Consider the following 57,671-nt stretch of genomic DNA (forward strand, 5'->3'; position numbering starts at 1 on the left):
TTGTTAATGATGTCTAACAATTGGGGTGCAGTTCAGCTGTCTGGTCTTTTTTTTTGCATAAAATCCCTCTATTTTATCATACGTGACAACTTTATAGCGTACTAGCGGTAGTTGTTTCCATGTGTTAAAGGAGGGTAACATTTCTTTCAATAATTGGCATGCTATAAGCAGTAAGAATGAAATGGAGTGAAAAAATGAAACAGTGGCAAATCAGCGTGCTTTGTATAACACTTATTTTTCTAGCGATAAGCATAGAGGAACCGGCTGTTACCGTGAAGGCGAGCAACATAAATCTTGACATCATTCATCACCGCGAGATCATTCTAAAACTAAAAGAAGGACATTCTTTGCCGTTTCATATCTATGGAGTGGTAGGAATTGAAAAGAGAGGTATAGGAACGACTGCCGTTCAAATTGTGCGCGTACCGCGCGCAGCATCTTATCAGCATGTGCTTAGCGCGTTGCGCAAACACCCTATGGTTACCTATGCACAGCCGAATTACTATACAACAGCTAGCGCGCTTCATCCTAATGATGCGCTATACAGCAAGCAGTGGGCATTGCGAAAAATAAACTGGTCAAGAGCTGTAGCAACTTCTGTGCCAGCAAAGCCTGTCATCATTGCTGTTCTTGATTCTGGTGTGAATCCTAATCACCCTGATTTAAAGGGAAAAGTATTACGAGGGGCTGACTTTGTTGATGAATGTAATCATGCGTACGATCACTATGGGCATGGTACCGCGGTTGCTGGCGTCATAGCGGCCAGTAGTCATAATGGAATAGGGGTTAGTGGTATGAATGATCATGTGCGCATTTTACCGGTGCGAATCGGCCCAAAAAATAAATTTACGGCTGTAAACGTAGCAGCTGGTATTACCTATGCTGTCGATCATGGTGCGAAAATTATTAATATGAGCTTTGGAGGAGAACCGCCCAATCAGATCGAACGGGATGCAATTCAGTATGCCAATCGAAAAGGGGTTATTTTAATTGCTGCCGGTGGTAATTTATTTCCGAAAGGCGTTATGTATCCAGCCGCCTATAAAGAAGTGATTAGTGTGGGAGCGACACGGGAAGACGACGGCATTGCCCATTTTTCTTCCCGAGGCAAACAGTTAGATCTCACAGCCCCCGGTGTGCATATTACGACAACGAATCGGCGTGGCACGTATAGCGAGAATTTGTCAGGCACGTCTTTTTCGGCACCATTAACAGCAGGGCTTGCTTCTTTAATCGTCATGAAGCAGCCGACGTTAACACCAGGCGAGGTGGAGTACATCATGGAGAAGGCTGCCTACATACCACCGATGTTTAAAGAAAAGGCAAAGCGCTCTTCTATTTATGGTTATGGTCGCATTGATGTGAACCGAGCGCTGCACACCTCCGTTCCTGCTTTTGAACGAGATTCGCCTCAAGAAACTGTTTCTGCGAAAGTACGTAAACTGCCTGTGGTTGTGCAGGATCAATTTGACTTACCCTTTGATGTAGACACTTTTGCCGTAAAAGTGAGCCGAGAACAGCGTGTGACGATTGACGTATCTCCTGTGACAGGTATGGATCCTGTCATTGAAACGTTTGATGTAGGAGCTCATTCACAGCGCATGTACGTAACGCGAAGCGATGCAGTCGGTATGAGTCGTGGTGAGCACTTTAGTGTGACTTGGAAACCAGGCATCCACTATATTTCACTCACTGAAGCAAATAATCATTGGTCAACAACACCATACACACTTTCTGTGAAATAATACCTAGTCCCATTTTGTGAGTAACATAAAATGGGGCTTTTTTTGTTGAGAAATCAACTTCTTTTGCTTGTTCGCTATAGCGTGACAGAGAATGTCATTTCTGTGCAATATGACCCATTTTTTGTAAGGTCAAGAGGAACAGTGTGAGCACCTGTCGAATCGTAAGGAAGAACGAAATCATAAAGGACAATTTTCGCATACATAATTTTTTAGATAGCTACAACGAGCTATCCTCTATTTCCACTACCATCACCGTCCTATTGACCGCAACGTACGTACCTCTATGCAACTCTTCACAAGGTTCATAACCACATCAATCTTTAGAAAGCCTATTCATTGTAGTATGTAATGCCGATAGTATAATGACAGTCTATTTTAGTGGGGTAATCGTGTAAGGGAGGAATGGAATAGTGAAAACAAAAACAACTGTTAAAACGGTTGTGCTCTCCTCAGCATGTGTAGGGGCGATCTTTATGTTGCCAACTAAAGGGGATGCAGCGCTTGGTGATCAAGAACTAGCGTTTGGTATGAAAAATGGTGATGTGAAAAAATTGCAAGAAATGCTCGTGAAAAAAGGGTATTTGCAAAGGACTTCGATAACGGGATACTATGGCTCTTTAACGAAAGAGGCTGTAAAAAAGTTTCAGCATCGTGCCCACCTTCATGAAGATGGAATTGTTGGCAAACAAACGTTAAAAAAACTTTTGTTGCAAAAACCCGCTCAGCAACAGGCTCAAAAGGTCGTTGCTAAGAAAAAAACAAGCGGGATCAGCACGCTTTCCCAAGGTATGCAAGGACCTGAAGTGGTTCGATTGCAGCGGAAATTAAAAGAGTTGTCTTTTTTTCGCCATTCTGAAATTACGGGGTATTATGGAAGAATTACAGCAGGGGCTGTAAAGGAATTTCAGCGTTCCAAAGGATTAGCGCAAACAGGAGTTGCTGATCAGTCTATGCTAAAAAGCCTGTATGCTACGTCTGTCAAAGTAAGGCCAGGGCCTGTGAAGCCGCAAAAGCCAACCTCTGTAACGTCAGGTTTGAAGATGAACGATCGTGGCGAACGCGTTCGCACGCTGCAAGTAGGCTTAAAAGCACTAGGCTACTATTCGTATACGTTAGATGGAATTTTTGGGACGATCACAAAAACGGGCGTCTCTACGTTCCAACAGCGTTATCATCTGCCTGTTACTGGTGTTGCTGATGACAAAACGATGGCTAAGCTAAAAAGCGTAGTCGCCGACAAAAGAACGCCTCCACCGCCTGCAAAAGGGAACGAGCTGCGCTTACATGCGCGTGGAGCGAAAGTAGAAACCTTGCAGTCTCAATTAAAAGTAATGGGCTATTATCCATATGCCATTGATGGGGTTTTTGGAGCCCAAACAGAAGCAGGGGTAAAAGCCTTCCAAAAACGCTATGGTATTTTTCAAACAGGTGTAGTGGATGTCCGCACACATACAACATTAGTAACAGAGGCGAAGAAAAAGGGACGTCAGCAACCGCCGCCACAAAAGCCACCTACTACGGGTGCTTTTAATCCTATTATTCTTGTTGCTGATGCTGTGCCATTATTAGGCACACCTTATACGTGGGGAGGAAACTCTGCATCTGAAGGCTTCGATTGTAGTGGATTTCTTGTGTATTTATTTAAAAAGCAAAACATCCAATTGCCGCGAACCGTCTCTTCTATTTGGAGCGTCGGTAAAGCCGTAAGTAGACCAAAAGTTGGCGACATAGTCTTTTTTGAAACGTATAAAAAGGGTCCGTCACATGCTGGTATTTATGTGGGCAATAACCGGATGGTGCATAGCGGCTCACGCGGAGTTGAATATAGTGACATTACGATTTCTTATTGGAAACAACGCTATTTAGGCGCAAAACAGCTTTATTAAATGAAAGAAAAAAACGAACAGAGCGTTCGTTTTTTTCTTTGGGCATTTAGGTTAGTTGCGGTGGATAGGCTTTCCATACAGATAAGTCAGGGGTGTTCGTCTCAAGCAATGAAGCAGGAAAATGGAACGTCCAGGGCTTACTCGTATTAGCACGAACGGTAAAGTCATCAAGTGTAAAAGTACCTTGAGCAATAATCGATCCACTCGCATCCTCTATACAGAGCGGCAGTCGTTCAACAGCGATATCTTTCTCGCTGCCATTACGAATTAATAGCATAATCGCTAAGGCGCCATCGTCTTGTTGCTGCGCTTCTATACCCATAAAGTTAACCTCACCTGCTGAAAGGGGCGGTAAGCTTGTTACGATATTTTGCAAGCGTACTTTTTCTTCAGGTTGGAGAGTAGTTTCCCAGCTGTCGTGAAGAGAAAGTTCATGCACTGCTGGTGTTTTTTGTTTCCATTCAAACGCTAGACTCCATGACGTGTGCATAGGAAAGGAGTCCACCAATAAGTCTTCTTCGCTAAATAAGAAAATCCATGGCATGCATGCTAGTGGTGGTAAGTGTCCCATCGTCTCAAGATCAAACGTTTTACGAGCAAAGGCAGCTCCTGTTTCGTCGAGTAGCAGCAGTGTGATTTCTTCAAAGTGAATGTTGCGTTCTACTGTGCTGCGAATAAAGGCATTCACCATATAACTGCCTTCTTCACTAACAACGTCTATTTTCGAAATGGAGATTTGATTCGGCTGCAATGGTGGAAGTTGTGTGTGGTGATAGCGATACACATACTTTTCTTGCAGCGAAAGATCCCAATCATGATGAAAATGCAGGGTCGTCTCTGGAACAGTGCGCTTTTCTACTTGAGGTGTCGTTGTTTCGTTTGAAGGAGGTGTGTCTTTTTTCTTTTTAAAATAGGATAGCATTAGTGATCTTCCCTTCGTTCATTGGTGCTATACATTACAACAAGAGCAAATTGAAGTGTGATTTCTTCCTGCCATTGTGCATTCATTTGTAAAAAGGCTTCGTAAGCGTCTTTTTCAAAAAGACGATAAGGATCTTCTTGAGCGTAACTCTTTAAATGCATGCCTTCTTTTAAGAGATTCATCGTTTCTAAGTGTTTTAACCAACTCGCATCAAGGGAACGTAACATAAAGCCTCGGATGTCTTGCTCCGCGTCTTCGTTGTTGTCATTAGCCATTTGTTGAATGCGCGCTGCACGTGTTTCAAGGAAAGAAGTGACAATCGTCATCATTTCTTCGTGATCGCGTTCTACGAAGTCTTCAAGTGTGAGCGTTTGTTCAGGGAAGATAGTTTGAAGTTGCTGCACTAAGTGAGCTAATGGCCATTCTTCCATTTCTAGCTCAGGCGAGCAGACTGCTGCCACTGTGCGCACTACATGGTCTTGGATGCAGTTCGTAATAAATGGATAGATAGAGCCTCCCTCTAATAGCTTGGAACGCAAGGCGTAAACAATTTTACGATGCTGATCAGACACGTTATCTACTTTTACTAAATGTTCTCGAGCGCTATAATAAATGCCTTCTACCGCACGTTGAACTTTATTAATAAATTTAAGCGGATCAGGCTTCGTTACTTCACCGTCTTGATTGATACTTGCTTTTTTTGTCCACTTTTGAATATCTTCTTTTTCGAGCTTCGAAAACAGCTCATCTTGTAGCGATAAAATAAAGCGAGAAGAACCAGGATCCCCTTGACGACCTGCACGCCCGCGTAGTTGAAGGTCAATGCGCTGACTTTCGTGACGCTCCGTGCCGATAATATGCAAGCCGCCTAGCTCGGACACTCCTTCGCCAAGCAGGATATCTGTTCCTCGACCAGCCATATTAGTAGCGATCATAATGGCATCTTTTTGCCCAGCCATGGCAATAATGCGCGCTTCTTGTTCTTCGCTTTTTGCATTTAAGACGAGATAGGGTAGCTGTGCTTGCTCTAAATGAGTGGCAAGTTCCTCTGATTGCTCAATGGAAGTCGTTCCGATGAGAATCGGTCGCCCAGTAGCATGCACGTTTACAATATCAGCGATAATGGCCTTGTATTTCGCCTCTAACGAATCGTAAATCACATCCGGAAAATCAACGCGTTGTCTTGGACGATTCGTTGGAATTTCCTCGACGTGTAAGTGATACGTAGTAAAGAATTCTTGTTGTTCCGTTGAAGCAGTACCTGTCATTCCTGCAAGCTTCGTATACAAACGAAAATAATTTTGAATCGTAATCGTTGCTTGCGTTTCGTTTTCCTCTTTGATTTCAAGCTGTTCCTTTGCTTCAATGGCTTGTTGAAGGCCGTCGCTATAGCTACGACCTTCCATAATGCGGCCGGTAAAAGAATCGACTAGCGCTACTTCACCATTGCGGACAATATAATCAACATCTCGCTTCATCACAACATGGGCGCGTAACGACTGCAAAATAAAGTGATAGAGCAACTGATGCTCAGCATCAAATAAATTATGAATACCAAAGGCGCGCTCCACAGCATTAATGCCAGCTTCTGTTAAAAAGAGCTGTTTCGAATCAAGTACATATTCATAGTCTTGCTTTTCTTTAAATGAAGAAACAATATGATTGGTAATGTAGAAAAGGTCCGCAGAAAGCTGTGATTTATTGGCGATAATTAAAGGTGTACGTGCTTCGTCAATTAAAATAGAGTCAATTTCATCAATAATGGCATACGAAAGCGGACGTTGCACTTTTTGAGAAGCGTGAAGAATCATATGATCGCGTAAATAATCGAACCCAAATTCATTTCCTGTTCCGTATGTAATGTCAGCGAGGTAGGCAGCTTGTTTTTCCTCATTAGAAAGCTGTGCTGTATTTAATCCGACTGTTAGCCCAAGAAATTGATGGATTTTGCCGATCGTTTCATAATCTCGTCGTGCTAAATATTCATTAACAGTAATGACGTGAACGCCGCGGCCGCTCAGTGCATTTAAATAGCTTGGTAGTGAGGCAACGAGTGTTTTGCCTTCACCCGTTTGCATTTCGGCAATTCGACCTTCGTGAAGAACAAGCCCTCCTAGTAGTTGAACATCATAGTGGCGTTGGCCTGTTACGCGCTTGCTTGCTTCTCTTACGACAGCAAAAGCTTCAATCTTTATGTCTTCTAATGTAGCTCCCGTTGAAAGGCGATTCTTAAAGTCAATTGTTTTCTGCTGTAGCTTCTCATCGGATAATGACGACATCGTTTGCTCCAAGGCATTGATTGCCTGAAGTTGCTTCGTAAACTTACGCATTGCCGTAGAAGATACACTTTCTGATACTTTTTTCATAATTCCTAACATGATAATTTGCTCCCTTTTTCACTTGCGGAATGGATACTAATCCTATCATATAAAACTATTGTATGGTTGTCTATTCCATTTAGATAAAATATTGGCATATTTTTTCTAGTGAATAGATAAACAATGAATCTTTTTCACTAGTAAATCGCATGAAAACAAGTCTATCCATCGTATGAATTTCCTGTGGTTATTGGTGAATGTAGGGAATTGTCTAGTGTATCAGTGAACGAGTTTCTACTATTATATAGGGAGGTTGTTGGCGATGGTGATCAAGGTCAAACAAAAAGACTACCTTCATATAGTGGTAGCCTTCTCGTTAGGGGTTATTTAGGGTTAGGTGGTGGTACACTATAGTTACCCGGTACTAGCTCTTTCTAAACATGCATTTTACAAAAAAATATCATCGTGTATTTGACGATAAAAAAAATTCACGGTAGCATAACTATGGACAGGTTACATAATCGTATTTTCTGGAGATGAGGTAGAAACAAAAATGAAAAAGCTTAAAGTAATGACGGTATTCGGCACGAGACCAGAAGCGGTAAAAATGGCTCCGCTCGTTTTGGAATTGCAAAAATATCAAGAGATTGAAACAATTGTGGCAGTTACAGCCCAACATCGTCAAATGTTAGATATTATTTTGGAGACGTTTGCGATTGAGCCACAGTATGATTTGAACATTATGCAAAAGCAACAAACGCTAAGTGCCATTACGATGAAGGCGATGGAAGGGCTTGAAGATATTCTGAAAAAAGAGAAGCCGGATCTTGTGCTCGTTCATGGAGATACAACGACGACGTTTGCAGCGAGTTTAGCGGCTTTTTACCAACAAGTAGCAGTCGGTCATGTGGAGGCGGGATTGCGTACGTGGAATAAATACTCTCCTTATCCAGAAGAAATGAATCGACAACTTACCGGTGTGTTAGCTGATTTACACTTTGCGCCAACTTCGCTTTCTGTCCAAAACTTAGTACAAGAAGGAAAGCAAACGGAAAGTGTTTATGTGACAGGAAATACAGCCATCGATGCCCTTACGACAACGATCGATCAAACGTATACACATGAAGTGCTAGAGCGGCTTGGTGGAGATCGTCTTATTTTAGTAACCGCACACCGCAGAGAAAATTTAGGAGAACCGATGCGCAATATGTTCCGAGCGATTAAACGACTCGTTCAAGAAAATGAGGATGTTCAAGTGATTTATCCTGTTCATTTGAACCCGGTTGTTCAAGACTTGGCAGCAGAAGTTCTTGGTGATGATCCACGCATCCACCTCATTGATCCGTTAGCGCTCGTAGATTTTCATAATTTTCTAGCGCGTGCCTACCTAATTTTAACTGATAGTGGCGGTGTACAAGAAGAAGCACCATCATTAGGTGTACCTGTACTCGTCCTTCGTGATAACACAGAGCGACCAGAAGGAATTCGTGCGGGAACGCTCCGCCTTGCAGGTACGGATGAAGAGAATATTTATCGGATTACGCAGGAATTATTAAGCAATGAAGAAGCATACAAAGCGATGGCACAAGCGGCAAACCCATACGGAGATGGGCAAGCGTCACGACGCATTGTTGAAGCAATTCTCTATCATTTTGGCTATCGTACTGACCGACCAGATTCTTTCCAAACAGAAGAATAGACTGAAAAAAATGACCGTATGGATATTCCATGCGGTCATTCATTATTTTTGATAGCGCCGGAGCGCATTTAAGACGGGCTTATACTGCCGACCGAGCAATCCAACTTTCTCAACAACAAGTTCGATGGCTAAGGTAAGAAGAGCGAGTATGAAAAGTCCTCCCCATAGCGTGGACGCGGAGAATAGTATGGCGGCTATTCCGAATACGGCACTCATCGCATAAATGAGTAACACCGTTTGGCGATGTGAAAAGCCAAGTCGTAATAAACAATGATGCAAATGAGATTTATCAGGTGCTGATAAAGGCTTTTTATTTAATAACCGCCGAATGATGGCAAAAATCGTATCTGAAATCGGAACCCCTAGTATAATGACGGGAACGACGAGTGAAAAGAGTGTTACGTTTTTAAAGCCAAGCAATGAAAGGACAGAGATAATATAGCCTAAAAAGAGTGAGCCGGTATCTCCCATGAAAATTTGTGCTGGGTGAAAGTTGAATAGTAAAAAAGCAAGCGTAGAAATGAGTACAATGCTAGCTATACTCATGACAAATACATTTCCCATGACGAATGCCATGACGGTAATCGTTACTAACACAATGGATGACACACCAGCAGCTAACCCATCTAAGCCATCAATTAAATTAATTGCGTTCGTGATAGCTAAAATCCATAGGATCGTCAAGGGAATACTGAGCCAGCCAAGCTCCAAACGACCATTAAACGGGAGATTAATGAAATGTACTTGAATATCTCCAAATAAAACGATGGCAGAGGCGGCTGCGAGCTGTCCGGCTAGCTTAAGCTTTGGCGATAGCTCATACATATCATCAAGTAATCCGGTCATAATAATGAGCACAGCACCGAGTATAATAGGAACAGTCGCTGTTGAATGCGGTCCCATGAAATATAGACCGATTAGGAAACTAATGAAAATGGCTAAGCCACCCGCGCGAGGCATACTTTTTTCATGAACCTTTCGCTTTGCAGGTTGATCGACTGCGCCGATCGAAAATGCTATTTTTTTTACAATTGGTGTAAGTAAGAGGGTTGCTAAGAAGCAAATCCCTAATGTGATATAAAGCATAAGACACCTCAACAGTTTTAATACAACAGAATCATATAGAAGTCGTTTCATTCGTTGTATTCTTGTAGGTAGCATTTCAAGAAGAGGGTGGAATCTTTAGGATGATACGTAATGAAAAGAATTATCCACGCGCCCTGAAATGAATTATTGGAAATAAAAAGCCTCGTGACGGTGAAGTCACGAGGAGCTTTACGAACGAGCGGGCGCTTTCCCTGCTCGACTCATTTTTACTTGTAGTACTTTAAGCGCAAAGTGTGGAAGGACGAGTTGGCGTCTCCAACGAGAAGGTTCTTTCATAAGACGATAAAACCATTCAAGATTAAGCTTTTGCCAAAATTCAGGAGCGCGTTGTACTTCCCCAGCAAGCCCGTCAAACGTACCGCCTACGCCAATAAATATGCCATGTTGGAAAGCGTCTTTATTTTGGCTGATCCAGGCTTCCTGACGACCGAGGCCTAAAGCGACGAGAATAATGTCTGGGTTTACGTGCTGAATCGTTTCGACAATTCCTTCATCATTTAAATCAAAAAAACCATGATGATAACCAGCGATGCGCACGTTCGGATAATCTTCAGCAATGGTTGCAGCTGCTTTTTTTACAACATGATCTTTACCACCAAGCAAGTAAACGGAATACTGCTTTTCATGGGCAAGCTGTAATAAACGAAGTGTCATGTCATAACCAGTCACGCGTTCTGGTAAAGCTGTGCCAAGCAGTCCAGCACCTTTAACGATACCAATCCCATCAGCGGTTACATAATCTGCTTGCTGTATAATGGCTTTGTACGCTTGATCTTTGCGTGCTCTCATGACGACTTCGGGATTCGCTGTCACAACAAAGGCTTTGGATTTCTCTTCTAAATGCGTGCTAAGCGTATCGATAAATTGATTAAACGTTGTATTATAAAAATCGATTCCAAGTATATTTACTGTATTCATCCTATCAACTCCGCTTCCTTCGCTTTAGTGGAATACCAATGTAAGTTGTTCAGTACATCGGTGTCTATGACGGAAGAAATAAATGTAATTATGTGTTAAGACCTTGTAAAAACAATTCAAAGATTATATTATAAATATTGACGTTCCAGCATGGAGCATCTTTTACTTTTACAAACTAGTATATCATGAAAAAAGATGGTTTGTAAAAATATATATGTTGTCAATTTCTAGCGCAAATGGATATTGGCAAAAATTTTTGTGAGATGATGTTAATAAAAAAACAGCATCTTTCGAAAACTTTAAAATAGCATATGACAAATTACGACGTTTTTCACTAAATGGTTGTCTGCTGTTAAGAAAGTGGTAAATCGGGTACTAACCCCTTTAGTATAATGAAGGAGAGGATTGTAATGAAAAAAGTATTAACGTACGGCACGTTCGATTTGCTTCATTGGGGCCACATTAATTTGTTACGAAGAGCAAAGGAGCTTGGCGACCATTTAACAGTTGGTCTTTCTGCGGATGAGTTTAATGCCATTAAAAATAAAAAATCATACCATAGCTTTGATAACCGCAAAATGATCTTAGAATCCATTCGATATGTTGATGAAGTAATTGCTGAAAAAACATGGGATCAAAAAGTGAAAGATGTCGTTGATAACAATATTGACATTTTCGTCATGGGTGACGATTGGGAAGGTAAATTTGATTTTCTAAAAGAATATTGTGAAGTTGTTTATTTACCACGTACAGTAGGTATTTCAACTTCTCAAATTAAAAAAGACTTATTTTCTGTTAAAAATGGTTAAAGAACTAGCTGTCTGGTTGTATCTCTTTTATTTTAACCTTCAATTCACCTTTTTTAAAAGCTTCGGCGTAAAAAAGGACAAGATCGTATTCCTTGTTTCCTTTGGAGACAATGCGCGATTTGTGTATGAAGCGTTAAGTAAGGTGCAACCAGACAGCACTATTATTTTTCTGGCCGAAAAAAAAGCACAAGCTACCTTACAAGGTATGACGAAGCAACCGAAAATCATTCGCTTTAATGCATCGTTGATTAGTTTATGTAAGGCAGCGTACCATTTAGCGACGAGTAAAAAAGTAGTGGTTGATAATTATTTTGCCATTTTATCTAGCATAACTTTTCAGAAAGATGTGGAATGTATACAGCTTTGGCATGCCGCAGGTGCTGTGAAAACGTTTGGTCTTAAGGACGCGTCTGTCGCCTTACGGAGCAAACGTGCGCATCAGCGGTTTTTAAATGTATACCGTAACTTCCATAAAGTCGTTGTGGGCTCTGAGGCAATGGCAGCTGTTTTTTCAGAGGCGTTCGGGTTACCTCAAGAGCGCTTTTTAAAAACAGGCGTTCCGAGAACGGATCTTTTTTTTAATGAGCCCCACATGAAAGCAATTAAACAAGCGTTATATAAAGAAAACCCACTTCTTCAGCAAAAGAAAGTGATTTTATATGCGCCTACATACCGCGATGACCAATTAGAGAGCTTTCAACTTGCCTTAGATTTAGACTTGCTCCAAAAAGAGCTAGGTGAGGAGTATGTGATGCTCATTCGTTGTCATCCTGTGTTACAAAGTGCGTTAGATCTTGAAGCGCGTTATCCGGGCTTTGCGTTTGATTATTCATTAAAACCAGACGTGAATGAACTATTACTCGTTACAGATCTACTTATTTCTGATTATTCGTCCATTCCGTACGAATTTTCATTATTAAACAAGCCAATGTTATTTTTTCCTTATGATTTAGGGGAATATAGTAAAACGAGAGGGTTATGGGATCAGTATCCCAACTTAGTGCCTGGGCCCATCGTTACATCGACAAATGAAATGATCACTGTTATAAAAGAAGAAGCCTATAACATGACACACATTATGAAGTTCTCCCAAAAATGGAATGAGTATCATCATGGGAAATCGAGTCAACGGCTCGCACAATATATTCTTGAAACAGAAAGAGTGAGACATTAGAGATGCAAGCGGAACCGAACGTACAGATTCAGGATGGGTATGCTCCGACAAAGCGGAGAAAATGTATCTTTCATAGCATGCAATGTACACAACATGAGATGAACTTGAAATATTTGTTAAAGTATAACGAGCAATTTCATGAACCATTAACCGGACACCTTCTCTTTACAGAACGTGCTTCTGGCCGGGAATGGGAAATTCCATTTACCATTTTAGAATACAACGATCAATATTATATCCTTGAATCAACGTTACCTTTATCAGAAGCAGGCAAAGGACTCGTTTGGGACGTTTATCTCATCATTAAAGCTGATGATGAAACGAACAATGACGACGATGATGACGATAGCGATGAAGGGGAATCCGCTGAGGATGAAGCGAGCGATGAGCAGGATGAGAATGAAGCCGATCAAGAGCCGGATGAAACGGATGAAGATACAGGGCTTTTAGAGAAAAAATATCGCATGCGTACGAAGCATCAATATTTAGAACTTGGTGCGGTGAAAGACCCAGAAAGTGGCCGCATTATTACGCCTTATACGACGAATAAAGGCAATCTTTCCTTTAAAATTCATGAAAGCGGTCCGGTCGTTAAGGTGGAGGACGTTTCCATGGACAAGCGCGGTAACATTGTTCTTAATGGTTTCTTCTTTTCACCATTTGAACGTGAAAATACTGTACTTGAAAAAAGCATCGTATTAATTGGCCCAGAAGGAACAGAAGAGCAGACACTTCCTTTTGAAGTAACGATGCGTGAAGACTTATTGCCTTATTATCAAAAGTCTCAACCGTTTCGTGCCCATGGCTTTACGGTTTCTTTCGGTAAAGATGTGTTAGGTCAATTAGAATCTACGCAACCGCAAACGTATCGTTTGTATTTCAAATGGGAAGATGAAGATACCCCGGGACCGGATGAAGGCGACTTAATGATGCCGCTCCAATTAATTTCGTTTAAGAAGCAAGTGAACAAGCACAGCATCTTAAATGCAAATGGCAAAAAGAAAGTTACGTTAACGAGTCGTAAGAAAACAAAATCATTGGTCATTAAATCAGCGCCGTACAGCTTTATCGCCGATAAAAAAGCGCAAGTGAAGCGAACGTTAATGAAGATTAAGCGCAGTAAGCGAACGAAAAATCTTTATAAAAAGATCTTTTTCCTAGCCGGTTTCTTACCAGCAAAGAAAAAACTCGTAATGTTTGAAAGCTTTTTAGGAAAACAGTATAGCTGTAACCCGCGTGCAATCTACGAATATTTAAAAGAAAACCGTCCAGATCTTAAGCTTGTCTGGAGCGTAGATGGCCGGAGCGTGAAGAAGTTTGAAGAAGCAGGGATACCTTATTCACGTCGCTTCTCCATTTCGTGGCTGTTTAACATGGCACGTGCTGGTTATTGGGTAACGAATAGCCGGATGCCGTTATGGATTCCAAAAGCAAAACATACGATCTATTTCCAAACATGGCACGGCACGCCGTTAAAACGCTTAGCAGCTGATATGGATCAGGTGCACATGCCAGGAACGAATACCCAGAAATATAAAAAGAACTTCCATAAAGAAGCAAGCAAGTGGGATTACTTAATCTCGCCGAATGCGTATTCGACGGAAATATTCCAACGTGCCTTTAACTTTCATAAAGAAGTGGTAGAAGTAGGATATCCACGTAATGATGTGCTCTATACGAAAAATAATGAAGCAGACATTACGGCATTAAAACAAAAATTAAAGCTTCCAGCTGATAAAAAAATTATACTTTATGCACCAACGTGGCGCGATGATCAATTCTACGGAAAAGGTCGTTATAAATTTGAATTAGAACTTGATTTGCATCGATTAAAGGATAAATTCGGTGAAGATTATGTTATAGTATTAAGGATGCATTACCTTGTGGCTGAGAACTTTGATTTGTCTCCATATGAAGGTTTCGCGTATGACTTTTCATTCCATGGAGATATTAACGAGCTGTACCTCGTTTCTGATGTGATGATTACCGACTATTCTTCTGTGTTCTTTGATTACGCTAACTTAAAGCGTCCGATGATTTTCTTTGTTTATGACATTGAATCGTATCGTGATAAGCTGCGTGGTTTCTACTTTGACTTTGAAAAAGTAGCACCAGGTCCGCTCGTTAAGACAACAGATGAAGTCATTCAAGCCATTGAGAAGTTTGAGTCAGACGGTTTTGCCATCCACTCGGAAATCTTTGATAGCTTTTATGAACGTTTTTGCTATTTGGAAAATGGACAATCCTCCCAGAAAGCCGTTCAAAAAGTATTTTAGACGACCAATCTCTTTGGGAGAGGATTACAAACATGATTTCAGCGTTTAAAGTAATACAAGAACAAATAAACAGCTTTTACTTAATGTTACGTCTATCCATGTATGAGCTAAAAATAAAAAATAATAACAATTACCTAGGAATGCTATGGGAAATACTAAACCCAGCCATCCAGATTTCTGTTTATTGGATGGTTTTCGGGTTTGGTATCCGAAAAAACCATGGCATTGATGGTGTTCCGTTTTTACAATGGCTTGTCGCGGGAATTGTCATTTGGTTTTTCCTAAGCCCGGCAGTCTTGCAAGGCTCTAAATCCATCTATACACGCATTAAAATTATTTCTAAAATGAATTTTCCGATGAGTGTCATTCCAAGCTATGTGATGTATTCTATTCTTTATCCAAACTTGGTTTTACTCGGCATCATTATGGTAATTTTTCAATTTACCGATCACGGGCGAATTTCGCTTTACTATTTACAGCTTCCGTATTTTATACTGGCAGCTTTAGCACTCGTTTTTTCGCTTTCTCTTATTACCTCAACATTGTCAACGATCGTAAGAGACGTGCAAATGTTTTTACAGGCTGTAATGCGCATGTTGTTTTATGTGACACCGATTCTTTGGGTACCAAAAGGAAACATGCCAACGTTTATTACAGTGATCATTGAAGCGAATCCATTTCGCTACATTGTTGAAGGTTTCCGTGACGCACTATTAAGTCGTGCATGGTTTTTCGAATATAGTCATTTAAGCGGTTTGCTTTACTTCTGGGGCTTGGTTCTCGTATTATTCTTAATCGGGTCTGCACTTCATGTGAAGCTGCGCAACCGTTTTGTCGACTTTTTATGATGTGGAGAGATACAAATGAGTAAATCTGTCATAGTAAAAGACGTAACGAAAAAATTTAAGATGTATAAGAAATCTTCAGAAAAACTTCTGGATATTTTACTGCCAAAAGGCTATGGCGAAGATTTCTATGCGCTTCAAAATGTAAGCTTTGAAGCGGAACAAGGCGACGTTATTGGCATCGTAGGGGTTAATGGTTCAGGTAAATCTACGCTATCCAATTTAATCTCAGGCATCATTCCACCAAGCTCTGGAACCATTGATTTAAAAGGCGATGTGTCGCTTATTGCCATTGCATCAGGTTTGAAAAATGAGCTTACAGGGCGCGAGAACATTGAGTTAAAATGTTTAATGCTTGGCTTTTCAAAACAAGAAATTCAAAAGCTAGAGCCAGAGATTATTGAATTTGCTGATGTTGGTAAGTTTATTGATCAACCAGTGAAAAAATATTCTAGCGGTATGAAATCTCGTCTTGGCTTTGCGATTTCTGTTTCCGTTGATCCCGATATTCTTGTAATCGATGAGGCCTTGTCGGTGGGTGACCAAACGTTTGCTGACAAATGTTTGGATAAGATGAATGAGTTTAAAGAACGTGGCAAAACCATTTTCTTTATTAGTCACTCGATGGGCCAAGTGAAAAAGTTCTGTGAAAAAATTCTCTGGTTAGAGTATGGTGAAGTTCGTGACTATGGACCATTAAAAGAAGTTTTGCCACGCTACCAAGAATTTTTAAAAGAGTACAAAGCAATGTCAAAAGAAGAGCAGAAAAAGTTTAAGAAACAAGTTCAATTAAAGCAAGCAGGGAAAGCTCCCTCTAAACAAGAAAAGCTGCCCACTGCAAAATAAAAAAATGGCTTGAACATCAGTTTTGATGATCAAGCCATTTTTTTTATGTCGCTCGTATAGCAGATAAGAATGCATCAAAAATTGGAGTAGGATGTGAGCTCTTTTGTGATCCTGCGCAGGAGCCAGTGATTCGCGCGCAGACCAGGTTCGTTCGCGCGCAGGAGCCCTCGATTCGCGCGCAGACCAGGATAAATCGTGCGCAGAGCATGTCCGTTTGCACGCAAGCCCCCGGTTCGCGCGCAACCAAGTCCGTTCGCGCGCAGAAGCCCCCGATTCGCGCTCAGACCAGTTCCGTTCGCGCGCAGGAGCCCTCGATTCGCGCGCAGATCAGCTCTGTTCGCGCGCAGGAGCCCTCGATTCGCGCGCAGATCAGTTCCGTTCGCGCGCAGGAGCCCTCGATTCGCGCGCAGATCAGCTCTGTTCGCGCGCAGGAGCCCTCGATTCGCGCGCAGGAGCCTCCAACAACGTATGTAAGGATGAAAAATAAAGCAAATGGAGATATAATCTCGTAAATGAGCTCAAAAATGAGAAGAAATAGCGTAAAATCTCTTTAATGATTGCAAAAAGAGTAAAGTGTACAAGAGATTTCAGTTCGCGCGCAGACCAGGTCCGTTTGCGCGCAAGCCCTCGATTCGCGCGCAGACCAGCTCTGTTCGCGCGCAGAAGCCCTCAATTCGCGCGCAGAAGCCCCCGATTTGCGCACAGATCAGTTCCGTTCGCGCGCAGTACCCCCTCGATCCACGCGCAGATCAGTTCCGTTTGCGCACAGGCCCCTCGGTCCCGCACAAACCAGGCCAATTCCGGCACAAGCCCCCGATTCGCGCGCAGACCAAGTCCGTTCGCACGCTCAAGCCCCCGGTTCGCGCGCAACCAAGTCCATTCCCCCACACGCGCCACAAAACAGAGAAATTGTGCCCCAAGTCCTTTAGTACTGTTTTACGAAAGGGAAACAGGTTGAAGAAGATAGCCTTTGCGCCCAATCGATGTAATTTGTAAATGAGGGAGGAGTTTTTTTCGAAGTCGATATAGTAAGGCATTGAGCTCTTCAGAACCAACATCCGGAAGGACCTCAGGTGAGTGAATCCGTTCACTCCAAACATGTGCTTTCAACTGTTCTTTACTCACAAAGTGCTCGTAAGAAGAATAAAGAAGTTTGAAGCATTGAAATTCTTTACTGGAGAGAGGAATCCATTGATTGTTAATAGCAACTCTTTCAATCAGTTCATCAACGGTAATAGACATAGAAGAAGATTCAGCAATCGGTGTAAAGGTAAGCGTCGCATCGGCATCCATCTCTGCGATTTCAATTGAAATGCGGTCATAAGCAAGTGTTAGAACATCACCGAGCCGCAATTCAATCTCAACGCCAGGGCTTATGCGTTCTCCATTAATAAACGTTCCGTGTAGGCTGTTGAGATCTTTTACATATATTCGTCCTTCTAGATAGGTGAGCATGCAATGCGTGCGTGAAACATAGGGCGATGACAAGATAATGTCAGGAGTAGAATCTACGGACGAACGCCCCACAATGATTTTTTCTTTTAAAGGTACATAGCGTTTCTGCTGTGTTTCATCTTGTATAACTAGGGTATAGTTCATAGGAAGTCACCATTTTTGTCAGAATATAGTGTTAATTATCATTCTTTTGTTAGCGAGTGTTCATTGAGTGCGAATTTTGTCCATGCTACACTTTTTCCATCGACGAAAGGAGAGATTTCATGAAACACTCTAAGTGGCTTCAGCTTACTGCAGCGGTTGCGATTTCAGCAATTACTGTCTCAGTCAATGCCAATATTTCAACAGCGCATAAGTTAAAAGCAGAAGTTAATCACACGAAAAGTTTAGCAGAAAAGGTGATTTCTAACAAGGATGGCTCTCTTATTATAAAAAAGATTCGTCCTCACGTTTGGATGCACATTTCTACTGGAACGTTTAATGGCCAACGTGTTTCTGCTAATGGATTGATCGTTGAGCACAGCAATAAGCTTTTGCTGATTGATTCTACGTGGACAGAGCAAGAAACAAAAGACCTTCTTGATCTCACAAAAAAATATTTGCACAAAGAAGTGAAAGAAGCCATTATTACGCATAGTCACCAAGATAAAATCGGTGGGGTGAAAACGTTAGAGAAAAATGGTGTTCACGTATATAGCACGAAGCTTACCGCAGAACTAGCCAAGAAAAATAACCATCCACAACCAAAATATCGTTTGCAGGATTCTGTTACGCATTTTAATTTAGATGGTGTGAAAGTGGAAACTTACTATGCAGGACAAGGACATACAGCAGATAACATCGTTGTCTACCTCCAAAAAGAAAAATTATTGTATGGTGGCTGTTTAATTAAAGGTAAAGAATTTCATGATCTCGGCAACATAGAAGATGCAAATGTGAAGGAATGGCCAACGACCGTTAAGGCTGTAAAGAAGCGCTATCCTAGTATTGATACGCTCGTTCCCGGCCATGGAGCGATTGGTAAAGGACAGGGCTTGCTCCAACATACATTAGATTTATTACAAAAATAACGTCCTACATGAGCGTGCATTGAATACAAACCAACCAAAGGAAACGAGCGAAGTGATGGCACGACGCTTGTTTCTTTTTGTGTAGAAGAAGGAATTAGGCTGTAACAGATGGAAAGATTACAGTGAGAAATGAGTAGGTTAAAGGAGGAATGACAGTGGAAGTTCGCTCAGAAGGAAACGTCCTCGTTATTGAACGTAGCTTTCCAGCCTCAGTTTCAGCTGTATTTGAGGCGTTTAGTGAATCTGAGAAGCTAGAGAGCTGGTGGGGACCAAAAGGCTGGAGAACAGAAAATAAAGCGTTTTCATTTCGTGAAGGTGGTATGTGGCATTATTGCATGACATGTATTGATCCGGCCCAAGGGGATTTTTTCAATCAAACGTCATGGGGAAAAGCTGTTTATAAGAAAATTACAGCGAATGAACGCATTGTATATCGTGATGCTTTTTCAGATGAAGAGGGCAACGTTTTACTTGATATGCCGGAAATTGAAATCACGATGACGTTCACACCTCAAAAGGAAGGTACCCTAGTCATTACGCGCTCGCAATTCGACTCTAAAGAGGAGCTTGCTCAAGTGATGGCTATGGGCATTACGGAAGGTGTAGCTTCGCAATACAGTCGCTTGGAAGAGTTTCTACTTCAACATTCATCCTCACAGAAAGCATAAGAAAAAGGCCCCGTTTATGAAAGCGGGCCTTTTTTGTGTGTGACTATTGATTGTTTGTGTTTCCAGCAGACGTACCATTGTTGTTTGTGCTTCCATTGTTGTTCGTGTTGCTGGTCTGATTATTAGTATCATTACCTTTATAACCTAGCTCTTGCTTTAACTCATTGGATACTTTTTCAACTGATTGAGGCTTAAGCTTATAGTAGTAAATGTTATTAATACGAGTATCATCACCTTCTAAACGCAAAGACTCAATGTTTTCAATGGACTTAGCATATTTTAAAAGAGCGATCATGTTGCCAAAGCTAAAGTTGGTTGTTAAGTTATCGCCAACATTTTCAATTAATTTTCCGTATTTAGGAACGGATTTTAATTGTGTAGATTCTTTAATAATCGCTTCAATAATTTGTTTTTGACGATCACCGCGATCTACATCAGAATCCGCATGACGGGTACGAGCATAAGCGAGTGCTTGTTCAGCATTTAAACGTTGTTGACCAGGCTCAAGCTTAATAGCTCCTGCATGGTCTTTACTATCTTGCTCAACAATTTTCTTTTTCACGTTCACATCTACGCCACCAAGCGTATCAACGATTTGTAAAAAGGCATCAAAGTTCAAGCGCACATAGTAGTCGACAGGTACGTTTAAAAGGTTTTCCACAGTACCTACCGTAAGATTAATCCCACCGAAGGCATGCGCATGTGTAATCTTATCTTGACCGTGACCTTCGATATCGACGTAAGAGTCACGAGGGATACTTAACATCTTTACTTCCTTTTTATCGCGGTTAAATGTTGCGAGAATGAGGGCGTCAGTACGGTTACCAACAAAGCCTTTCGCGCCTTTACGGTGTTGACTGTCATCAATACCAGCAATTAATACAGAGAAATTATCTTTACTCGGATCTACACCTGCATTACGTAGATCAGATTTATCGCCACGCTTTAACGTTTCGGTTGCTTTATTAGAAGCATTCACGAGCTTGTACGTTAAATAACCTCCATAACCTAAGGCTAGCAGTGCAATAATCATGATAGGAAAAGCGATAAAGCGAAAACGCCTTTTTTTCTTTTTCTTCTTACGAACTTCTTGACGATCCATTGATAAAGCTCCTTTTCTTCTCATATATGTCGATAGGTAATCATTTTACTTTTTCTTTTAGTATCCATTCCTTGTGTCGAAAAAACTCGACTGATAGAGCGTAAATTTATGGAAGCATACAAATAAGATACCTGTAATTTAATAATAATTCAATAAAAAATAAGGAAAGAAATATTACATTTTAATGAAGAAAATGTAATGTGTAAAGACTTTCCAAACTTTTTTTACAAAATTACCATAAAAAAGAGAAGAAACCTTCATTTTTGGAAATTATAGTGATAGATAAGAAGTGCCTTTTGTCAAAATATGTCGTCCTTAAAAAAAGGTGGTGAACTCCGAAGCGATGAAGAAACGTCAACAGCTCGTCCTGCTTACAAACCGCTTTCCTTATTTCCCGGGTGAACAATTTCTTGAAACTGAATTATTATACAGTTCCATGGCTTTTTCGAAGGTTGAACTTGTTCCTGTTCACACCGGTGAGCAGCAACGCGATGTTCCCGACCATGTTTCGCTAAAGCTATGTGACCAAGCGAGGTGGCGCTCTCTTCTTACCCATGATCGCCAATCATTGTCGTGGCTTGCTGAAGAAATGAGGCAAGCCAGTCGTTTTGGGATAAAAGGATGGCTAGAAATGGTGAACTGGATGCGCCATGCGCTTCGCATTTCCACGTTTCTTGAAAAACAGTGGTTGCAGTCGCCATCCTGGGATCTTCATAACACTGTTTTCTATTCGTATTGGCTCAGTCCGGCAGCGCTGGCTTTAGCGCTTTTAAAGGAAAAGAACAAAGCGCTTGTTGCCATCGCAAGAGCGCATAGTGGTGACTTGTATGAGCAGCAGCGCCCGCTTCCGTACTTACCTTTTCAACGAAAAATCGTAGGGATGCTCGATGAGGTTCATTGTATTTCTAGGGATGGTCAACTGTATTTACAAGAGCGCTATCCTGAAAGTGCAGACCGCGTTGCCGTTCATCGCTTAGGTACACAAGATCCACGTTTCATAAATCCAAGCAATCCTCATCCTTCTTTTCATATAGTTTCTTGTTCTTATTTTAAAGCAGTGAAACGGCTTCCCTTGCTTGTAGAAGCGCTTAAAGAAATGAAAGGTTCTATTCAATGGACGCATATCGGTGGGGGAGAAGGCTTTACAGAATGGGCACAAGAAGTAAAACGCTTGCTTCCATCCACGATAACAGCTCACTTTACTGGACCACTTTCACAAGCAGCGCTGTTCGCCTACTATCAAACGACCCCGATCGATGTGTTTCTTAATGTGAGTGAACGCGAAGGAATACCTGTCACGATGATGGAGGCAATGAGCGTAGGAATCCCTGTGATTGCTACGAATGCAGGTGGAGTAAGTGAAATCGTCGATGGACAGTGTGGTGTGTTATTGCCAGTTGATGTGAGCCCGACCAATATAGCACAAGCTCTTATGAAGTTTAAAGAACAATCGAAAACAAATCAGGAGATGTACCGACAAGCGGCGCGCCGAAAATGGGAAACAGTCTATAACGCGGCCCGAAATTATACACAATTTTATGAGAGCTTGGCGCACAGGAGGGGCAGTAATGGCAATTGACGGGCAACAATTTGTGAAAAATAGTATGTTAACCTTTTTTCGCCAAGGCATTAACATTGTTTTTGGCTTTGTGCTATTAATTGTGTTAGCGCGCTTACTTGGGCCAACCGGACAAGGAAGCTACGCGCTGATTACGCTTTTGCCAACGCTGCTCTTAACATTTTTAACACTAGGAATGAATACGTCTAGCATTTATTTCATCAGTAAAGGTGAGGTAGCGCTGCAAACCGTTTATATTAACAATTTAATTATCGGCTTGTTTTTAAGTTTGTTGAGTATCGGAGTAGGTATCTTTTTTGTTATTTTCTTCTCTGATTTATTCTTTACTGCTACCCCCCATGTCCTTTTATTTCTTTGTTTAGGAGCGTTACCTTTTTTATTTTTGCGTGAGTTTTTGCAAACCATCTTTCAAGGCTTGCAAGATTTTAAAGTGTTTAATACGGCAATTGTTTTGAATCAAGGTGCCACTGTTATCTTTTGTAGTGTGTTTCTTTGGATGTGTCACCTCGGTTTATTAGGTGCTATTCTTGCCTTTATGATTGGTACGATCCTTCCTGTTGGTTATATGCTCGTCCTTTTAAATAAAAAACATCATCTGCGCTTTTCATGGCGTGGTTTTTCTAAAGATTATTTTCGTAAAGCAATCGCTTATGGAATGAAAACACATATTAGTAACTTTGCTAGTTTTTTAAATTATCGCCTCGTGCTTTTTCTCATTGGTTTTTTTATGTTTGATGCTGCTGTCGGTATTTATGTGGCGGCAATGAATATTGGAGAGCGGCTGGCGATATTTGCTTCTTCTGTTTCAAATGTGCTCTATCCGAAAATTGCTTCCATTGCCAGTGAAGAGGAGCGCAATCGCTTAACGTCTCTCGTATCACGGACGATCTTAGCCGGTACGGTCCTCGTTGCCTGTATTGGAATGCTGTTAGCGAATGAGCTCATTCCGGCTTTGTTTGGAAGTCGTTATGAGGAAAGTGCGACGCTCCTTGTCCTTTTATTTCCTGGCATTGCTTTACTATCTGTTGAGAAAATCCTCTCTAATGACCTTGCGGGTCGTGGAAAGCCAGAGCTGAATATGTATGTATCGCTTTGGAATGTCGTTTTTAATCTTGGATTAAATACGGTACTTATTCCTCGTTTTGGTTTAAAAGGAGCGGCGTTAGCTGCAACCATCACGTACAGCTTTAGCTTTATGGTCAAAGTGTATGTGTATAGAACGGTAACGAGAGAACCGTTTCATCGTTTTTTACTCCTTCAAAAACAAGACTTTAAGCGCTATCGAACGTTTATAGAAAGCCGACTGAAGGCTTGACTCAACATATTTTCCTGTTGCAATTGAATATATATAAGCATCCGTAGGCTTTCGTGCTTTCTTTTTGTTTTGTAAAGTTGCCTTTATAAAGTCTTAAGAGATCCTTAACGGAGCAAACAGGTGGCCTGCTATACAATAAAAGTAACGGCTTCCTCATTTTTCAAAGTGGAAAGGGTGAATGATCATGCTGAACTTTGCAATTGTAGGATGTGGCCATATTGCCAAAAAACATGCACAGGCCATTCGGCAAACAAAAGGGGCTGCCCTCGTCGCAGTTTGTGATCCGGTTGTTCACACGATGAAAGAGTATGACGAAAAAGATGGTGCCGTTATGTACGAGACGATGTCAACGCTCCTACAAGATCAAAAAGTAGAAGCGGTAATCATTTGTACGCCGAGCGGCTTGCATGCAGATTTGGCGATTGAAGCAGCCTGTGCTTCTAAGCACGTGATCGTTGAAAAGCCATTAGCGTTAACAACAGCCGCTAGCAGCCGGGTTATTGCTGCCTGTGAAAAACATGGTGTGAAATTAGCTGTTGTTCATCCGAACCGCTGTCGTCCTGGTGTTCAAAAGCTAAAAGAAGTGCTTGATCATCATGATATTGGTTCTGTAAGTCATGTGAATGCGACGCTGCGTTGGAATCGGACCCAAGCCTATTTTGATCAAGCCGCGTGGCGAGGAACAGCGGCACTGGATGGTGGCGTTTTAATGAATCAAGCCATTCATAATATTGATCTATTGCTCTGGCTAATGGGTGACGTGGAAGAAGTGTACTGTATGAAGGAAACACGTGTGCGCAACATTGAGGAGGAAGATGTTTGCGTAGGAACGTTGCGGTTTCGAAGTGGAGCGCTCGGGATGATTGAGGCGGCCACCACAATCTATCCCGAAAATCTTGAAGAATCCATTAGTTTTTTTGCTGAAAGGGCCTGTATTAAACTTGGCGGGAAACAGGCTGTTCATATCGAGCATTGGAAAGTGCATGGTATGTCACCTGTAGAATCCGCTTTGTTAAAAGCACAGATTGCTAGTGATCCGTTTGGTAAGCAAGGACATTGTGTCATTATTGAAGATTTCGTGCAAGCGGTGAATGAAGATCGAGCGCCAATGGTGAGTGGTCACGAAGGGCAGCGCGCCTTAGCTGTTGTTGAAGCGATGTACCGCTCCGCGCAGCAAAATCGTCCGATTAAGGTAGCGCCACAGGGGGTTTTTGTGTAATGGATATTGCACAGGTGACAGAGAGCATAACAACCGCAAAGCTCTTAGCAAAAATTCATAATAAAACAGCAAAAATTGGTGTTGTCGGTTTAGGCTATGTCGGGCTACCGCTTGCGATTGAAAAAGCCAAAGCAGGTTATGAAGTCATCGGTTTTGATATTCAAGAACAACGTGTGACGATGTTAAATGAAGGTGTTAATTATATTGGTGATGTGATTGATGAAGAGCTTGCGCAATTGGTGATTAACGGCCAAATCAAAGCAACAACGGATTATTCGCTCATCGCAACCGTTGATTGCGTAGCCATTTGCGTGCCCACGCCGCTCGATCAGTATCGACAGCCAGACACGTCGTATGTAGAAAGCTCGGGACGCGCCATCGCCCATCATTTGCATGAAGGAATGCTCGTCGTTTTAGAAAGCACGACGTATCCTGGCACAACAGCTGAATTGCTGCTGCCGATTCTTGAAACATCTGGTTTGGCGTGCGGAACCGATTTTCATGTGGCCTACTCTCCTGAGCGCGTGGATCCGGGTAATAAACTCTACAATACGAAAAATACACCAAAGGTTGTTGGTGGCATTACACCTGCTTGCACGAACGTCGCTTCGACGTTGTATCGCCATGTGTTAGATGGCGAAGTGTGTGAAGTATCGAGCCCAGCAGTCGCGGAAATGGAGAAAATATTAGAAAATACGTTTCGGAATATAAACATCGCCCTCGCCAATGAAATGGCCATTCTCTGTCATAAGATGGGCATAAACGTCTGGGAAGTGATTGATGCGGCAAAAACAAAACCGTATGGCTTTATGGCGTTTTACCCTGGACCTGGAATAGGTGGACATTGCATTCCCATTGATCCTTTTTACTTAACATGGAAAGCGCGCGCCTATAATCATCATACGCGTTTAATTGAAACGGCTGGTGATATTAATAATGGTATGGCGGATTTTATTGTGCAGCGATGTATGAGCATTTTAAATGATGAAAAAAAAGCATTGCACGGCTCGCGAATTCTTTTACTCGGCGCCGCTTACAAAAAAGACATCGATGATCTACGAGAATCGCCCCTTTTACCGATTCTGCAAAAGCTTCATGACGCAGGAGCGACGTATCATATTGTTGATCCGTATGTGGATAATATTGCATGTAAGTGGGGCAAAGTAAAAACAGAAGAGCTTTCCAAAGAACTGCTTTTGCAAAGTGATTTAGTGTTGTTACTTACGGATCACTCCGCATTTGATTACGAGCTCATTGCTACGTATAGCCCTGTTCTTTTTGATACGAGAAATGCGATGCAAAAGTGGAAGTCGCTTCTAAAAAAGTACGTGTTATTGTAAGCGGATAACATGATAAAGGTGAAGTGAACGTGAAAATTTGTCATTTAACGTCCGTCCATCCAGCAACCGATATACGCATTTTTCTAAAAGAATGCCAATCTCTGCATCAACATGGTCATGACGTTTATTTAATCGCGCCTCATACCGAGTCGGTCGTAATGAATGGCATTCAAATTAAACAGGTTGGTCCGTTTCGCGGAGCACGCCTCGTTAAGATGATTCGTGCTGTTAAGGCTGTGTATACAAAAGCACTTGAAGTCGATGCCGATGTGTATCATTTTCATGATCCAGAGCTAATTATTGTAGGATTGTTATTGAAAAGAAGAGGAAAGCACGTCATTTATGATGTGCATGAAGATGTACCACAACAAATTCTTTCTAAACAGTGGCTACCCAAATCTTTACGAAAATCCGTTTCATGGATAGCTGAAAGAATAGAAGGTTATGGAGCGCGCCGCTTGGATGCGATTGTAACAGCAACGCCTTTTTTAGCACAACGCTTTAAGGCGTTCAGTTCACGAGTTGTTACCTTGCATAATTATCCGATGTTACACGAGTTAGCCACCATCACTTCTCTACAGGAAGAAGAACCCCTCCCTGCCTTCGTTTATATTGGTGGCTTAAGTGAATTGCGCGGGGTTAGAGCTATGCTTGCAGCAATGACAGCACTTAACTCTGAAAAAGCAAAAGCTCACTTAATGTGGGCTGGAACATTTTCCCCTCCCTCGCTCGAAGAAGAGGTAGCCCCTCAGCTTGCTACAGCTGGCATTGACTATTACGGTTACCTGAGTCGAGAAGAAGTCAAGCATGCACTGTCGCGAGCGGTTGCGGGACTCGTTTTATTACAACCAGAGCCACGCTATACAGTGAGTTATCCCATTAAACTGTTTGAATATATGGCAGCAGGTATTCCGACGATTGCCTCTGACTTTCCCTTATGGCGAACGTTTGTTGAAGAGCCTTCTTGTGGTATTTGTGTTAATCCTTTGGATGAGGAGGCCATTGCCAAAGCCCTGCTTTGGATCATTGAGCATCCGCAACAAGCGCGGCAAATGGGGGAGAACGGTAAACGAGCTGTGCTAGCTCATTACAATTGGGAAAAAGAAAGTGAAAAGCTTATTTCTTTATATGAAACGATTAAAGGTACAGAGCGAAAGCGAGGTGAGGGTGCAGATGAAGATTTGGATCTTGAATCATGTAGCGTTAAAGCCTTCTGAAACTGGGATTACACGGCATTATGATATTGCCAATGAGCTTGTAAAACAAAAACATGAAGTAACGATTTTTGCTAGTAGCTTTTTAGCGTATCGGTATGTGTTCCGAAATCGCCGAAAAACGAACTATACAGAAAACGTAAATGGTGTGCTTTTTGAATGGATGTGGACATTACCGTATAAAGGAAACGGCATTCTACGTGTCTTCAATATGATTTCTTATTTCTTTATGGCGTTATGGCGTGGCTTATTGTCTAAAGAAAAGCCTGATGCGGTCGTTGGCTCTTCTGTCCATTTGTTTGCTTGTTTAGCAGCTTATGTACTCAGTCGGTTTAAAAAAGCAACGTATATTGTTGAAATTCGGGATTTATGGCCGCAAACGCTCATTGATCTTGGGAAAATGTCAAAACGTCACCCTGCCGTCTTATTGTTTGGCATGCTTGAAAAGTTCGTTTGTCGCCGTGCCGATCAAATTATTGTAACACTACCAGGTGCAGTGGATTATTTACGAAACCTAGGCATTGCAGAAGACAAGATTCATGTGATCCCAAATGGCATTGTAATGAATCGTGAAAAAGAGAAATCACGTCCAAGCCCGCTCGCTCAGTCATTATCGTTACTTAAAAAGAAGCACGGCAAGCTAGCTATGTATGTGGGGTCCCATGGTGACGCCAATGCACTTCATACCGTGATTGAAAGTGCAAAATTTCTAAGTGAGTCAGAAGTAGCGCTCATCTTAATTGGCGACGGACCCATGAAGGAAAGCTTGCAAAAGGCAGCAAAAGCATATTCACACGTCTACTTTTTTGATAGCATACCGAAAAAGGCAGTGCTATCAACGCTTTGTCTTGCTGATGTTTTACTCATCTCCATGCGCGATGCACCGCTCTACCAATATGGCATGTCTTTAAATAAGTTGAATGATTATATGCTATGTGGCAAGCCCATTTTGTTTGCAGGTAACGTGGCCAATGATATTGTTACCGAAGCCAAAGCTGGGCTTACGATAGCTCCAGAGCGACCTGGTGCCTTTGCCGATGGCTTGCGTTCTCTTCTTTCACTGTCAGAAGAAGAGCTACAGGAAATTGCAGCAACAAGTTATGCGTATGTGAATGATCATCATAATATTGAACGGCTTGCGCAACGATTTTTAGCAATATGTTCGTATAAAGAAGCGTATCCAGAAGATGAGGAAGCCGTTCCGTGTCAACTATCGATTTCAAAGTGGGGATCACGACAATAGAGGATGAGAAGAGGGAGAAGTTATGCGCGTTCCGATGTTTGATATGCAAGAACAATACGAAGACTTGCGAGCGGAAATGTTACCGGCAGTGGATGAAGTAATGAAGAAATCGCGCTTTATTTTAGGTGAGAATGTGACAGCATTTGAACAAGAAATGGCAGCGTATTGTCATGTTTCACACAGCGTAGGCGTTGCAAGTGGCAGTGATGCGCTCTATTTAACACTACTCGCTCTTAATATTGGGCCAGGCGATGAAGTCATTGTTCCTTCCTTTACGTTTTTTGCCAGTGCTAGTGCAGTCGCACGAACAGGAGCAGTACCAGTGTTTGCCGACATTTCACCTTCTTGTTATACACTTGATCTGGGCTCGGTTGAGGCAAAACGAACAGAGCGAACGAAGGCCATTATCGCGGTACATTTATACGGTCAGATGGCACAGATGGGAGAACTGATGGCTCTCGCTCGGAAACATTCTTTGTATGTGATTGAAGATGCGGCCCAAGCGCTCGGCGCTACCCAAAATGGGAAGCCTCCAGGTGCTCATTCTCATGCTGCTATTTTAAGCTTTTTTCCAACCAAAAATTTAGGCGCCTATGGCGATGCCGGTATGGTTGTAACAAACAATGCAGCGCTTGCTGAAAAAATAAACGTGCTACGTGTACATGGCTCAAAACCGAAATACTATCATCATGAGCTTGGGTGTAACAGTCGGTTAGACGAGTTACAAGCGGCTATATTACGTGTTAAGTTTCCACACCTTGCTCACTGGAATGAGCGACGACGTGAGATTGCCGCCTACTATGATGAATTGCTGTTACAAAAAGTTCCTGATTTGCTTAGCCCACCCGTTGTGGCAAAGGCAAATGAACATGTTTTTCATCAGTATACGCTGTTTGTAAACAAGCGCAAGGAGCTTGTTGCCTTCCTGCAACAAGCAGGAATTGAGACGATGATTTATTACCCATTGCCGCTTCACTTACAGCCAGTCTTTTCGTCGTTAGGCTATGAAGTTGGCAGCTTACCAGAAACAGAGCGCGCTAGTCAACACGTTCTTTCTTTGCCGATGTTTCCGGAATTAAAAAAAGAACAGCAAGTGTATGTGGTCGATCAGTTGGCCGCCTTTTATGCGCAACAGACTATGTTAAAGGTGTAGGAGGAAGCGCGATGACAATGGGAGAGCACGTTGTTATTGAAGAGGGTGCTGTGATTGGAAAGAATGTTAGCATTGGCCATCATGTGATCATTTATCGTGATTCGGTCATTGGTGACAATACGGTCATTTGTGATCATGCGGTGATTGGTAAACCCCCGATGCGAGGGAAGCGATCGGCATTGCCTGTACAAAAAAGGCCCCCAGGTACCATCATTGGCAACGATGTTGTCATTGGTACGAGCGCTATTATCTACAGAGGGGCGACGCTGCATGATGCCGTATTCGTTGCCGATTTAGCAAGCATTCGTGAGCGGGTAACGATTCATGGTGAAACGATTATTGGTCGTGGCGTGGCCATTGAAAATGATTGTACCATTGGAAAACGGTGCAAAATTGAAACAAACGCTTATATTACCGCTTATTCAACATTAGAAGATGATGTGTTTATCGCACCGTGCGTGGTCACGACCAATGACAATTACTTAGCTCGCTGTGAGGAACGCTTTTCCCATTTTAAAGGCGTTACAATAAAACGCGGTGGGCGAATTGGGGCAAACGCTACGATTTTACCAGGCAAAGTTATGGAGGAAGAAAGTGTCGCCGCTGCTGGCAGCCTCGTTACAAAAGATTTAGGTGCCCGCACAATCTATGCGGGTCATCCAGCGAAACCGTTTCGAGAAGTACCTAGTAATCAATGGCTATAACGGAACAGAAGGGAGGATGAAGCTGTGAAAGCTAGCTATGAGCTGTTACTTGCTGTTTTACTAGCCTGTGCATGCAGTCTGATCATTAATAGCACGCTCCTAGCGACAGCTTCTTTTTCTATACTAAGCATGGTTTGCCTAGTAAGTAGCGCTCTTGTCGTTCTAGCGTTGTGTTGTAAACCAATCATTGAAAAATGTGCACCATCACAATTGCTTTTTTACCTCCTCATTGGCACGGCTTTTCTCGGTGCTGGTGCTTTTTCTTTCTCCGTCGGCCCCATTTCCCTTTTTCCTTATCGCATTGTATTGATCATCTTTTTACCGGTGTTTCTTTATTTCCTATGGTTTCATAAAGAAACACCCTCGCTCCAACATACGCCCGTATGGCCTGTGCTATCCTTTCATATCGGTTGGATCGTGTACGGCCTGTTTTCGTTAAGCTGGGCGCCTTCCTTTTCAGCAGGCGTAATGGAGCTCGTTTTTTTAACGCTTGGGGTCTCCTTTATTTTCTTTATGATCGTTATGCTTCGTGATCTGTCGCATTTTTTGCATGTGTACTACATATGGCTCTTCGTCTTTGCGGGTTTGTTGTTGCTTGGTCTTTGGAATCATGTAACGGGTCTGCATTTGCCTATTTCTCGATTGCATACAGCACCTTTGGCACAGCAGCGCATTCCAACAGCCGTCTTTGTAAACGAAAATGATTACGCAAGCTTCATATCGCTTAGTTTCTTTTTGCTACTTGCATTTGTTCATCATACGAAACGCTCCTTTTTGCGCTATGTAGGTGTTCTGTTCCTACTGCTATCTCTCTATATCATTCAACTAACGGCATCGCGCGCCAATTTATTAGCTATCGTTCTTGGCGGTTTTGCTTGGTTTGTAGTAATGACGAGTGCCAAGCTTAAGAAACGCTTATTGCTTGCGGGATGCTGTGGCCTTGGTCTCTTTGCTCTACTTGTTCCTGGACGTTTCTTAGCTCTCTTTAAACCGTTACAAGAGGTTGTTGTAAAGATGATGCTTGCCTCAACCACAGCAGAGGATTCGGTAAATATTCGGCTTGCTTTATTAAAAAATGGGGTACATTACGTATTGAGCAGTTTTGGATTTGGAGTAGGAGCGGGAAATAGTAAATATTACTTGGCTCACGAAGCGCTATTTCCAACGAATCATATCATTAATCTACATAACTGGTGGATGGATCTTCTCGTTAATTATGGCGTGCTGATTTTTATAGGCTATCTTTTAGTATACGTTTGGATAATTCGGCAGTTGATCGCCATGCTTCCATACATGAACACGACAGCTGAACGGATGCTGTGCGAAGGGTTATTTGGAGCAATGATCGCTTTTTCCCTTTCATGCATCTCGCCAAGCTCGCAAATTTCGTTACACTCTCTTTGGATTCTCTTTGGCTTAGGGATTAGTTATATAAATTTTCAAAAAGTGAAACGAAATGAAACGTTATATCGACACTATAAGTTAAGGGAGTCTACCTGTCATGCAACCACCGTTACAACCGATCGTTAGAAGGCTAAAGAAACGTTTACGAAACTATGCTCTTTTCTTTATTGCTGTTGTACTTTTGACGACGGTTCTCTCCTACGTGATGGCGTTACGTGCGCCAGAAAAGGTAACCGTTACGGCCTCGGTAAAGATGGGTCAAGTAGAAACCTCCTCGCTTAATAATGCTGAAAGTGCAGCGACGTTTATCAAAAGTGAAACATTTAGGCGCATGCTATCACGAGACGCTGCTGATCTGCTTCCCGAGCAGTTACAAACGTACGTTGATAATGAAAAAATCCTAACCTTGTCTTTATCAGGAAGTGATGCATCCTCTTTGGAAAAAAAGATGCAAGCTATTACAACTGCCTTTTTACACGTTGGCCAGCAACAGGCAAAACAATGGAAGCGTAGCCTTTCTTCACAAATTAAGAACGTGAAACGAACAGCGGTTACAGGAGAAGCTATTATTGCCAAGCAAGAATATTTGTTTGATTTAAAAACAAGACAACAAAAAATAACAGAACCGCTTCTGTTAGAACAAAAAAAGCAGGTAATGACAATGAGTAAAAACAAAAAAGCATTGTTAGGCTTTTTAGTTGGCATCACGCTTGATCTTGTCCTTCTTTGCTTACCTGAGCTGCTGCGCAAAGAGGAGTTTTCTCTTGAAAATGGTCCTGAAAATAAAAAACAATGAAAGCGCACACCAAATTTTGCATACTTTTGCTTTTGTTTATAGTCATTTCGATATATAATTTCTAAGAAGGTACACAGTGAATTTTCATGGGGTATAGTTGGGGAGTAAAAGTAGCAATGAAGTCTGCTTAAATCCATTGAAGAGTTGGAAGAAGAGGGATAACATGAATTTTCAATTAATTATAGCTGCCATTGTCTCGTTTACAATTGCAGCGGCTGTCATGCCATTAATTATAAAACTTGCCATAAAGTTAAAAGCAACCGATCAACCAAATCATCGAAAAGTGCACGTTAAACCAATGCCAAGATGGGGCGGGCTAGGAATTTTCATTGGCGTTATCGCCGGTTACTTCGCCTCGGGCTTATATGAAATGCATCTAAACGGTATTATTATTGGGGCAGTGATTATCATTGCACTAGGATTGATTGATGATCGTTTTGAGCTAAGTGCAAAAGTGAAGCTTGTTGGCCAAATTATAGCCGCAGTTGTCGTTGCTTCTACAGGCTTAAAGATGGATTTATTAACCATTCCTTTTATTGATACATTTCATTTGGATCCATGGGCGGCCTATATAGCAACAATATTTTGGATTATTGCCATTACCAATGCCATTAATTTAATTGACGGCCTAGACGGTTTAGCTGCCGGTGTATCGGTCATCGTCACTATTACGATCGCCATTATGGCGGGCGTGAACGGCAACATGATGATCTTAACGCTGGCGCTTATAGTAGCGGCTTCAACACTTGGTTTTTTATTGTTTAACTTTAATCCAGCGAAGATTTTTATGGGCGATGCCGGATCGATGTTTCTCGGATACTCCATCTCCATCTTATCGTTGCTAGGATTATATAAAAGCGTAACGCTCTTTAGTTTTGTTGTGCCGATTATTATCTTAGGTGTTCCGGTGTTTGATACATCCTTTGCCATCATTCGCAGAATGGCCAATAAAAAACCAATATCAGCACCTGATAAAGGGCATTTACATCATCGTCTCATTAATTTAGGCATGTCACATCGAAAGACCGTGCTCGTGATTTATGCGTTAAGCATTATTTTCAGCGTGGCGGCGATTGTTTTTGAATCAAGCACTTTATGGGGCTCAGTTGTCATTATTATTGGCTTATTGCTTATGTTAGAAGTGATTGCTGAAATCATTGGTCTCGTTCATCATCGCTATCGTCCGGTGCTCTATTTGTATCGTAAACTTTTTAGAACACCTACAGAGATGAATTCAAGTGATAAAAAATAAAAAGGAAGAGGAGGCGCGCCTCCTCTTTTTTATGTGCAAAAATCTAAAAAAAAGATTTATGTTTAGGTTTCATATTCAAAAATAGTGGGTATGATTCCTAATTAGAATCCTATCCATAGCGTCGAATGCGTCCATGAAACGAGGGAATACTTACGAATACAGCTCTTCTAAATATTCAGTGTCACCGACTGTAAGCTGAGCTTGTCCGTTTGTAAGGTTGGTTATAAATTCTTTAAACGGCTCTAGCTCGCCATCTGCAACATACGTAATGATTTCAACATTTTCAAGGTAATGTATTTCTTTAATTTCGTAAATGGAAGACCGCAGTTCATTTTCTACCTTTCCGAGGAGTGTGTAGTCGATTACCGCACTAACATTATACATAAGCTTTCGTTCGACAACTCCGACAGCGTTTAGCGTCTCACTGACACTTTTTCCATACGCACGAATTAAGCCGCCCGCGCCTAGTTTAATGCCACCGAAGTAGCGTGTAACGACTGCGACCGTATCTTTTAATTGGCGTTTCTTTAACACTTCTAACATGGGAACGCCTGCAGTACCGCTTGGCTCACCATCATCATTTGCCTTTTGAATATGATCGGTTTCGCCAATTAAATAAGCAGAGCAATTATGGTTCGCGCTGCTATGCTGTTTTTTAACACGTTGAATGACAGCGATTGCTTCTTCTTCTGTTTGGACACGTGCAACCGTCGTAATAAATCGTGACCGATCGATCACGATCTCATGTTCGCCCTCTGCTTTTACAGTTAAATAGTTGGATAACATTTCTACTAGCTCCTTTTTTTGTATTTATACAGCTTTTTTTCTCGTTACCAAGAAATGTTCTGAATAGTCTTTTTCTATAAAATTAATGGTAAATCTACAAATCAATGAAGTTTAGTGCTATCCTTCATTATAAGATGTGAAGGAATGTCCTACAAATTTTCTTATTTTCTAGACATAAAATCCCTATTCATGGCGAATGATTTATGGAATAAATGTTTTTAATTGGATTCGTGGTAATAAAGGCCTGTTTTTATTTTTTTTATTGTTCTTCTTTACTGTTTTAAATGGAGGAATTACGATGGTAGCCAAGGCACAAATTGATCCAAGGTTATTGGATGGCATTCTTACAGAAACGATCAACACTGTGAAAGTTAGCCAGACGCAAGTGTTTGATATTAGTGAGCAATCGCGTCAAGAATTTCTCCACCTTGCAAAAGAGCTTGAAGATGTAAAGGAGAAAGTACTTGAGGCAATAGATCGTTCTGATTTATTGGAGGAACGTTCGAAAATTGCCCGCTCAAAGCTCGCTCAGGTTAGTAAGCATTTTCAAAAGTATAGCGAAGCAGATATTCGTGAAGCGTATGAAAGTGCGAATGCGACGCAAATTGAAATGTCGATCGCTCGACAAACAGAAAAGCAATTGCTCGAAAAACGCAACGACCTGGAGAGGCGTCTTAATGGGTTAAAGGAAACCGTATCCAAAGCAGAATCTCTCGTCGGACAAATATCCGTCGTCTTAAATTATTTAAGCGGAGATTTGCTAAAAATCAATGAGTTAGTGGAGGATGCGAAGCAAAAGCAGGAGTTTGGTCTACAAATAATAGAGGCACAAGAGGAAGAGCGAAGGCGGGTATCGCGAGAAATACACGATGGTCCCGCACAGCTCATGGCAAATGTGTTAATCCGTTCAGAGCTACTAGAGAAAGTATTTAATCAAAAAGGAACGGACGCAGCCATAACCGAAATTAGAGACTTACGAGAAATGGTAAGAGCTTCCCTTCGCGAGGTAAGGCGAATTATTTATGATCTTCGCCCGATGGCGCTAGATGATTTAGGATTAATTCCAACCTTAAAGAAATACTTACGCAATGTTCAAGAGAATACAGGGATTAGCATTGAACTTGTACCGATGGGATTGGAGCGCCGCTTTCATACGAAAATGGAGATTGCCCTTTTTCGACTCATACAAGAAGCCGTGCAAAATTCTTGCAAGCATGCAGAACCAAAAAATATTACCGTTAAAATTGAATTTACAGAGCATCACGTATCATTATTTGTAAAAGACGACGGAAAAGGATTTGACTCCTCATTACAAAAAACAAACTCGTTTGGTTTGATTGGCATGAGAGAACGAGTAGAGCTATTAGAAGGCTCATTAAAGATTAGCTCTCGCTTATCTTTTGGAACCGGCGTTTATATTCAAATACCTATAAGAGATCGGGAGGGTTCAGAGTGAAAAGTTTAAATTTATATGAAACAGGTGCATTGGCCCCTGAGAAGACAAGAATTGCGATTATTGACGATCACCGTTTATTTAGAGAAGGTGTGAAGCGTATTCTGGATATGGAGGAAGGCTTTTCAGTCGTGGCTGAGGGCGATGATGGATCAGAGGCAGAAATGATCGTCAGCGAGCACCATCCAGATGTCGTACTAATGGATATTAATATGCCACACGTTAACGGTGTAGAGGCTACACGTCGTCTTGTTGAAAAAGCACCGGATACAAAAGTCATTATTCTTTCAATTCACGATGATGAAACCTACGTGTCGCACGCTGTACAGACGGGAGCTTCCGGTTATCTATTAAAAGAGATGGATGCTGATTCATTGATTGAAGCAGTTAAAGTTGTCGCTGAAGGCGGCGCATACTTGCACCCAAAAATTACGTATAACCTTTTAAATGAGTTCCGTCGTTTGTCTACATCGAAAAATGTAAACAATCCAGATACAATTGGCTTACAAGAAGTTGAGTACCGCAAGCCACTTCATATTTTAACGCGTCGTGAGTGTGAAGTGCTTCAATTGCTTGCTGATGGAAAAAGTAACCGTGGCATCGGAGAGGATTTATTTATCTCTGAGAAAACAGTGAAAAACCATGTGAGTAACATTCTCCAAAAAATGAATGTAAACGATCGTACACAAGCCGTTGTTGAAGCGATTAAAAATGGTTGGGTACGCGTAAAATAAGCAATGATAAAAGCTTGATTCACCAAGGGGATTCCTTGTGAATCAAGCTTTTTTTTATAGACACGATGAGGCAGCTTGCTGATGGATGCGCGGTAATGTCATCGTTACAATGGTACCTTTATTAAGCTCACTCAGTAATGAAAAGGTACCATGATGATGTTGAATAATGCGTTTGCACAATAAAAGGCCAAGACCTGTTCCGTTGTCTTTCGTTGTATAAAAAGGTTCACCGATCCGTTGCAAAACCTCTTCATTCATTCCGCTGCCCTCATCGTGAATAATAATTTTTACATCCTCTGTTTCTGTACACTCCAGGCTAATCTTTAACTCGCCTCCATTCTCCATCGCTTCAAGCGCATTTTTTATTAGATGATGAAACAATAAGCGGATTTGATGATAATCACCACATATAAATGGGCTGAGATCATCAGGTGCTTCGAGAGTAACGACCGTGTCACTGTGCGTGTACGTTATATTGGCTAATACTTCTTGAAAAAGTAAATCAACGGATAATGGCTTCATGTTCATTAAATGGGGTTTTGCTAAAATGGCAAGCTCGTCTGTAATAAACGCAATACTTTCGATTTCTTTTAACATAATTTCAATAAAGTCGGCATTTTCTGCGAGATGAGGACTCGTAACGAGCATCTGTGTAAACCCTTTAACAGTCGTTAATGGATTGCGTAAATGATGAGCCATGCCTGCGGCTAATTCACTAACAGACTGCAATGTATGTTGTTGCTGCAAAGAATGGTCGAGCTTGCGCACTTCTGTAAGATCTTTCATTGTTCCAATTGCACCGATGATGCCATCTTGGCTCACGTATGGAAAACATGTAAAAAGCATAGCGAGCTGTTGTCCTTTATTTTCGACGAGAAAGACAGCCTGACTAGACACGCCATTAAGTGCTTTTTTGACAAGCTGACGCCATTGTCGCTGTTCTGTAGAAGAGTGAAAAATAGGAAGACGTTCGGATGAGGATTGTGTGAAGATCGGTTGTGCGTTTTCGTTAATTTGAGTGACGGTTCCTTGTTGATTCATCACATAAACGCCATCGTAATTGTGAGTAAACCACGCATGCTGAAGAGGGTGTTTAACGAGTGTCGGACGCTGCCTAAAAAAAAGAAGATAAAGTATATGCGTAAAGAGAAGACTTAGCTGGATGCTAAAAGGCAAAGGGAGAAGTAACACGATACTAATCAGTGCACTATCGATGATGCTGCGCAAAAAAAGAAGAAAGGATGTTTCTACATTGCGAATAAGAACACTTCCAATAAATAATGGGAAAAGCCAAAAAGTACTTACCGGTATGGCATAAAAAGTGGCAATTCCCGCACTAAAAAGAAATCCACTAACGGTACATAGCCAGATGATTGCTTTAGAGCGGGGAGTACGGAGCATAGCATATAAGAGTAGACTGAGTGTACATACAATAGGGACTAAAAAAAGGATGGGTATCACCATAAAACCTCCTTTTAAAACGAACGATTACCATTGTTTTCGACAAAATGATCGCATTGTTTACATTTTTTTCAAAAATAAATTTTTTTATCGAAAGAAGGAAAGTGTGTAGTGAGATCGAAAAGAAAAAGACAATGATTCACTCGAAAAAAGGAGTGTTACTGTGAGATACGTGCTATGTGAACGAAAGGGGCAAATAGAGTTTGCTCCTGATTCCTCTGTTCCTCATGATGAACAGGCGGTTGCTTTTCATCAACTTCCTCCCTTTACGACCCCACCTTATTGTCCACAAACGACGGCGATCCACGCTGAATTACAACGTGTTCTGTCGGGAAAGCAATTACTGCTAAGTGAACTACCCTATTCTTTACAAACGTTACATGAACAGTATCAACGAGGATGCATTGCATTTGAGCAGAGCATTAGACAACACGGACCTCGACATTTTCAATGTTTACGATGTGGTAATGAACAGTTTCTGTTGTTTGCGAAGCTAACGTGTTTTCAATGTAAAGAGCATGATTGTGTGTATTGTCGAAAGTGTTTAATGATGGGAAGAGTCGCGCAATGTATGCCACTGCTCCGCTGGATCGGACCGCCTTTTCCTTATCCATCTATAAAACAAGCGCTTCAATGGCAAGGAAAACTAACGCCCGCACAGCAAAAGGCAAGTGATCATTTGCGCTCGCTCGTTTCCACGGGAGGGGAGTTGCTTCTTTGGGCTGTATGTGGTGCAGGGAAGACTGAAGTATTGTTTTCTGGGATTGCACGTGCGCTGGAGCTGCAACAGCGAATCTGTCTCGCCTCGCCTCGAAAGGACGTCATATTAGAACTATTGCCTCGTTTTCAAGCGGCTTTTCCTACCGTCACAATCGCCGGTCTATATGGAGGATGTAAAGCTCAGGAGGAAAATGCTCAACTCATTTTAGCAACGACACATCAACTTTTTCGCTTTAAGGAAGCATTTGATTTGCTCATAATTGATGAGGTGGATGCTTTTCCATACTCATACGATGAAACGTTAGAAAAAGCCGTGTATAAAGCAAAAAAACAAGCAGCTCTTCTCGTCTATTTAAGTGCTACGCCTTCGCGAGCCTTACAGCGTAAGGCAGAACAGAAAAAAATGAACGCTATTTATATTCCTCTTCGTTACCACGGTCATCCTCTACCGCTTCCACGTTTTCAATGGTGTGGCCACTGGAAGCGCCTTCTTTATAAAAAAAAGCTCCCAAAACCTCTTCAGCACTGGTTAATAAAACAACTAGAAAGTGGTCGTCAAGCTTTTTTGTTCGTGCCTTCAGTCACCGTTTTACAAGAAATTGTCCCCCTGCTAAAATCTATTGATTCCACTATAGAAGGTGTTTTTGCCGAAGATCCACATCGTCATGAAAAAGTAATGGCTTTTCGCAATGGAGCTATAAAAGTGATAGTTACGACAACTATTTTAGAAAGAGGTGTTACGATTCCTTTTACAGACGTAGCTGTACTTGGCGCAGAAGAGAAGATTTTTTGTGAAAGTGCGCTCGTACAAATTGCTGGTAGAGCAGGACGAAGTAGCGAGGATCCTTCGGGAGATGTGTGCTTTTTTCATTACGGAAAAAGTAACGCGATGCAATCCGCTCAATATCATCTCATCAAAATGAACCAACGAGGTCGACACCTTACATGAAACGATGCTTATTCTGTCATGAGACTTTAGTAGAAGAGGTTAGTTGGAACGATTGTTTTGGACTTAGGAAGCGCTCCTTATTTTGTGATACGTGTTACAAAGGGCTCGAAGAAATCAGTGGGGAAAGATGTGATGGCTGTGGGCGGAAGCATTCTTTATTTCCCGAGCAATATCGGCAAAATATGACGTGTCTTGATTGTATAAAATGGGAAGGAAACGCGCTTTACAGTCAGGTGCTACAACGAAATATCTCACTATATGTATATAACGAAACATTAAAAGCAATCATTGCCAAAATGAAATACCGAGGTGATGCCGAACTGGCTAAAGGATTTCAGCAGAAGTTGCAGCAAGTGTATACCACGTTTTTTCATGGTTATGCGGTCGTACCTATTCCGTTAAGCGAAGAACGTCACTATGAACGGGGCTTTAATCAAGCGGAACTACTCGCGCAGCAATTAAATGTACCGTATGAAAATTGGCTAACTCGGCAGCGCCATGAAAACAAGCAAAGTAAAAAAACACGTAGCGAACGCTTAAAGATTAATCAGCACACGTTCTTATTGCATTCTGAAGTTCCACCTCTAACAGGAACACACTGTGTGCTCATTGATGATGTGTATACGACAGGGGCAACCATTCGTGCAGCCGCCCTCATTTTAAAACAAGCGGGAGCACTTTCGGTTAGTTCCATTACAATTGGACGATAACGTAAGAAAATCTCTGTGTCTTTAACAGAGGTTTTTTTCGTTTCTTCACATTTTCTATAAATTGTCCGATATTTATCGTACAAGTGAGGAAAGAGGTGTTCTGTTTGGGCGAGTTGGAAAATTGTTTGCAATGCCATGCGTTGTTTGTTTATAACGGTCGCAAAATCTGTCAGAACTGTTATGCAAATGAAGAAAAAGACTACGATGCTGTCTTTCATTTTATGCGTCAACAAAAAAACCGCCAAGCTACGCTTCATGATATTCATACCCATACGGGTGTGGAAGAACGGAAAATTATGAACTTTCTTCGGCAAGGACGATTGCACATTGTTCAATTTCCACAGCTGTATTATGAATGTGATACGTGCCTTGGACCTATTAGAGAAGGAAGGATTTGCAAGGTGTGTAGTGTGAAGATGAAAAAAGAACTAGAAAATACGGCTGCTACGGTCGTGAATAAGAAACACAAGCTAGGTACGTCTTACTATACTGATTGTTAGTAGACCTATTTTTGCAAGGTAGTCTTCATACCTTGGTAAACCAACCGATATAGAAAACATAACACCGATGATATCGATGAAGAGGTGAAGAAAATGAAAATTAACACGGTGACGCATGTGAATAACAATCCGTATAGAGAGAAAGAGAATACATTTATGCCTAAGGAATCAAGAAGGAAGCAGGAAGATCAGCTCCGTATTTCAACAGAAGCCCAAGAATTGCTTAAGACCCATAGTTGGAGTGCTGATCGAGAAGAGCGGATTGCCTCGCTTTCCAAAGCCATTGGAGAGGGAAGTTATTCCATTGAGCCTACTGAAATCGCTAAAAAAATGACCGCTTTTTGGGAGACAAGAACGTGAACGTAGAAGATGTACTAGCGAGCTTGCACCGTCTAGGTGAAGAAAAAAAAGCGGCTATTCTAGGCAATGATGTGTACAAGTTGGAAGAGATTCTCTCACAAGAGCAAAGCCTCGCACCTACGCTATCATCGCTGCTTGTTGAGATTACAGATGAAGAGGTGAAACAAGAATTGAAGGAGCAAGTCGTGCAGCTCCGAGCTTTAAATGATACCAATATGGGGTTGCTTAAGCAATCGCTACAATTTGTAACGATGTCGCTAGCGCTCCTGAATCCACAACCACAACGTATAACGTATTCACGCCCTCACTTAGAAGAGCGTCAACACGTTTTTGCACAACACTTTAATTCACAAATATAAGAAAGGAGATTGTCATGACTTCTACATTCCATGGACTCGAAACCGCACGGCGCGGAATGACCGTGCATCAATTTGCTATTTCAGTAACCGGACAAAATATTTCTAACGCTAATACGCCTGGCTATTCGAGACAACGTGTTAATTTTGAGGAAACCAATCCTTTTCCTTATCCGAGCATGAATCGCCCAGAAATGCCAGGACAGATGGGAACAGGAGTTCAAGCAGGTTCTATTCAACGTGTACGAGAGCAATTTCTTGATCAGCAATTTCAGGGAGAGCATACGAAATGGGGCTATTGGTCAGCAAAAAGTGAAGCGCTTGAAAAAATAGAAGATATTTTAAATGAACCAAGTGATTATGGCTTATCAAAAACGCTCAATCGCTTTTGGGGTTCGTTGCAAGACCTTGCCAATCAGCCAGGCAGTACGGCTGCGCGCTCTGTCGTATTGCAACGCGGCCTGGCAGTTGCTGATACATTTCATTATTTAACGAACTCGCTAGAAACCATCAAAAATGACATTGGTGCGCAGCTGAACACGACCGTGCTAGAAACGAACTCCTTGTTAAAACAAATCGCCACGATCAACCAACAGATAAGCGAAATTGAGCCGCACGGTTATTTACCGAATGATTTGTATGATCAACGCGATGTACTTGTCGATCAGCTTTCGCAAATGATGAACATTTCCGTCACACGAACGAAAAGCTTAGGTCATCCTTTAGAGCTCGCTGAAGGCGTGTATACCATCACGTTACAAGATCACAGTGGGAAACCAATCGCCAATCTTCTTGATAATACAGGAGACGTTCATGCTCTAACTCTTTCAACGTCTTCTGCAGGAGTAAGCTTGAAGGTGGATGGTACCGACATTACTGATCAGCCTTTCTCAGGAAAGTTACAAAGTTTAAAAGAATCGTATACAACCTTGTACCCAACGATGCAGCATCAGCTTGATCACATGGCCAAGTCGTTTAGTGAAGAATTTAATAATGTACACAAAACAGGGTATGGTGTACGTGCACATCATAAAGAGACAGGAGTTTCCTTCTTTTCTGGAGACAGTGCTGCGACGATTGCCGTTGCTTTAACCGATGGCGATCTCATTGCAGCTAGTAGTAAAGAAGATGAACTCGGCAATGGCGTCAATGCACTACAATTACAAAAGGTCATCACACAGCCGATTACAATCGATGGGAGTAAAAGTTCGCTACAAAGCTATTATGCTGGCGTGATTGGTAAGCTTGGGGTTGAATCGCTTGAAGCAGGTCGATTAACACAAAACTCAAAAGTATTAGAAGAAGCAGTAGACAATCGTCGTCAATCAATTAGTGGTGTTTCATTGGATGAAGAAATGACTCAATTAATTCAATTTCAACATGCATATAATGCATCTGCACGTAACATTACGATCATTGATCAAATGCTTGATAAAGTGATTAACATGGCTGGAAGGTAGGGAATTTTATGCGTGTAACGCAAGGAATGTTAACAAGTCATATGCTTCGTAACTTGCGAGAAAGCTATGACCGAATGGATCGAACGCAGCAACAATTAATGACAGGAAAGAAAATTAATCGGCCTTCCGATGATCCTGTTATTGCAATGAAAGGGATGGATCATCGGACGCAACTAGGAGAGGTTGAACAATATAAACGCAATCTCTCCGAAGCCATTAATTGGTCAGAAAGCACGGATAATGCGCTTGAAAAAGCGACAAGCGTTCTTCAGCGGGTGCGTGAGCTTACTGTTCAAGCAAGCAATGGTACATACGAAGGCTCACAACGGGAAGCAATTGCGAAAGAAATTTATCAACTACGAGAGCATCTTGCCTCGATTGCTAACACGCAACTAGGTGATCAATATATGTTTAATGGTACGAAAACCGATGTAGCACCAGTGGATTTAAAAGCAAACAAGTATCCATCTGCCACCAGTGAACTTTTCATTGAACTCTCAAAAGGGGTGACGATGAACATCAATGTACAAGGTCAGACTGTTTTTCCAGAATCATTATTTAAAGATTTAGAAGCGCTAGATTCTGAACTACGTGGGGCAGGTACGACACCTATTAATGCATTTTTAACAAAGCTTGATCAACATTTACAATCAGTCGTAACCGCTCGCTCCGATTTAGGAGCACGTCAAAATCGCTTAGAGTTAATAGAAAATCGCGTGGACGAACAAGAAGTCGTTGTCAATCGCATTTTATCTAACACTGAAGATGCGGATATTGAGCGCGTTATTACCGATTTAAAAATGCAAGAAAGCATCCAGCGAGCTGCGTTAAGTGTCGGAAGCCGCATCATTCAACCAAGCTTACTTGATTTTCTTCGCTAAGTAAAAAAGGAGCAGCATAATGTTGCAGTTACAGATTATGACGACCCCTGGCCTCATTGAGCATAGCACGACGCCAGCAAAGCAACGTATTCATCAAGAAGCAGCAGTACAGTCCATTGAACAACGCCCTGCTGATCTTTCTATTAAAGTGACGCCTGGTAAGCTATCTATTGATCAATCACAAGCACGGGCCGATATGGATTTAAAATCGTTAGCGCAGCGCATAAAAGACTTTGCAGCGTATGGTCAAAGTGATTGGCTTGAAGGAATCGCTCGACGCGCAGAAGAGGGAGATGAGTTAATGCGCATTGAACAGGGCGGAAATCCCTTACCGGAGCAAGCCCAAAAAAACGCCGAATCACCTCTGTTCTCTTTTAATATCGGATTTATTCCGTCATTTTTTGCGGTGAAAAGAGCGTATGAACCAGCACGTGTTCAGATCGAGTGGCATGTCAATCAACCGGTGATTACGACAGAAGTGCAACGACCTCTTCACGAGTATGAACCCGGACACGTAACATTCGCTATGAAACAATGGCCTTCCATTAAGTTTACCGTAACCCAATCACCAAAAGAGGGAGTGATGAGTGTTTGATTTCAACGAAATTTCATGGAGAAATAACAACTGCTGAACAAACGATGATTACCTTTAAGCAGGGAATTCCAGGGTTTGTTGATCAGCAATCGTTTATTTTATTGCCGTATGAAAATACACCTTTTTCTATTTTACAATCTGTACAAGAAGCAGCCATTGCCTTTATTACGGTAGATCCTTTTTTGTATTTTCCAACCTATGAATTTAGCATTCCTGATCATGTTTTGAAACAGTTACATATCGAACAACAGCATGACGTGTTCGTCCAAGTCATTGTGACGTTACAGCAATCGCTAGAAACAGCAACAGCTAACTTGCAAGCGCCTGTCCTCATTCATCGCACAAGAAATGAAGGCCTTCAACTCGTTCTTCATGACGATCACTATTCACCTCGCCATCTTCTTTTTCATCATGAAAAAGAGACTGAGAAAGGAGTTTAGCGATGCTTGTTCTTACGCGTAAACTTCAACAATCCATTATGATCGGTCAAGACATCGAAGTAACGGTGTTAGCAATGGAAGGAGAGCAAATCAAGCTCGGGATTGTCGCTCCGAAACATGTGGCTCTTCATCGAAAAGAAGTGTATGTAGCCATTGAAGCGGAAAATAATGCAGCGGTAGCAGCCCCTCTAGCGTTAATGAGTCAATTAAAACAAGATTGTCTAGAATGAGAGGATGGTGAAAAGATGGGAACAAGAATTAGTGGTCTAGCGAGTGGCATGGATGTGGATACGCTCGTAAAGGATTTAATGAAAGCAGAGCGTATGCCTGTAGATAAGCTATTTCAAAAGAAAAAGCTAATTGAATTTCAACGTGACGATTACCGCGAGATGAATAAACACTTAAAAGAGTTAGATACATTTATATTTGAAGGAATTAGCCGGCAAAGCTCGTTTCTAAAAAAGACGAGTACGAGTTCAAATGAAGCGGTTATTACAGGAGTGGCTAATGGGCAAGGTGGTACACAAAAAGTAACCTTTGATTCGGTATCACTTGCCACTTCACGCTCGTGGATTGGAAGTGAAGTTACCATTCCGGATACGCGTGAAAGCAGTAAACTCTCAACGCTCGTTCATACACTGCCGGAAAAAGTTATGTTAACACTTAACAAACCAAGCGGTGAGCATACATCGTTAGCGCTGCTCATCGATCCAGAGAAAGAAAGCATCGCTTCGTTTATGCAAAAGATCTCACAATCGGAGCTTGGCGTAAGTGCTTTTTACGATGAAAGCACGAAAAAAGTGGCTATGATGAGTAAAGAAACGGGTCAAGGCTTTTCTTTACATACAACAGATGAAAAAACAGAAGCGCTTTTCAAAAAATTAGGCTTTTCGATGACCGCTAGTGAATTGATTGGGAGTGTAGAAAGTAAGGACGGTAAAGATGCAGCCTTTTCGGTTAATGGTTTAGCTATGACGCGCTCGTCGAACGTTTTTTCCATTGGTGGACTCACCGTGACGTTGAAAAACAATACGACAACGCCGGTTACCGTCACGACTTCTAACGATACAAACAGTGTTTTCGATACAATCGTAAACTTTGTTGAACGCTATAATCAAACCATTGATAAAGTGAATAAAAAAATAGCTGAACCACGCTTTCGTGATTTTGCGCCACTAACGGATGAACAGCGTAAAGGACTATCAGAGAAAGAAGCACAACAGTGGGATGAAAAGGCAAAAAGCGGGATGTTGCAACGAGATTCACTGTTAGCCAATGGTTTAGCAACATTACGAACCAATTTATATAAAACAGTGCAGCACTCAGAGCGTGATTTTCAACAGCTAACTAGCATTGGCATTCAAACAACGTCTAACTATTTAGAAAAAGGTAAGCTCGTTATTGATCGTGATAAGCTAAGACAAGCGATTGAAAAATCACCAGAAGCAGTGATGAAGCTATTTACGAATAATAGTACAGTAGATGGGGAGAAGGGCATTGCGCAAGTGATGCGCCAAACCATTGCCACAACGATCCAACAAGTAGAAGCAAAAGCAGGTAACGTGTTGCGTACAAATCAACAATTCGTTCTTGGCAAACAATTAAATGATATGGATTCTCGAATGAAAGCTTTTACAGAACGCTTAAAAGAAGTAGAGTCCCGGTATTATAAACAATTTACTGCGATGGAAAAAGCTGTTCAACGTTCCAATCAGCAGAGTGTTTATTTATCACAACAGTTTAGTAATGGAAGGTAAAACGTGATGTCAATTCAAAATCCGAACCTCTTGTATCAAAATAACGCGGTTGCAACGGCCTCCCCAGGAGACTTAATTGTGATGCTCTATAATGGGTGCTTAAAGTTTATTACAACCGCAAAGCAAGCCATCATCAATCATGATATTCCGTTGAAAAATACGATGATTCAAAAAGCACAAAAAATCATTCAAGAACTAATGGTAACGTTAAATCCAGAAGTAATGCTATCCGAGTCATTGCTTTCGCTCTATGATTATATGCATCGTCGTTTAATCCAAGCAAATATTGAAACTAATATACGCTATTTAGAAGAAGTAGAAAGCTATTTAGTTGATTTACGTGACACGTGGAAAGAAGTGGTGCGCATGCAACCTCGAACGCTGTATCGTTCAGGGGATTGTGTATAATGACAGTGGTTGATCAACTAGTACAGTTAACGCTTCAAATCGAGCAACATGTACTGAATGACGTTCCTCGAGACAAGGAAGAATGGTATGTGAATCAATGGGAAGCGCTTTTGTTAGCAAGGGAAGAGCTGATGATGCAATTGCCTCTTTCGTTATCAGTAGAGGAACAGAAACGTGGTCAAGAAATTGTAAGAGCGAATGAGCGGATTGCCCGCTTAGAACAGGAGCAACTCGCTCGTTTTCAAACAAAAATAACGACGTTACACCATCAACAGCAACATGCTACACACTATGTTCCTACTGGTCATACAGGCAGTGACGGAATGTTTTTTGATAGTAAACAGTAAAAAATCCGAGCATGCGTTTTTGCGCAGTGCTCGGATTTTTTTTAGCGTTTCTTTAAATTAACGTGAGCTGCTTTACCATCCTTACCAATGATGAAGTGCAAGTCATAGGAGCCACGATGATACACATAGTCTTTTTCATGTGTGTTTGGCACAGTAAGAATTTTTGAAGGCTTACCAATTTCTTTTATTAATAGTTTCGGTGTAACGCTGCCGAGACCATGCTTTCGTTCCACATTCGTACCGAGGAAGCGAATTTCTTTTAATGTATCGTTTTTATAATATGAGAATGCATATCCTGGATTACCCATTTCTGCATGATAGGTTTCAAATGGCTGCCTTTTAGAGCGAGGAGTGCTCGGTTCACCCCATTGCTTATGAATAGCTTTCATTGTTGTTTTGGCTATAACGAAAGTCGAATGCTTTCGCTCTTGCATTGTTCCTTGTTTTGCATGCTTATATAAGTTATGCACTAACTTAACGGCTGCTTCATGATCACTTTCGGATACCGTATGAGCCTGTGAAGGAGACTTCGTAGGCGATGCTCCTACAACACCAGGCGACATGAGAGAACCGCCAAGAAGTGATGCGGTAATAGCGGCCGCTACTGCTTTTTTATTCATTGTATAAAACCTCCTTATCGGTCCTATACCCCAATCTACGCATGACAAAACATACGAGTGCTTACTTAATGGCTTGCGCAATAAGCTTGGCATACACTTTTGAGCCTTCTTCACTTAAATGAATGCCATCCTGATCAAAGTACGTATAATGATCAGCACTTTCTGCTTTCCAATCGATCAATACCGTGCGTGGATGTTCACGTGCAACTTCTTCTAATGTGCGGTTTACTACAGCTTCCCAGGGCCGATCTACACGCGTATTGATGAGTATAAAGTGCTTCTCGTCGCCAGCTTTATGTAGCAACTCAAGCAATTGCTCTTTAGAAAAAGCTCCGTTTGTTCCTAAGGCGATGACGACTGTGTCAGCAAGCACATTTTCTTGTTTCATTAAATCAATGACGCGGCCAGCTGCCGTTAGTTGTCGTCCGATTTTTGCATCGACGACGGCTTTTGGGAACGTTTTTTTTATGTACGATGCTACATTGAACATAATGGAGTCGCCAATGACGGAGATTTTTTTCTCTTTTTTGTTCTTTTTGGCTGGCGCGTGTTTTGTTTCTTTTTGATCATCAGATTTTTCAGAAGCGCTAGCCGCTTCAGCACGTTTTGTTTTTGAAAAGATGGCGGTCTGAGACTTTTTTACTTGCTCTTCACCGATATGTTGAATGGCAGGAATGAGCATGCTAAAAAAGAGAATAACGAGTGTAAGCGATGCGCCAGCAATGACTAGCTTCTGTTGCATGGACGCTTTTGCGAAGCGTGAAACCTTTCGAATAAGCTGTCTTTTCCAAACGTCTAACGCTCCGTGACGAATTGGTTCTTCAATAAAGTGCCAAGAAAGTGAAGCAATTGTTATGATAGCGATAAATTGCAAAATACTTAAAGAGACACTGCTTTCCACATTCTGTTGCGGTGGTCGAGTGAAAATAATGATCGGAAAATGCCATAGATAAATGCCGTAGGACCGAACACCAATCCAACGCAATGGCCGCCAACCCATCAGTTTCCCGATAAACGTAGAAGGGTGTGCAAGAGCGGCTACAAGTAATAATGTGAAAATGGAAAGAAGAACCATCCCTCCGTAATATAAGAAAGCGTCGAATTGACTTGTAAAATAAACGAGTAATAATACCCCACCAAGGCCAACAAGACCAATGACTTCTAAAATAAACCGAGGTGCACGTGATAAGGAAATAGCTAGCTGTTTACTTGGCCAAATAAAGGCAAGTGCTGCACCTATAAGCAAAGAAAAGGCACGCGTATCGGTTCCGTAATAAACGCGGCTCGGATCGGCGTTCGGTGTATAAAGAATAGCCATTAAAATAGCCGATAAAAGTGCGGCGCCAATTACGTATTTTAAAAGAGTTTGGCTTTTTTTTATGAAGCGTAAACCGAAAAGTAAAATGAGCGGCCATACTACATAAAATTGTTCTTCAACCGCAAGTGACCATAAATGATTAAGAGGTGACGGTGGTCCGAATTGTTCAAAGTAAGATACTTTATGGTAGATGAGCCACCAGTTACTCACATAAAAGAATACAGATAATAAATTTCCCCATAGGCCAACGATGAAAGCATGTTCAAATAATAAAACCCATAGTATGACGACAATGAGCATGGAGAGCAAGGCCGGTAACAAGCGCCGCGCACGTCTTAACCAAAATTGTTTAAAGTCTATTTTTCCTGTTTGCTTGAATTCTGAAATGATAAGATCAGTAATAAGATAACCGGATAAGACGAAGAATATTCCGACACCTAAAAGCCCTCCGGATGCCCAACCGAAGTTTAAGTGGTAAGCGATGACCGCTAGAACAGCAAGCGCTCTAAGCCCGTCAATTCCAGGCATATATCGTTTGTTTTTATACAGAGGTTGAGGCATTGAAGTCTCCTTTCTTTGACAGATGATCGAAGAGTAGGCAAGAATGTCACATGCATAAACTATAAGATCTTAGAGTGGAAACGATTTCTTTATGAGAGAAAATCTTTCCTGTTTTCTATCTTCCTTACTAGTTTAGTAGTTTTTAGAATCTTTTAAAACAAAACTAAATGCCTGTTTTCGACAAAATTTTTAGTATTCATTTTCTATTATATAAGGAATATCTCCCTATTGTGTAGCAAAATTTGTATGTATTTTTTGTGGAAATGCTGTGAAGTAGGCGTGTGAGTAGCAATAGCTACGATCAAGGTGAAGCAATTTATTTACTGAGAATAGCGATTTGCATATAGACACGCTAAGAAAGGACTAATTTTAGGGTGTAAAGACCTATAGAAGTGATGAATGAAGTAGAAGTGTGTCCATTGAATTGTTACTAAGCGTTCTAGCTTTTTTTATAGCCTAAGATTTCTTTTCCTCATTATACTAAAAAAGGATGCATTTGTGGGTGCTAGATGTAAGTTGTCTGCAATATTTCATATGCTGTAATGAAGCTTCATGAGTAGTCAGGAAAGAATGGCGCTGTCGACCTAAAAAGTTAAGCTAGTAAAAAATTCATTTTTTGTAGTATGATTGAAAAATAAAGCCCAATAGAACAGGAGTTAAGCGATCGATGCGGTGGAGTAAACAGTTTCAAGTAGAAGCTGAAGCCATTGAATGGTATGAGAAGAAAATTGGAGAAGTGATGCAGCAGCTGTATGAGCTTCGTTGGGATCATCATCAAATGTTAAAGTCCATTGAAGAGCAGCACTATTGTCCAGAAGCACTGAAAAAAGTATCAAATGCTCATTTTTCAACGGCAAGTAGTGCTGAAGAATTGCGCGCTGTACTGCGAAGAGAAGCAAAAAGGTTACGAAATGAAACGGCTGTTACGCGATAGTTATTCATCGCATAACAGCCGTTTTATTTGCTGAGGTGGGACGTGCTCTAGCCCCCAATTGCAAATCATTTCAAGTAAAGGAATAAGCGAAGTTCCTTTTGCTGACAAGGAATATTCAACGCGTGGTGGCACCTCAGGATAAACAGTGCGTACTAGCAGATCATCTTCTTCCATTTGGCGTAATTGATTCGATAATGTTTTATGAGAGATGTCTTTAATATAACGTTGCAATTCACTAAATCGGCGCATCGGATGTTCATGGAGCTCATATAAGATCATAACTTTCCATTTTCCTGAAATCATTTGCATCGTCGCATCAAATTCATTGGAATAAAGTTTTTCTGACATAATAGAAATTCCTTTCATTGGTTACGATAAGGTTACTATCTTACAAAAAAGTGCGTACTTGTTCGTGTTAATTATGAGGGTTACACTAACAAAGCACAATGTTAACGGATCATAAAGGAGTTGTACGATACAATGAAAAAAGGTTTTGTAGCAATTACAGGTGCTTCCTCAGGAATTGGAGCAGCAACTGCTCAATTATTTATTGATAAAGGGCATAATGTCTTATTAATTGCTCGCCGTGAAGAGCGCTTAGCTTCATTTACTGGTGAACATGTCAAAAAGGCCATTATTGATGTAACGGATAAAGCTGCTTTAACGAAAGCAATTCAAGAAGCAGAAGCAACATTTGGACCAGTTGAGGCTATTGTAAACAACGCAGGGCGTATGTTACTTGGCGATGTGAGCGTTCAAGACGAAAAAGAATGGAAAGAAATGTACGATGTTAACGTTTTAGGCGTATTAAATGGCATGCAAGCGGTTCTGCCATCCATGATCGAACGAAAAACAGGTACGATTGTTAATATTAGCTCGATTGCTGGAAAGAAAACATTCGGCGATCACGCTGCTTACGTAGGTACCAAGTTCGCCGTTCATTCGATGAGTGAAAATGTTCGTGAAGAAGTAGCTGCACATAATGTACGCGTAGTAACGATTGCACCAGGCGTTGTTGAGACTGAGTTATTATCTCACACAACAAGTGATGTCATTAAAAATAATTATACAGATTGGAAGCATTCAATCCAAGGTGGCTTAACGCCACAAACGGTAGCAGAAGCCATTTACTTTGCTTTTAGTCAACCACAAGGGGTTAACATTCGTGAAATCGCGCTAGCTCCTACTCAACAACAAGCGTAAGTAAACAAACCTTATTCATGAGCTCATCATTGAATAAGGTTTTTTGCTGTGTGTTGGTCAGCTGGTTCTTTTTCCCTGCATTTTTCTTAAAAAATGAAAGTTACTCTTTCATTTGTCCCTTTTTGTCGAAAAAAGGTAGCAAACCACCTAACTTTTCTTTAATATGAAAACGTTACTTCATTTAACAAAAGATAGAAAAATGAGAGTGGGGCTAGGAGAATGTATAAAAAAGTAGTATCAACGGTTGTCGCAGCAGCCATTTGCTTACCATTATCAATTGGTGGAATGGAAGCAACGGCACAAGAGACAATAACAGCGACAGCATATCCAGCATCTTTTCACAAAACATTGCGCGTAAATGATCGTGGAAGCGATGTTTTGAAGTTACAAAGATTGTTAGCGCAGGCGGGCTATTCCGTTTCAGCAGATGGAATTTTTGGTAACAAAACAAAGCTAGCAGTGCAAGCTTTTCAACGAAGTATTCATTATAAGGCAACGGGAGTAGCGGGTCCAAAAACGTTAACGAAGCTTGTTGCCAAAACGAAAAAGTCAGCCTCTTATAAAGGCTATCGCTTTAAAGGAAAAGGTTGGGGACATGGTGTAGGCATGTCGCAGTGGGGCGCATTAGGGATGGCCCAAAAAGGCTATCATTATCACAAGATATTAAGCTATTATTATTCAGGCATTGCTTTTAAAAAGGTAAAAACGTCGAAGCAATCGATTGCTGTTGCTCTGTCGTTACATAAAAAAGACGTAGTGGTTAAAGGAACAGGTAGCTATAAGATGAAAGATGCGAAAGGTCATGTTGTTTTTCAACCGAAAGCAGGAACAGAAACGAAAATAACGGTGAAAAATGGGGCATTTCATTTAACAAATGGGTCAACGCATAAAACGCTTAAGCACGCCTTTACAACGGTTTCTTCTAAAGGGGCGTATTTGTATCATAACCGCTTTAAGTATAAAGGCACATTAGGTGTATCATTCGGTTCTAAAGGAACAGCCGATGTGATTAATACGTTAAATATTGAAGATTATTTAGAAGGTGTTGTACCGGCTGAAATTAGTCCGAAATGGCATCCAGCAGCGATTAAAGCACAAATTGTGGCAGCGCGAACGTATGCCATGAAACAGATCGGCAAGAAAAAATACGATGTAGAAAATAACGTGAATTCTCAAGTGTATTATGGTGTCAACGTTTCTGCGGCTAATGTGAATAAAATGATTCATGGCGAAACAAAAGGAGAGGTTATGACGTACAACGGTCAGCTGATTAACGCGTATTTCTCTTCGTCAGCAGGCGGTTATACTGTGGGCTCTGAATTTGTTTGGGGCAATAAACTTCCGTATTTAGTAGCAAAGCCAGATCCTTATGATCATTCAAGCTATATGGAAAAAGGCTGGGGCTTTAAAATGAGCTTTCAGCAGTTAACGAAAAAGTTAGCGCCTTTACACGTAGGTAAAATCGTTTCATTAAAAACAAAGCATGTAAAATATCACCGTCCAACAGCCATTAAAGTCATTGGAAGCAAAGGGTCGAAAGTCATTTCAGGAGCTGATTTACGAAAGTACGTTGGCTATGATGTCATTCGTTCGGCCGTTTTTACAATGAAGCGCTATAAATAATAGTTTAGAAGAAAAGAAGCATCCAATCGTTAGTCAGTTGGATGCTTCTTTTCTCTATTGAAATTCTGACTGCAACGCAAGGATGATTTCGTCAAGGTTTTGTCCCATCCGACTTTGGACAGCGGCTACAAATGCGCCTTCAAGAAAGGGAACGTCACAAAATGTAATGGTGTGATTCCCACTATAAAGTTCAAGCGCAAGTTCGGCATTCATTGTCGCTGAACCGAGATCTGTTATGAGCAGGCTATCATCCGTCACGGCTTCAAAGGCGGCTTCAATACGGGATATATCTGTTCCTAACGACCCATCTGCTAAGCCTGCTGCAAGATGAATGGCAACACCAGGTGCCATTTCCCCTAACAATTCTTTTAATCCTTGTGCTAGTTTTTCACTGTGTGAGACAAGAATAAGATTAACCACTTACATCACCTCTGCAAAAGGACGTAACAATAGGGCACTCGATTGTGCGCCAGGATCTTGTTTACCGATGGCATTGTCTCCGAAGTACGCAGCGCGTCCTTTTTTAGCACTAAGTGCTTGGCAAGTCTGTAAGGCTTGTGTAATGGTCTCGTCTACATTTTGCCTAGTGGCAAGCGCCTCTGTAAAAGGAACCCATACATCAAGCATCGTCTTCTGACCGACTTCGGACTTACCACGAGCTGCGATGCCAGCGCAAGCTTCTTGAAAACCAGCTGTTAGCTGTTCATGCGTAAGCGTTCCGTGTTCTTTCCATGCGCTAGCGAACTTAATAAAAGCAGTGCCGACTAAAGGCCCAGAGGCACCACCGACTGTTTTAATAAGCGTCATGCCAACCGCTTTGCAAACCTCGCCAATGTCAGTTCCTTCGTAAGAAGCAAGTTCTTCATGAACATGCTGAAAGCCTCGGGCCATGTTAATTCCATGATCACCGTCCCCAATTTCGCGATCTAGATCGGTAAGTTCATCTTTTGCGCTAATAATGGCGAGGGCACCTTTTCGTAAAGCGTTTACAAATTGTTCAGTTGTTACTGTCATAGGAATCATCTCCTTATCGAAATCCGACTGTGTGGACAGGTGCGTCAAAGTACGTGATGAGTTCGTCGTCAACTTGACAAAGAGTTATCGAAAAGCCATGCATTTCTAGTGCAGTCATGTAGTTCCCTGTCAGACTTCTTTTGATAGAAACACCGTCCTTTTGCAACGCTTCTGCTACATAATGATACGTAATATAGAGCTCGGAAAGAGGGGTGCCGCCCATTCCGTTTACGAGGACAATGACGTCATTCCCTTGCATTTCTTGACGTAATTTTTGCAACAGTTGTGCGGTAATTTCTTGCACGGGGGCAAGGCTTTTTCGTTCTAAGCCTTTTTCTCCATGGATGCCAATACCAATTTCCATTTCATGCGGTGAAAGATCGAAGCCTGGCTTGCCACTTTCCGGCATATAGCAAGGAGCAACAGCCATTCCAATCGAGCGCGTGTTAGCAATTACTTTTTCGGCAACACGCTTAACCTCTTGAAGGGGTTGACCAGCGGCCGCAGCCGCTCCAGCTATTTTATGAACGAGAACGGTACCAGCAACGCCACGACGTTCGCTCGTAGCAGGGAGGGCAATATCATCATTGACGATGACGGTTTCTACTTCAATGCCTTCTAATTCTGCAAGTTCTTTGGCCATTTCAAAATTCATAACATCACCAGCATAATTTTTTACAATTAATAAAACACCAGCGCCGCCATGAGCGGCTTTAATTCCTTCAAGAATAAGGTCTGGAGTAGGGGACGTGAAGACTTCGCCACAGACTGCCGCATCGAGCATACCATCACCAACATAACCAGCATGAGCAGGTTCATGCCCGCTCCCGCCACCTGAAACGAGTCCGACTTTTCCTTGGATGGCTCCGCCTTTTCGTAGAATAAGAGGTAAACCATCACGCGTTTCATAAAGATCAGGGTGGGCAGAGACGATGCCTAACACCATATCGCGTACATAATGCTTCGCTTGCTGCATCAACTTTTCCATAATAATCCCTCCTTATGGCTTATCGTCGCTGTTGATGAGTGGACTGTCAAGCGTTTTCATCATCGACTTGCTGCATATCAATTTGGGGTTTTTCTAAGGATGTACGCACACCCCAAACATAAAAGAATAACGAGAGAATAGCTGTAATGGCTGTGTCCCAAGGCGCTGAAATCCAGTGATCATTTCCCGGTCCATAGCTACCAATATAGGAAAGGATAAGTAAAAAAATATAATACGCAATGAGCCACCAACCTGATTGCAAGTGACGTTTGATTTTTTCTTTCGTGAAAGAAGCATCTTTTGCTGTGAAAATGAAATAGAAAACAAGTGAGATGATGATAATGGGAATAATGAACGAAACGATTTTCCATTTGCTCCAGTAAATAACGAGCGTTGCCCCCATAAAGGCGAGCGGTGTAATAAGCTTAGCTCCTCGTAACAAGAAGGGACGCTTTAGGTCGGGAAGACGTTGACGAAGGGCCATCATGGAAACGGGACCTACGACAAAAGTTAAGGCTTTAAGAGACGTACTTGCATCGACAAGATCAGCCCAAGCTTGGAAGCGATAAGGCAGCATCCAGATGATGGCTAGCGCCAGTGTTAACCAAAGCGCAGCTCGTGGCAAACCACTTCGCTTATCAATCTTTTGAAACACTTTAAAAAAATAACCATTTTTTGCCCAAGCAAACAGAGAGCGAGCCGTTGCGGAGAAATAAATATTCCCGGTTGCAGACGGGGAAATAACGGCATCGAGTAAGACAAGATTCGCTAACCATACAATGCCAAGTGCAGAGGCAAGGTCAGCCCACGGAGATTTAAAGTGTAGTCCTGCCCAGCCATCCGATAACATGGAAGAAGGAACAGCTCCTATGTAGGTTACTTGTAGCAACATATAAATCGCTAATCCAATGAGAATTGAGAAAATAATTGAAAGCGGAATGCTCTTAGATGGATTCTTCGCTTCTTCAGCGAACTCAATAGGCTGACGAAATCCGTTAAAGGCAAAGACAATACCAGCTCCAGTAACAGCCGCAAATATGCCTTTTGCTCCACCAGGATGGGCACCACTTACTGAAAAATTAGAGAAATCAAAATGAAACAGTAATACGATAATAATGAGCGACGGTACAATGAATTTAAACACAGTAAGAATGGTGTTTAACTTACCGAAAAACGCTACACTCCAATAGTTAAGAATGAAGAAAAGAACAATTAAGCCAATTTGAATAGCAAAGCCTAAAAAGGTAGGCGTTCCATCTTTATGACCTAAACTGCTAAACCAGTATTCTAAATAACCGCGTACAGCTTGCGATTCGATACTAATAACCGCAGAATAAGCGAGCATCGAAATAAAGCCTATGAGAAAGCCAACAACAGAGCCATGTGTATAGTCGGGATAACGAACAAAGCCACCGGCAACAGGTAAAGCTGCCC

Annotated in this window: 53 protein-coding genes and 1 pseudogene (1 of these 54 running past the window's edge); 39 read left to right on the forward strand and 15 right to left on the reverse strand. The window is 41.7% G+C overall.

All coding sequences use genetic code 11. The features are described from left to right. The first annotated feature begins 194 nt into the window (after positions 1–194). Together A374_RS19425 and A374_RS01575 are read left to right on the forward strand one after the other, a co-directional pair. Positions 195–1,745: a S8 family serine peptidase gene (locus A374_RS19425; protein WP_007200414.1), complete on the forward strand. Its 1,551-nt coding sequence runs from the start codon at positions 195–197 to the stop codon at positions 1,743–1,745. Positions 1,746–2,155: 410 nt separating this feature from the next. Continuing rightward, the gene (locus A374_RS01575) at positions 2,156–3,631 is read left to right on the forward strand and encodes a C40 family peptidase (protein WP_007200415.1); all 1,476 of its coding nucleotides are present in this window, start codon (positions 2,156–2,158) and stop codon (positions 3,629–3,631) included. Between the two features lie 46 nt (positions 3,632–3,677). Here the strand turns inward: A374_RS01575 and A374_RS01580 are convergent, their stop codons facing one another. Both A374_RS01580 and secA2 read right to left on the reverse strand, forming a co-directional pair. Further along, positions 3,678–4,553 (reverse strand): accessory Sec system S-layer assembly protein, encoded by an 876-nt coding sequence (locus A374_RS01580; protein ID WP_007200416.1) that lies wholly within the window; start codon positions 4,551–4,553, stop codon positions 3,678–3,680. Continuing rightward, entirely contained in the window at positions 4,553–6,931 is a 2,379-nt protein-coding gene (gene secA2, locus A374_RS01585) for an accessory Sec system translocase SecA2 (protein WP_007200417.1), read from the reverse strand. The genes A374_RS01580 and secA2 overlap by 1 nt, the downstream gene beginning before the upstream one ends. A 493-nt stretch (positions 6,932–7,424) precedes the next feature. Here secA2 and wecB point away from each other — a divergent pair, with 493 nt between their 5' ends. Next, entirely contained in the window at positions 7,425–8,570 is a 1,146-nt protein-coding gene (gene wecB, locus A374_RS01590; protein WP_007200418.1) for a non-hydrolyzing UDP-N-acetylglucosamine 2-epimerase, read from the forward strand. 42 nt (positions 8,571–8,612) lie between these two features. On the opposite strand, the gene A374_RS01595 is transcribed toward wecB, so the two are convergent. Both A374_RS01595 and A374_RS01600 read right to left on the reverse strand, forming a co-directional pair. Next, positions 8,613–9,656, reverse strand: a complete 1,044-nt coding sequence (locus A374_RS01595; RefSeq protein ID WP_007200419.1) for a glycosyltransferase family 4 protein — start codon at positions 9,654–9,656, stop codon at positions 8,613–8,615. A gap of 189 nt (positions 9,657–9,845) precedes the next feature. Beyond that, positions 9,846–10,595, reverse strand: a complete 750-nt coding sequence (locus A374_RS01600; protein WP_007200420.1) for a WecB/TagA/CpsF family glycosyltransferase — start codon at positions 10,593–10,595, stop codon at positions 9,846–9,848. Positions 10,596–11,005: 410 nt separating this feature from the next. Between A374_RS01600 and tagD the strand changes: the two genes are divergently transcribed. The 5 genes and pseudogenes from tagD to tagH form a co-directional block, all read left to right on the forward strand. Next, a complete protein-coding gene (tagD, locus tag A374_RS01605) occupies positions 11,006–11,404 on the forward strand; it encodes a glycerol-3-phosphate cytidylyltransferase (RefSeq protein ID WP_007200421.1) in 399 nt (132 codons plus the stop codon). Then, positions 11,397–12,578: a CDP-glycerol--poly(glycerophosphate) glycerophosphotransferase gene (locus tag A374_RS01610; RefSeq protein WP_007200422.1), complete on the forward strand. Its 1,182-nt coding sequence runs from the start codon at positions 11,397–11,399 to the stop codon at positions 12,576–12,578. Before tagD ends, A374_RS01610 begins: the two co-directional genes overlap by 8 nt. 2 nt (positions 12,579–12,580) lie before the next feature. After that, on the forward strand, positions 12,581–14,854 hold the full coding sequence (locus A374_RS01615) for a CDP-glycerol glycerophosphotransferase family protein (protein ID WP_007200423.1): 2,274 nt from the start codon (positions 12,581–12,583) through the stop codon (positions 14,852–14,854). Positions 14,855–14,886: 32 nt separating this feature from the next. After that, complete coding sequence (locus tag A374_RS01620) at positions 14,887–15,702, forward strand: ABC transporter permease (RefSeq protein WP_007200424.1); 816 nt, start codon at positions 14,887–14,889, stop codon at positions 15,700–15,702. 15 nt (positions 15,703–15,717) lie between these two features. After that, positions 15,718–16,506, forward strand: a pseudogene (gene tagH, locus A374_RS01625) (teichoic acids export ABC transporter ATP-binding subunit TagH); the annotation flags it as partial. Positions 16,507–17,481: 975 nt separating this feature from the next. On the opposite strand, the gene A374_RS01635 reads toward tagH, so the two are convergent. Beyond that, positions 17,482–18,144: an FHA domain-containing protein gene (locus A374_RS01635; protein WP_007200428.1), complete on the reverse strand. Its 663-nt coding sequence runs from the start codon at positions 18,142–18,144 to the stop codon at positions 17,482–17,484. 119 nt (positions 18,145–18,263) lie between these two features. Between A374_RS01635 and bla the strand changes: the two genes are divergently transcribed. Next, positions 18,264–19,070, forward strand: coding sequence for a subclass B1 metallo-beta-lactamase (gene bla, locus A374_RS01640; protein WP_007200429.1), 807 nt, complete (start codon positions 18,264–18,266; stop codon positions 19,068–19,070). Between the two features lie 149 nt (positions 19,071–19,219). Beyond that, positions 19,220–19,738 (forward strand): SRPBCC family protein, encoded by a 519-nt coding sequence (locus A374_RS01645; protein WP_040340243.1) that lies wholly within the window; start codon positions 19,220–19,222, stop codon positions 19,736–19,738. A 43-nt stretch (positions 19,739–19,781) separates the two neighbouring features. Here the strand turns inward: A374_RS01645 and A374_RS01650 are convergent, their stop codons facing one another. Next, entirely contained in the window at positions 19,782–20,840 is a 1,059-nt protein-coding gene (locus A374_RS01650; protein WP_007200431.1) for an LCP family protein, read from the reverse strand. A 343-nt stretch (positions 20,841–21,183) separates the two neighbouring features. Here A374_RS01650 and A374_RS01655 point away from each other — a divergent pair, with 343 nt between their 5' ends. The 11 genes from A374_RS01655 (at position 21,184) to A374_RS01705 (ending at position 34,059) form a co-directional block, all read left to right on the forward strand. After that, positions 21,184–22,419, forward strand: a complete 1,236-nt coding sequence (locus tag A374_RS01655) for a glycosyltransferase (RefSeq protein ID WP_007200432.1) — start codon at positions 21,184–21,186, stop codon at positions 22,417–22,419. Next, positions 22,409–23,734 carry a flippase gene (locus A374_RS01660; protein ID WP_007200433.1) on the forward strand — a complete coding sequence of 442 codons (1,326 nt, stop codon included), beginning with the start codon at positions 22,409–22,411 and terminating at the stop codon, positions 23,732–23,734. The genes A374_RS01655 and A374_RS01660 overlap by 11 nt, the downstream gene beginning before the upstream one ends. A gap of 184 nt (positions 23,735–23,918) precedes the next feature. Next, entirely contained in the window at positions 23,919–24,953 is a 1,035-nt protein-coding gene (locus A374_RS01665) for a Gfo/Idh/MocA family protein (RefSeq protein WP_040340258.1), read from the forward strand. Continuing rightward, positions 24,953–26,293, forward strand: coding sequence for a nucleotide sugar dehydrogenase (locus A374_RS01670; RefSeq protein ID WP_007200435.1), 1,341 nt, complete (start codon positions 24,953–24,955; stop codon positions 26,291–26,293). The genes A374_RS01665 and A374_RS01670 overlap by 1 nt, the downstream gene beginning before the upstream one ends. Positions 26,294–26,322: 29 nt before the next feature. Beyond that, complete coding sequence (locus A374_RS01675; RefSeq protein ID WP_007200436.1) at positions 26,323–27,510, forward strand: glycosyltransferase family 4 protein; 1,188 nt, start codon at positions 26,323–26,325, stop codon at positions 27,508–27,510. Next, positions 27,467–28,750: a glycosyltransferase family 4 protein gene (locus A374_RS01680; RefSeq protein ID WP_007200437.1), complete on the forward strand. Its 1,284-nt coding sequence runs from the start codon at positions 27,467–27,469 to the stop codon at positions 28,748–28,750. The genes A374_RS01675 and A374_RS01680 overlap by 44 nt, the downstream gene beginning before the upstream one ends. A gap of 22 nt (positions 28,751–28,772) precedes the next feature. Next, the gene (locus tag A374_RS01685) at positions 28,773–29,903 is read left to right on the forward strand and encodes a DegT/DnrJ/EryC1/StrS family aminotransferase (RefSeq protein ID WP_007200438.1); all 1,131 of its coding nucleotides are present in this window, start codon (positions 28,773–28,775) and stop codon (positions 29,901–29,903) included. 11 nt (positions 29,904–29,914) lie between these two features. After that, entirely contained in the window at positions 29,915–30,607 is a 693-nt protein-coding gene (locus A374_RS01690; protein ID WP_007200439.1) for an acyltransferase, read from the forward strand. A 24-nt stretch (positions 30,608–30,631) separates the two neighbouring features. Next, positions 30,632–32,137 carry an O-antigen ligase family protein gene (locus tag A374_RS01695; RefSeq protein WP_007200440.1) on the forward strand — a complete coding sequence of 502 codons (1,506 nt, stop codon included), beginning with the start codon at positions 30,632–30,634 and terminating at the stop codon, positions 32,135–32,137. Continuing rightward, complete coding sequence (locus tag A374_RS01700; RefSeq protein WP_007200441.1) at positions 32,109–32,807, forward strand: hypothetical protein; 699 nt, start codon at positions 32,109–32,111, stop codon at positions 32,805–32,807. The genes A374_RS01695 and A374_RS01700 overlap by 29 nt, the downstream gene beginning before the upstream one ends. Before the next feature lie 163 nt (positions 32,808–32,970). Further along, positions 32,971–34,059 (forward strand): glycosyltransferase family 4 protein, encoded by a 1,089-nt coding sequence (locus A374_RS01705; RefSeq protein WP_007200442.1) that lies wholly within the window; start codon positions 32,971–32,973, stop codon positions 34,057–34,059. 150 nt (positions 34,060–34,209) lie between these two features. Here the strand turns inward: A374_RS01705 and A374_RS01710 are convergent, their stop codons facing one another. Continuing rightward, positions 34,210–34,845: a YigZ family protein gene (locus A374_RS01710; RefSeq protein ID WP_007200443.1), complete on the reverse strand. Its 636-nt coding sequence runs from the start codon at positions 34,843–34,845 to the stop codon at positions 34,210–34,212. A 298-nt stretch (positions 34,846–35,143) separates the two neighbouring features. Between A374_RS01710 and A374_RS01715 the strand changes: the two genes are divergently transcribed. Beyond that, positions 35,144–36,301, forward strand: a complete 1,158-nt coding sequence (locus A374_RS01715) for a sensor histidine kinase (RefSeq protein ID WP_007200444.1) — start codon at positions 35,144–35,146, stop codon at positions 36,299–36,301. A gap of 29 nt (positions 36,302–36,330) precedes the next feature. After that, positions 36,331–37,032 (forward strand): response regulator, encoded by a 702-nt coding sequence (locus A374_RS01720; protein ID WP_040340261.1) that lies wholly within the window; start codon positions 36,331–36,333, stop codon positions 37,030–37,032. Between the two features lie 54 nt (positions 37,033–37,086). On the opposite strand, the gene A374_RS01725 is transcribed toward A374_RS01720, so the two are convergent. Then, positions 37,087–38,496, reverse strand: a complete 1,410-nt coding sequence (locus A374_RS01725; protein ID WP_040340244.1) for an ATP-binding protein — start codon at positions 38,494–38,496, stop codon at positions 37,087–37,089. A gap of 160 nt (positions 38,497–38,656) precedes the next feature. Here A374_RS01725 and A374_RS01730 point away from each other — a divergent pair, with 160 nt between their 5' ends. The 13 genes from A374_RS01730 (at position 38,657) to fliT (ending at position 47,976) form a co-directional block, all read left to right on the forward strand. Beyond that, on the forward strand, positions 38,657–40,162 hold the full coding sequence (locus tag A374_RS01730; RefSeq protein ID WP_238535141.1) for an ATP-dependent helicase ComFA: 1,506 nt from the start codon (positions 38,657–38,659) through the stop codon (positions 40,160–40,162). After that, positions 40,159–40,872: a ComFC family protein gene (locus A374_RS01735; protein ID WP_007200448.1), complete on the forward strand. Its 714-nt coding sequence runs from the start codon at positions 40,159–40,161 to the stop codon at positions 40,870–40,872. Before A374_RS01730 ends, A374_RS01735 begins: the two co-directional genes overlap by 4 nt. Positions 40,873–40,976: 104 nt before the next feature. Next, on the forward strand, positions 40,977–41,372 hold the full coding sequence (locus A374_RS01740; protein ID WP_007200449.1) for a TIGR03826 family flagellar region protein: 396 nt from the start codon (positions 40,977–40,979) through the stop codon (positions 41,370–41,372). A 93-nt stretch (positions 41,373–41,465) separates the two neighbouring features. Next, positions 41,466–41,732 carry a flagellar biosynthesis anti-sigma factor FlgM gene (gene flgM / locus A374_RS01745; protein WP_007200450.1) on the forward strand — a complete coding sequence of 89 codons (267 nt, stop codon included), beginning with the start codon at positions 41,466–41,468 and terminating at the stop codon, positions 41,730–41,732. After that, a complete protein-coding gene (flgN, locus tag A374_RS01750; RefSeq protein ID WP_007200451.1) occupies positions 41,729–42,091 on the forward strand; it encodes a flagellar export chaperone FlgN in 363 nt (120 codons plus the stop codon). The genes flgM and flgN overlap by 4 nt, the downstream gene beginning before the upstream one ends. A 14-nt stretch (positions 42,092–42,105) precedes the next feature. Continuing rightward, complete coding sequence (gene flgK, locus A374_RS01755) at positions 42,106–43,548, forward strand: flagellar hook-associated protein FlgK (protein ID WP_007200452.1); 1,443 nt, start codon at positions 42,106–42,108, stop codon at positions 43,546–43,548. An 8-nt stretch (positions 43,549–43,556) separates the two neighbouring features. Continuing rightward, the gene (flgL, locus tag A374_RS01760; protein WP_007200453.1) at positions 43,557–44,429 is read left to right on the forward strand and encodes a flagellar hook-associated protein FlgL; all 873 of its coding nucleotides are present in this window, start codon (positions 43,557–43,559) and stop codon (positions 44,427–44,429) included. Positions 44,430–44,448: 19 nt separating this feature from the next. Continuing rightward, on the forward strand, positions 44,449–45,024 hold the full coding sequence (locus tag A374_RS01765) for a DUF6470 family protein (protein ID WP_007200454.1): 576 nt from the start codon (positions 44,449–44,451) through the stop codon (positions 45,022–45,024). After that, entirely contained in the window at positions 45,021–45,464 is a 444-nt protein-coding gene (fliW, locus tag A374_RS01770; protein WP_007200455.1) for a flagellar assembly protein FliW, read from the forward strand. The genes A374_RS01765 and fliW overlap by 4 nt, the downstream gene beginning before the upstream one ends. A gap of 2 nt (positions 45,465–45,466) precedes the next feature. Then, positions 45,467–45,694, forward strand: a complete 228-nt coding sequence (gene csrA / locus A374_RS01775; RefSeq protein WP_007200456.1) for a carbon storage regulator CsrA — start codon at positions 45,467–45,469, stop codon at positions 45,692–45,694. A 15-nt stretch (positions 45,695–45,709) separates the two neighbouring features. Then, on the forward strand, positions 45,710–47,221 hold the full coding sequence (locus A374_RS01780) for a flagellar hook-associated protein 2 (RefSeq protein WP_007200457.1): 1,512 nt from the start codon (positions 45,710–45,712) through the stop codon (positions 47,219–47,221). A 6-nt stretch (positions 47,222–47,227) separates the two neighbouring features. Beyond that, the gene (gene fliS, locus A374_RS01785; RefSeq protein ID WP_007200458.1) at positions 47,228–47,629 is read left to right on the forward strand and encodes a flagellar export chaperone FliS; all 402 of its coding nucleotides are present in this window, start codon (positions 47,228–47,230) and stop codon (positions 47,627–47,629) included. After that, complete coding sequence (gene fliT / locus A374_RS01790; protein WP_007200459.1) at positions 47,629–47,976, forward strand: flagellar protein FliT; 348 nt, start codon at positions 47,629–47,631, stop codon at positions 47,974–47,976. The genes fliS and fliT overlap by 1 nt, the downstream gene beginning before the upstream one ends. A gap of 41 nt (positions 47,977–48,017) precedes the next feature. Here fliT and A374_RS01795 read toward each other — a convergent pair whose 3' ends face one another. Both A374_RS01795 and A374_RS01800 read right to left on the reverse strand, forming a co-directional pair. After that, entirely contained in the window at positions 48,018–48,596 is a 579-nt protein-coding gene (locus A374_RS01795; protein WP_007200460.1) for a YjgB family protein, read from the reverse strand. 61 nt (positions 48,597–48,657) lie between these two features. Then, on the reverse strand, positions 48,658–50,475 hold the full coding sequence (locus A374_RS01800) for an acyltransferase family protein (protein ID WP_007200461.1): 1,818 nt from the start codon (positions 50,473–50,475) through the stop codon (positions 48,658–48,660). Positions 50,476–51,142: 667 nt separating this feature from the next. On the opposite strand from A374_RS01800, the gene A374_RS01805 reads away from it, so the two are divergent. Beyond that, a complete protein-coding gene (locus A374_RS01805) occupies positions 51,143–51,409 on the forward strand; it encodes a hypothetical protein (protein ID WP_007200462.1) in 267 nt (88 codons plus the stop codon). Here A374_RS01805 and A374_RS01810 read toward each other — a convergent pair whose 3' ends face one another. Next, positions 51,410–51,757: a winged helix-turn-helix transcriptional regulator gene (locus tag A374_RS01810; protein ID WP_007200463.1), complete on the reverse strand. Its 348-nt coding sequence runs from the start codon at positions 51,755–51,757 to the stop codon at positions 51,410–51,412. A 132-nt stretch (positions 51,758–51,889) separates the two neighbouring features. On the opposite strand from A374_RS01810, the gene A374_RS01815 reads away from it, so the two are divergent. Then, positions 51,890–52,612, forward strand: a complete 723-nt coding sequence (locus A374_RS01815; protein ID WP_007200464.1) for an SDR family oxidoreductase — start codon at positions 51,890–51,892, stop codon at positions 52,610–52,612. A gap of 219 nt (positions 52,613–52,831) precedes the next feature. Next, positions 52,832–54,235 (forward strand): SpoIID/LytB domain-containing protein, encoded by a 1,404-nt coding sequence (locus A374_RS21410; RefSeq protein ID WP_007200465.1) that lies wholly within the window; start codon positions 52,832–52,834, stop codon positions 54,233–54,235. A 54-nt stretch (positions 54,236–54,289) separates the two neighbouring features. Here A374_RS21410 and dhaM read toward each other — a convergent pair whose 3' ends face one another. The 4 genes in view from dhaM to A374_RS01840 are tightly spaced (at most 46 nt apart) and all read right to left on the reverse strand, a layout consistent with a single transcriptional unit that may run on beyond the window. Next, a complete protein-coding gene (dhaM, locus tag A374_RS01825) occupies positions 54,290–54,655 on the reverse strand; it encodes a dihydroxyacetone kinase phosphoryl donor subunit DhaM (protein ID WP_007200466.1) in 366 nt (121 codons plus the stop codon). Continuing rightward, positions 54,656–55,249, reverse strand: a complete 594-nt coding sequence (gene dhaL / locus A374_RS01830; protein ID WP_007200467.1) for a dihydroxyacetone kinase subunit DhaL — start codon at positions 55,247–55,249, stop codon at positions 54,656–54,658. A 13-nt stretch (positions 55,250–55,262) separates the two neighbouring features. Next, on the reverse strand, positions 55,263–56,237 hold the full coding sequence (gene dhaK, locus A374_RS01835) for a dihydroxyacetone kinase subunit DhaK (RefSeq protein ID WP_007200468.1): 975 nt from the start codon (positions 56,235–56,237) through the stop codon (positions 55,263–55,265). Between the two features lie 46 nt (positions 56,238–56,283). Further along, a protein-coding gene (locus A374_RS01840; protein WP_007200469.1) for an APC family permease crosses the window boundary here: on the reverse strand, positions 56,284–57,671 show its 3' portion. It continues 202 nt past the right edge of the window; only the last 1,388 of its 1,590 coding nucleotides appear in the window; the start codon falls outside the window, past its right edge; it ends in the stop codon at positions 56,284–56,286.

It is taken from the genome of Fictibacillus macauensis ZFHKF-1 (genome assembly GCF_000269865.1).
Classification (GTDB): Bacteria; Bacillota; Bacilli; order Bacillales; family Fictibacillaceae; genus Fictibacillus_C; species Fictibacillus_C macauensis.

Bases quoted from the DNA above. Each gene is read 5' to 3' on its own strand.
- A374_RS21410 (WP_007200465.1), top strand. From the start codon at position 52,832: ATGTATAAAAAAGTAGTATCAACGGTTGTCGCAGCAGCCATTTGCTTA.
- A374_RS01670 (WP_007200435.1), top strand. From the start codon at position 24,953: ATGGATATTGCACAGGTGACAGAGAGCATAACAACCGCAAAGCTCTTA.
- A374_RS01685 (WP_007200438.1), top strand. From the start codon at position 28,773: ATGCGCGTTCCGATGTTTGATATGCAAGAACAATACGAAGACTTGCGA.
- A374_RS01705 (WP_007200442.1), top strand. From the start codon at position 32,971: ATGAATTTTCAATTAATTATAGCTGCCATTGTCTCGTTTACAATTGCA.
- A374_RS01690 (WP_007200439.1), top strand. From the start codon at position 29,915: ATGACAATGGGAGAGCACGTTGTTATTGAAGAGGGTGCTGTGATTGGA.
- fliT (WP_007200459.1), top strand. From the start codon at position 47,629: ATGACAGTGGTTGATCAACTAGTACAGTTAACGCTTCAAATCGAGCAA.
- dhaL (WP_007200467.1), bottom strand. From the start codon at position 55,249: ATGACAGTAACAACTGAACAATTTGTAAACGCTTTACGAAAAGGTGCC.
- A374_RS01665 (WP_040340258.1), top strand. From the start codon at position 23,919: ATGCTGAACTTTGCAATTGTAGGATGTGGCCATATTGCCAAAAAACAT.
- A374_RS01735 (WP_007200448.1), top strand. From the start codon at position 40,159: ATGAAACGATGCTTATTCTGTCATGAGACTTTAGTAGAAGAGGTTAGT.
- A374_RS01645 (WP_040340243.1), top strand. From the start codon at position 19,220: ATGACAGTGGAAGTTCGCTCAGAAGGAAACGTCCTCGTTATTGAACGT.
- A374_RS19425 (WP_007200414.1), top strand. From the start codon at position 195: ATGAAACAGTGGCAAATCAGCGTGCTTTGTATAACACTTATTTTTCTA.
- A374_RS01655 (WP_007200432.1), top strand. From the start codon at position 21,184: ATGAAGAAACGTCAACAGCTCGTCCTGCTTACAAACCGCTTTCCTTAT.
- A374_RS01635 (WP_007200428.1), bottom strand. From the start codon at position 18,144: ATGAACTATACCCTAGTTATACAAGATGAAACACAGCAGAAACGCTAT.
- flgK (WP_007200452.1), top strand. From the start codon at position 42,106: ATGACTTCTACATTCCATGGACTCGAAACCGCACGGCGCGGAATGACC.
- A374_RS01710 (WP_007200443.1), bottom strand. From the start codon at position 34,845: ATGTTATCCAACTATTTAACTGTAAAAGCAGAGGGCGAACATGAGATC.
- A374_RS01620 (WP_007200424.1), top strand. From the start codon at position 14,887: ATGATTTCAGCGTTTAAAGTAATACAAGAACAAATAAACAGCTTTTAC.
- A374_RS01765 (WP_007200454.1), top strand. From the start codon at position 44,449: ATGTTGCAGTTACAGATTATGACGACCCCTGGCCTCATTGAGCATAGC.
- csrA (WP_007200456.1), top strand. From the start codon at position 45,467: ATGCTTGTTCTTACGCGTAAACTTCAACAATCCATTATGATCGGTCAA.
- A374_RS01615 (WP_007200423.1), top strand. From the start codon at position 12,581: ATGCAAGCGGAACCGAACGTACAGATTCAGGATGGGTATGCTCCGACA.
- tagD (WP_007200421.1), top strand. From the start codon at position 11,006: ATGAAAAAAGTATTAACGTACGGCACGTTCGATTTGCTTCATTGGGGC.
- wecB (WP_007200418.1), top strand. From the start codon at position 7,425: ATGAAAAAGCTTAAAGTAATGACGGTATTCGGCACGAGACCAGAAGCG.
- A374_RS01780 (WP_007200457.1), top strand. From the start codon at position 45,710: ATGGGAACAAGAATTAGTGGTCTAGCGAGTGGCATGGATGTGGATACG.
- A374_RS01580 (WP_007200416.1), bottom strand. From the start codon at position 4,553: ATGCTATCCTATTTTAAAAAGAAAAAAGACACACCTCCTTCAAACGAA.
- A374_RS01700 (WP_007200441.1), top strand. From the start codon at position 32,109: ATGCAACCACCGTTACAACCGATCGTTAGAAGGCTAAAGAAACGTTTA.
- A374_RS01595 (WP_007200419.1), bottom strand. From the start codon at position 9,656: ATGCTTTATATCACATTAGGGATTTGCTTCTTAGCAACCCTCTTACTT.
- A374_RS01715 (WP_007200444.1), top strand. From the start codon at position 35,144: ATGGTAGCCAAGGCACAAATTGATCCAAGGTTATTGGATGGCATTCTT.
- A374_RS01600 (WP_007200420.1), bottom strand. From the start codon at position 10,595: ATGAATACAGTAAATATACTTGGAATCGATTTTTATAATACAACGTTT.
- secA2 (WP_007200417.1), bottom strand. From the start codon at position 6,931: ATGTTAGGAATTATGAAAAAAGTATCAGAAAGTGTATCTTCTACGGCA.
- A374_RS01815 (WP_007200464.1), top strand. From the start codon at position 51,890: ATGAAAAAAGGTTTTGTAGCAATTACAGGTGCTTCCTCAGGAATTGGA.
- fliS (WP_007200458.1), top strand. From the start codon at position 47,228: ATGTCAATTCAAAATCCGAACCTCTTGTATCAAAATAACGCGGTTGCA.
- A374_RS01810 (WP_007200463.1), bottom strand. From the start codon at position 51,757: ATGTCAGAAAAACTTTATTCCAATGAATTTGATGCGACGATGCAAATG.
- A374_RS01800 (WP_007200461.1), bottom strand. From the start codon at position 50,475: ATGCCTCAACCTCTGTATAAAAACAAACGATATATGCCTGGAATTGAC.
- A374_RS01725 (WP_040340244.1), bottom strand. From the start codon at position 38,496: ATGGTGATACCCATCCTTTTTTTAGTCCCTATTGTATGTACACTCAGT.
- A374_RS01805 (WP_007200462.1), top strand. From the start codon at position 51,143: ATGCGGTGGAGTAAACAGTTTCAAGTAGAAGCTGAAGCCATTGAATGG.
- bla (WP_007200429.1), top strand. From the start codon at position 18,264: ATGAAACACTCTAAGTGGCTTCAGCTTACTGCAGCGGTTGCGATTTCA.
- A374_RS01660 (WP_007200433.1), top strand. From the start codon at position 22,409: ATGGCAATTGACGGGCAACAATTTGTGAAAAATAGTATGTTAACCTTT.
- dhaK (WP_007200468.1), bottom strand. From the start codon at position 56,237: ATGGAAAAGTTGATGCAGCAAGCGAAGCATTATGTACGCGATATGGTG.
- flgM (WP_007200450.1), top strand. From the start codon at position 41,466: ATGAAAATTAACACGGTGACGCATGTGAATAACAATCCGTATAGAGAG.
- flgL (WP_007200453.1), top strand. From the start codon at position 43,557: ATGCGTGTAACGCAAGGAATGTTAACAAGTCATATGCTTCGTAACTTG.
- A374_RS01650 (WP_007200431.1), bottom strand. From the start codon at position 20,840: ATGGATCGTCAAGAAGTTCGTAAGAAGAAAAAGAAAAAAAGGCGTTTT.
- A374_RS01680 (WP_007200437.1), top strand. From the start codon at position 27,467: ATGAAGATTTGGATCTTGAATCATGTAGCGTTAAAGCCTTCTGAAACT.
- A374_RS01610 (WP_007200422.1), top strand. From the start codon at position 11,397: ATGGTTAAAGAACTAGCTGTCTGGTTGTATCTCTTTTATTTTAACCTT.
- A374_RS01795 (WP_007200460.1), bottom strand. From the start codon at position 48,596: ATGAATAAAAAAGCAGTAGCGGCCGCTATTACCGCATCACTTCTTGGC.